Consider the following 57,671-nt stretch of genomic DNA (forward strand, 5'->3'; position numbering starts at 1 on the left):
TTTTTTGAAACATCAGATTTTCGGGAGGTGGGGCTTTTTTTTGCTCGTAACCACCATACCATCCATTATGCAGCATTTATTTTCGTATTAAACCTACCTCTAAACGCGGTCGCTCATCTTCGAAAGGCCTCGATAGAGGTTTTCTCATTTTCTATAAGTGCAAGTTCAAAAAGTTCGATTTCAAGAAAGCCTATGCTTCCGATGCTGCGTTTTTTTTCAAAAACGCTTCAGCAGATTGTATGAAGCTAGAAAGTGAGTAGCGGAAACGTTTCGTGAGAAACGTACTTCGTAAGCATAAGCTTTTTCGGCTGAATGCAATATGGGATGTCGAGCGACTTACAGTTAAACTTCGTTATTGAAATTGAGCTTTTTGAACAACCTCTATGATGACCGATTGACGGCGGCGTGATATACTGGATTAGCTAGCATTTTCCAAGAAGGTAGGTTTCTTACGAATGGGACGCTTGAAAGCAGCGAAGCATTACGCGGCGGCCTCAATCCTGGTTCCAATGATTGCTCTTATCCTTTGGCATGAGCAGCTGTGGTCAGCGGTATTGTTCATGATCTGGCTGGCGGCGGCAGCCGTCCTATGGATCCTCTCGGAGCGTCGCGAGCAGAAGGACCGTCTGTCACGTACGATTCAATCGATGCAGTCCGCAGGCATTCGGACGTTAAATCATCATCGACATGATTGGATGAACGATCTGCAGGTCTTATACGGTTATGCGAGAATGGGCAAGCTGGAGAAGACGATTCCTTTCATGGAGAAGATCGTCGCGAAGATGGGCAGGGAAAGCTCGATCGCGAAGCTTGGAAATCCGGCTTTGATCGGCTATATCCAATCGTTCCGTACGCTGACGAATTCGTTGGTGCTCGAGGTGGATATCGAAGGCGAGCTTAATCTGAATGAACAATGTATGAACGGAGACAAAATAGCGGAGACGCTTATACATACCATTAACGCGTATCGATTTTCGATGAATCCCGGCTCTTATGAGCAAGCCATATTAAGACTGGAGCTAAGCGCGGATGATGAGGCGTTGACTGCCGCTTTCTATTATGAAGGCGAATTGATCAACGAGCAGCAATGGAAGCAAAAAATTTCAAAGCAATTAGAAGGAGCGCCGCTTCAGGTGGTCGGCTCCGAGCATTCCAGCAGCAAAATGCTGCTTAAAGCGGAAATGCGCGCGTGAACGGAGGCAAGACATGTTTGTCGATAAGGCAAAGATATTCGTAAAGGGCGGCGACGGCGGAGATGGCATCATCTCGTTTCGGCGCGAGAAATATGTAGAGAACGGCGGTCCTGCGGGCGGCGACGGCGGAAATGGCGGGGATCTGATCTTCCGCGTGGACGAAGGCTTGCGTACGCTGATGGACTTCAGATATCAGAAGCATTTCAAAGCGCAGCGCGGAGAACGCGGCAAGGTGAAGAGCATGCATGGCGCAAGCGCGGAGGATACGATCGTGCGCATTCCGCCGGGGACGATTATTATTGACGATGATACAAACGAGATGATTGCGGATATGACCAGACATGGGCAAGAGGTAGTCGTAGCCAAGGGGGGACGCGGCGGACGCGGCAATTGCCGTTTCGCTACAGCGACCAACCCTGCGCCGTATATTTCCGAGAACGGGGAAGAGGGGCAGGAGCGCTGGATCGTGCTCGAGCTGAAGGTTATGGCCGATATCGGCCTGGTCGGGTTTCCGAGCGTTGGCAAGTCAACGCTGCTATCCGTTGTATCCGGAGCAAAGCCGAAAATCGGAGCGTATCATTTCACGACGATTACGCCGAATCTTGGCGTGGTCGATGTCGGAGACGGAAGAAGCTTCGTTATGGCGGATCTTCCGGGCTTGATCGAAGGCGCGCATGAAGGCGTCGGACTTGGTCATGAATTTCTCCGTCATGTCGAGCGGACAAGAGTTATTATCCATGTGGTCGACATGTCGGCGGCGGATGGCCGCGATCCGTTCGAGGATTGGCAGAAGATTAACGCGGAGCTCCTGCTGTACAACGAGAAGCTGGCGGACCGACCGCAGATTATCGCCGCGAACAAGATGGACATGCCGGAGGCGGCCGAGCTTCTCGAGCTTTTCAAGGAGCAGCTTGCCGGGGAGCAGGGAGATAAAGCGTATGAAATCGTAGAGATATCCTCGTTGACGAAGCAGGGCATTCAAGAGCTGCTGTACAAGGCGGCGGACGCGCTTGATTCGGCTGCGGAACAGGTCGAGGTCGAAGAAGTGAAGGATATCGAGGAGCGCAAGGTGTTCACTTACGAGAAGCGGGAAGCGATCACGTTCACCATTCATCGCGAGGATGAAATCTTCGTCGTGGAAAGCGAAGGCATCAGACGCGCGATGAAACGGATGAACTTGAACTCCTATGACGCCATTATGCGCTTCGCCCGCATGATGAGGAAGCTCGGCGTGGACGCGGCGCTTCGCAAGGAGGGCGCGAAGGACGGCGACATGGTGCAGGTCGGCGATTTTGCTTTTGAATTTTTTGAGGGCAGCGACTATAATCCTTATGACTGATTATTGCCGCATAAAGCCTTTGTGCGAGGAAACAGACGACGAAAGTCGTCTTTTTTCGTAATTGCCTATTGCCGATCTCGGCTTCATTCGATATAATGTCCACTATAGGTGAACATTTGTCTTTTTGAGGAGGACGAAAATGGCAGAACGCTATTATGTCGTTCGGGAGGACATTTTGCCGGAAGCGATATTGAAGACGATTCAGGTGAAGGAGTTGCTCAGCAGCGGCGGAGCGGCGACGGTGCATGAGGCGGTGGAGCGTGCAGGACTCAGCCGCAGCGCGTTCTATAAGTACAAGGACGGGGTATATGCGTTGAACGAAATCGCGAGAGAGCGAATCGTGACGATTTCGATGGATCTGGAGCATCGCTCCGGCGTGCTGTCCCGGGTACTCGGCCTGATCGCAGGTCAGGAGGGCAATGTGCTGACGATGAATCAGAGCATTCCGCTCCAAGGCTTTGCCAATGTCGTGCTTTCGGTGGACATATCGCAGCTTGCGGGAGAGCTCTCTGAGCTTCTTGAGCTGCTGGGCAGACAAATTGGTGTGCGCAAGGCGCTTGTCATTGGACAGGGATAATGAAGCAGGATATGGAGGAGTCATATGAAGCCGATTAAGATAGGATTGCTGGGGCTGGGCACGGTGGGAACCGGCGTCGTCCGCATTGTCGAAGGTCATCAAGAGGATTTGCAGTCCCAGGTTGGTTCGCCAATCATGATTGAGAAGGTTCTGGTGCAGAATAAGAGCAAGTCCCGCAATATTGCCATTTCTCAGGAGAAGCTGACGGAGGACCCTTGGGAAATCATTCGCGATCCCGAGATCGATGTCATTGTGGAAGTGATGGGCGGCATTGCCCATACGAAGGAATACATGCTCGAAGCGTTGTCGCGCGGCAAGCATATCGTAACGGCGAACAAGGATCTGATGGCGATGCACGGTCCGGAAATATTGGCGAAGGCCGAGCAGTATCGCTGCGACGTCTTCTACGAAGCCAGCGTTGCGGGCGGCATCCCGATTATCCGCACCCTGGTGGAGGGCTTCTCGTCGGATCGGATTACGAAGATTATGGGCATCGTGAACGGCACGACGAACTACATTTTGACGAAGATGAGCCAGGAGGGCGCGTCTTATGAGGATGTGCTTAAGGAAGCGCAGGAGCTGGGCTATGCTGAAGCGGATCCGACTTCCGACGTGGAGGGCCTTGACGCGGCACGCAAGATGACGATTCTCTCCTCGCTGGGCTTCCGCTCGAACGTGGATCTCGAGGATGTGTCTACTGAGGGAATATCCTCGGTAAGCAAAGAGGATATCCTGTACGCGAAGCGTCTTGGCTACGAGCTTAAGCTGCTTGGGATTGCAGACCGTCAGGATGATCTCATCTCCGTGAGCGTGCAGCCGACGATGGTGAAGGAGACGCATCCGATCGCTTCCGTGAACGGTGTGTTCAACGCGGTGTACGTCTACGGCGAGGCGGTCGGCGAGACGATGTTCTACGGAGCCGGCGCGGGCGAGCTGCCGACGGCGACCTCGATTGTGGCGGATGTCGTAGCCGTAGCGAAAAACTTAAGGCTTGGCGTGAACGGACAACAGAGCAGCTTGATCTATAAAGAGAAGAAGCTGAAGACGGATGAGCAAATTTCGTCGAAATATTTCCTGCTTCTTCATGTGGCGGATCGCGCCGGCGTGCTGGCCCGCATTACACAGGTGTTCGCCGATTACGAGGTTAGCCTCGAGTCGGTGTTACAGCAGCCGAATCCGACCAACCCGGATGCGGAAATTATTATCATTACGCATGACGCGAACAAAGCGGCGCTGGGGAAGGTCATCGCGATGTTCGAATCGCTTGACGTGGTTAATAAAGTGAAAAGCGTCTATCGGGTAGAAGGTTAAGCGATGGGAATGGGAAATCGGAGAGTTACTGTAAAGGTTCCCGCCTCCACGGCGAATCTCGGCCCGGGCTTCGATTCGCTCGGAATGGCGTTGTCCTTGTATGCGTGGATTGAAATGTCGGAGGCCGGCTCTGGAGAAACAAGCTTCCAGCTTTTCGGAGACGGCATGGATCAATTGCCGAAGGATAAATCGAATTTGTTGTACAAAGTAGCTCAGATGGTATTCAAGGAAGCGGGGGCGAATGTGCCTGAGCTGAACATTGCGATGTACAGTGAGATTCCGCTTGCGCGCGGACTTGGAAGCAGCGCTTCGGCAATTATCGGAGCGCTGGTCGCGGCGAACGCGCTCATCGGGAGCCCGCTGAGCAAGGATAAGCTGTTCCAGATGGCGACAGCGATGGAAGGCCATCCGGATAATGTCGCCGCGTCATTGTTCGGCGGCATCGTGGTTTCGGCCTGGGACGGCGAGGCAGCGCAGGTTGCGCGGATTGAGCCGCCCGAGGCGCTGAGAACGCTGGTCGCGATTCCGGCGTTCCATCTCTTGACCGAGAAGGCGAGGCATGCGCTGCCTTCCGAGGTGAGCATGGCCGACGCGGTGTTCAACGTCGGCCGCAGCTCGCTGCTCGTTGCCGCGCTGGCCGGCGGCGAGCTCGCGCTCATTCGCCATGCTATGAAGGATAAGCTGCACCAGCCCTATCGGGCAGCGCTTATTCCCGGCATGGCGGAGATTCTCGAGCGCGCCGCAGACTTCGGCGCGCTGGGCGTCGCGCTCAGCGGGGCGGGGCCCACGCTGATTGCGTTCGTCGACGCCGCCAGCTCGGAGAAGGGCGAGCTGGAGCGGTTCCTGCAGGCGACGCTGCAGAAGGAAGGCATCGCGTCCGAGTGCCAATGGCTGGCGCCAGCCTTAAGCGGCGCCGAGGTAACGGCGGAGACAGTTTCTCCGTCGTCTGGCGACAAATCCGGCGCGTTCGGCCTATCGCCGGCATTGCTGGAGCGAATCAAAGGAGAAGTAAACGCATGAAGACAATAGCTTTGCTGCCGGCCGGCTCCGTCTCCGACGAAGCGGCCAAGCAGCTTTTTGCAGGAGAAGAGGTTGCCTGGGAGTATCATCGCTTAATAGCGGATGTGTTTCAGGCGACGGTGAACGGAACGAGCGATTACAGCATTATTCCTATCGAAAATACGATTGAAGGCTCTGTTTCCTTGCATATGGACTGGCTCGTGCATGAGGTTGATCTTCCGATGCAGGCGGAATGGGTATACCCGTCGATTCAGAATTTGATCGGAAGAGCCTCCGAGCTTCAGAGCGCAGAAGGAGAGCTGGATTTCTCGCGAATCAAGAAGGTCATCTCCCATCCGGTCGCGATGGCGCAATGTCTGCAATTTCTGCGGACGCGTATGCCGCAGGCCGAGACGGAGCATGTAAGCTCGACGGCGGAAGCGGTTCGGATCGTGCGCGATCATCCCGGCGAAGGCATCGCGGCCATCGGCACGCGAATTGCGGCGGCGACTAACGGGCTGGATTTGCTGGCGAACGAAATTACGGATCATGACAATAATTACACGCGGTTCATGCTGGTAGGCAAGGAGCCTTATACCGCTTATACCTCCAATCGAATTAAGACCAGCATTTTGGTGACGCTGCCCGAGGATTATCCCGGAGCTCTTCATCAGGTGCTGTCGGCGTTCGCATGGCGGCGAATTAACTTGTCGCGTATTGAGTCCCGTCCGACGAAGAAGAAGCTGGGCAATTATTATTTCTATATCGAGATTGAGAAGTCGATGGATGATTTCCTGCTGCAATCGGCCTTGCAGGAGATTGAAGCCATCGGGAGCTCCATTCGGCTCTTGGGCTGTTATCCGAGCTTCACTTACGAGCAGTTGTTGAATAGAAGCGGTAATTGAACGATAATAGATGGGACAGGTTAACCAATTCACGGAGGTGCGAAGTTAGCAATGGCACAGCAATGGATTTACTTAAACGGGGAATATGTTTCGAAGGAAGACGCGAAAATTTCGGTCTATGATCATGGATTTTTATATGGAGACGGCATTTTCGAAGGCATTCGCATTTATGACGGCAATATTTTCAAATGCAAAGAGCATCTGGACAGGCTGTACGATTCGGCAAAGTCGATCATGCTGAATATTCCGCTCTCCTTCGAGGAGATGGAAGCGGCGCTCGTGGAAACCATTCGCCGCAATGAGCTTCGTTCGGGCTATATTAGACTTGTGGTTTCCCGCGGTACGGGAAATTTGGGTCTTGATCCGAATCGGTGCCCGATCGCCAATGTCATCATCATCGTGGAGCAGCTTGCGATCTATCCGGAGGAAGCCTACAAGAACGGTCTCGTTTCGGTATCGGTTTCGCAGCGCCGCAACATTCCGGATGCGCTTAATCCGAAGATCAAGTCGCTCAACTATCTCAACAATATTCTGGTCAAAATCCAAGCGAACCTTGCCGGCGTCGGTGAAGCGATTATGCTAAACGCGCAGGGCTATGTGGCGGAAGGCTCCAGCGATAATATATTCATTATCAAGAAGGGCGTCGTCTTCACGCCTCCATGCTATATAGGCGCTCTGGAAGGCATTACGCGCGCGACGATCATGGAATTATGCGAGAAGCTCGGCTATAAGCTGAAGGAAGAGCCGTTTACGCTGCATGATGTGTTCGTCGCCGACGAGGTATTCTTCACGGGCACGGCGGCCGAGGTTATCGCGGTTCGCGAGGTGGACGGACGCAAGATCGGCTCCGGTCAGGCGGGTCCGATTACGACGCATCTCTTGAAGGAATTCCGCAAGATTGTCAACATAGACGGTGTGAAAGTCTACGAATAACATAGGAAGCCAAGCCTGCAACAGCACTCGGGAGAGCTTGCCCCGATGGCTGCCGCAGGTTTTTTTTGCGAAAATGGCGACACCTGCCCATGTGCTGCATAGGATGTAGAGACTGATAACAGGTATGAGGGGTACCGTGTTATTTAGAACGTGACAGGAGGTTGTCGGCGAGTGAAAATCCATATGGTAAAAAGCGGCGACACATTATACATGATTTGCGAGAAGTATGATGTATCGCTTGAAGATGTTTTGAAGCTGAATCCGGGCATTACCGATCCGAATGTAATCGATGTGGGAATGAAGATCAAGATTCCATCCAAGGATACCGGCTTGGCCAGTATGGGCGAGATGGACATTATGCATCAGCATGTCGTCATGCAAGGAGATTCCTTGTGGAAGCTGTCGAAGGCGTGGGGGGTCCCGCTGGCTACGATGATTGCGGCGAACCCGCAGTTGAAGAATCCGAATGTTCTTCTGACAGGCGAAGTGGTGAATATTCCGACGGCCAATTCCGTTGTGCCTGCTTCTACAGGCAAGACGGGAGCGGCAGGTACGGGCGGCAAGCATATGCTGCATCCAACGTCAATCATGAATGGCGTGCAAGGCGTAGTAGGGAAGCTGTCGACAGCGCCGGTTATCGGCAAGACGTTCACGGGACTGGCGACAGATAAGAAGAATACGGCTCCTATTCAAGAGAAGAAGAATACGGCTCCGGTCGTATCGCCTGTTCCGAAGACGGAAGCGACTGGCAAGGTAGAGCCGTTGGCCACAAAGACAGAGCCGTTAAGCACGAAGGTAGAGCCGTTGGCCACAAAGACAGAGCCGTTAAGCACGAAGGTAGAGCCGTTGGCCACGAAGACGGAGCCATTAAGCACGAACACGAAAGTACAGCCGTCCAGCAGCAATGTGCAGCCCTTGGCGACGAAAACGCAGCCTAACAGCCAAGTATCTCCTGCCGGCACCGGAAAAACATTGCCAACCGCAGCACAAAGTGGAAAAACGATGCCGCTGAGCAGCAACGTAAGTCCTCTAAGCAGTAATGTATCGCCGCTCAGCAACAGTAATATGATGCCAATGGGCGGAAATGCGATGCCTCTCAGCAGCAACGTAAGTCCTCTGAGCGGCAATATATCGCCGCTCAGCAACAGTAATATGATGTCAATGGGCGGAAATGCGATGCCTCTCAACAGCAACGTAAGCCCTCTAAGTGGCAATGTATCGCCGCTCAGCAACAGTAATATGATGTCAATGGGCGGAAATGCGATGCCTCTGAGCAGCAACGTAAGCCCTCTAAGCGGCAATGTATCGCCGCTCAGCAACAGCAATATGATGCCAATGGGCGGAAATGCGATGCCTCTCAGCAGCAACGTAAGCCCTCTAAGCGGCAATGTATCGCCGCTCAGCAATAATAATATCAGTCCGCTCAGCAGCAATATGGCGCCGATGTCTGTGTCGCCGGCGACTAAGGTAAAGCCAGCGTCTTCGGGCAAAGCTTTGCCGATTCAAAAGCCGGTGGAGAATGTTGTCGATGCCGCCAATTCAAATTATATGCAAAGCATGGATTTGTTCCATCAATATAATGTGCCTGCGGTCGAAGCCATGTCGTCTTACGGCATGCCTGATTCGAACATGATGCCGATGTATTCGCCTCAGAGCATGGGATCGAATGCGGGAATGGAATCGGCCATGTCCCCGTATGGCGACATGACGCAAATGTATCCGCAGGAATGTCCTCCGGGAACGATGATGATGGGATATCCTTCTCCTGCCTTGATGCCATATGGAACGATGCCTTGGGGCTACGGAGCCAATCCGGGCATGAATGCGACAGGTATGCCCGTCATGAATACGCAAGGCTACGAAGGAATGAACAATGGTTATGGGATGCCATACCCGCCTTATGCGCCGGCTCCCGCATGGACGCATGGAAGCAGCGTGAACAATAACGCGGCGGGCGGCAAAGATTGCGGCTGCGGCGGCGAACGCGACGAGGAGCTCGATGAGCATTTCGTCAGCACATTCAAGGGTGGTTCGACCAAAGGCTCCAAGCCTCGCAAAAAAGGGAAAAAAGCCGTCATTCGCACGGTAAAACCTCGTCCGAAGAAGAAACAAACGATCGCCAGCCGTCCTTGGCTTAATCGATAAACCAAAGCCAAAGATATAGGTCCGGCCGCAGCCTCGTCGCCATCCTGCGACTCCAGAGGCTGCGGTTTGTTTGATGCAGTCCGTTGATATAGTCAGCTCTCTCGCCTCGCAATAGGGGAACTCGCGTATTCGCGCTGAGATTGGAGCTGCTCCGCTCCGTTTGACGGAAAACCAGGCTTGGGATAGAATGAATGCATCGCAATTAGTACCAGGTTCTAATAAATGCGCACGGTCGCGCTAAGCAAAAGCATGATTTTTGGAGGGTAAAAATGAGCGGAATGATGGCAGGCAAGAGAATCGTCGTAATGGGTATCGCCAATGAACGCAGTATAGGCTGGGGCATTGCCAAGTCGTTGCACCGCGAAGGAGCGGAGCTTATCTTTACATACAGGAAGGAGCGTTCCCTGTTGAAATTATCGCAGCTGCTGGAGGAGGAAGGCATTCATCCGCTGCTCTGCGTTTCCTGCGATATTGCGGAGGATAGCAGCATAGAGACAGCATTTGAGGAAATCGATCGTTTGGTTGGCGTTATTCATGGCTTGGTCCATTCGATCGCGTTCGCTGACAAGGATGAATTGAAGGGAGAGTATGTTCAGACGAGTCGCGAAGGCTATCTGCTGTCTCAGGACATTAGTGCGTATTCGCTCGTCGCTGTAGCCCGGGCGGCGCGAAAGCTCATGCATGAAGGCGGAAGCATGGTCACGCAATCCTATATCGGAGCCGAACGAGTCGTGAAAAATTACAATGTCATGGGCGTGGCGAAGGCGGCACTCGAGGCAAGCGTCAGATACCTGGCGGAGGATCTGGGGAAGCAGGCGATTCGGGTGAATGCCGTATCGGCCGGGCCGATTCGGACTTTGTCGGCCAAAGGCGTGTCCGGCTTCAACGACATCCTCTCGACGATTGAGGAGAGGGCTCCGCTGCGCCGCAATGTGAACGCGGATGAAGTGGGAGATGCTACGCTGTTCCTGCTTAGCCATCTCTCCAGGGGCATTACCGGGGAGGTTCTTCATGTCGATGCCGGCTATCATATTATGGGCTAGATAACGTTAATTGACAAAATCGCTTCAATCCGATACATTAAGTGCAATTACAAGCATATCAAAATGCGTGGATCAAGGTCCGGTTTTTCCATAATCGCGTATCAGAGAATGAAACCCGGAGGCTGCGAGGTTTCTTGCGCGAGCGAAAGACTGTCCTGCCTTGGGAGCAGTGACGGCTTCTCCATGAGAGTCGAAACCGGCGTCGGCCGTTATTGAAATGGAGGATTGCCCCTGCGATTATGATGCTTATGCAGGCAGCAGAGGCAATTGAACCAGGGTGGTATCACGACACATTCGTCCCTGACGGATGTGTTTTTTTTGTTGAAAAAAACGATTGAACGGGAGCTGAGCGCATGCTTCAAAGTCGATTATTCGGGACCACATTAAGGGAAACGCCTTCCGAGGCGGAGGCGATTTCGCATCAGCTTATGCTGCGGGCGGGATTGATCCGGCAGCTGGCCGCAGGAATCTATACCTACTTGCCGCTTGGCAGACGAGTGCTTCGCAAAGTTGAGAGCATCGTAAGAGAAGAGATGGAAGCGGCGGGAGCCCAGGAGGTGCTAATGCCGGCTCTTCAGCCCGGAGATCTGTGGAAGGAATCCGGCCGTTATGAGGTATACGGACCGGAGCTTATGCGGCTCCAGGATCGCCATGAACGCGAATTCGTCCTTGGTCCCACGCATGAGGAGGTTGTGACGAAGCTGGTGCGGGAGGAGATCAACACATATCGCAGACTTCCCGTTATCCTGTATCAGATTCAGACGAAGTTCAGGGATGAGCGGAGGCCGCGTTTCGGGCTGCTAAGAGGCAGGGAATTCCTCATGAAGGACGCCTACTCCTTCGACTCCGATTGGGATAGCCTGGATCGATCCTACAGGCGAATGTTCGAAGCGTATAAACGCATTTTCCAGCGTTGCGGAATCGCTTTTCGAGCGGTGGAGGCCGATGCGGGCTCAATAGGCGGAGAAGGCGGCACGCATGAATTCATGGCGCTCGCGGACATTGGCGAAGATACCGTCGTCGTCTGCACGCATTGCGATTATGCTGCGAATCTGGAGAAGGCCGAAGCGATTGCGGATGTCAAGGAGAAGGCGCAGCCATCTCAAATACAAGCCGAGAAGTTTCATACGCCCGAGCTCAAGACGATTGAACAGCTCGCAGAAGCACTTGACATTCCACCTTCTCAGCTCATGAAAACCTTGATTTACCTTGCCGACGGCGAACTTGTCGCCGTTGTTGTTCGCGGCGATCATGAAGTGAATGAGCTCAAGGTGATGAACGCGCTTAGCGCTGCTGAAATCGAACTGGCAGGCGCGGATGCGGTTCATGCGGCGCTGGGTCATTCGATCGGTTCGATCGGCCCTATCGGCCTTCCTTTCAAGCTTCTCGTTGATTACGGAGCAGCTTCCATGCCAGACGGCATTGCCGGGGCGAATGAGGATGATTTTCATCTGCGTCATGTGCAGCCTGGCCGCGACTTCCCATTGGAGCATGTCGGCGATTACCGCAATGTTCTCGAAGGAGAAGGTTGTCCGAGATGCGAGGAAGGAAAGCTGAAGTTCCATCGCGGCATTGAGCTTGGACATGTGTTCAAGCTGGGAACCAAATACAGCGAGAAGCTGTCGGCGAATTATTTGGACGCGTGCGGGAAATCGCAGCCGTTCATCATGGGCTGCTACGGCATCGGCATATCCCGTATACTCTCCGCCGTGATCGAGCAGCATCACGATGAAGGAAGCATTCTGTGGCCGATGTCGATCGCGCCGTATCAGGTGCATATCGTTCCCGTTTCCATGAAGGACGAGGAGCAGTTGATGCTTGCGCGGGGTCTCTACGATTCCTTGACCAAACAGGGCGTGGAGGTGCTTCTGGATGATCGGGACGAGAGACCGGGCATCAAATTCAAGGATTCAGACCTAATGGGAATACCGCTGAGGCTCATTGTCGGCAAGCATGCCGGGCAAGGGCAGGTTGAATATGTTGTTCGATCCAGGCATGAGAAGCTCGTTGTAAGTCAATCACAGGCTGAGGCAAGGATTTTATCCGATTTGCGCGAAATAGAGGAATAAACGGGCCGCAGGGGATCAATAGATTTCCGATTTGGAATGGGTGAAGCGGTACGATGAACGATGATCGTCTGCGGGAATATACGACTGGGCAGCTCAGGCATAAGATTAAGCATGAATCTGCCGGGCATGGCGAATGGAGCGTTGAGGCAGGGAGCCGTTGTTCTCTGCCTCCTTGTCTTTCTGTCGTCAAAGAGAACGTCGCAGAAAGAAATGCATGGAAACAGGGAGCGGAATTGCAAGTGAAGTCGTCTAATAGGGCGGAGGTGGTTGAATGATAAAGCCGGCCGGCTTGACAAATGATGAAAAACTGCCTGAAGAGCCGATGGAAGCGCTCGAGGGGTTAATGAATGAATACGGCACTTATGTGCTGCGAACCGCCTTCTTCTATACCGGCGACCGGGGCATGGCCGAGGATATCAGTCAAGAGGTGTTCCTGCGCGCTTACCGGAACTGGAGCTCCTTCCGCGGACATAGCTCCGTGAAGACCTGGTTGACGAGAATTGCCATCAATCTGTGCAAAGACAAGCTTGGCGTGCGCATGTTCGCGGAGCAGCCGATCGAGCCGGGAAGAATACGTTTGACGGAGGCGGTCAGCGCGGAGGAAGCGGCTATGAGGAAGCTTCGGAGAACGGAAATATTGCAGAGCGTGATGAAGCTTCCGGACGCCTTTCAGGAAATCATCTTCCTCTATTATTATCAGGAGCTGTCCACGGCGGAAATCGCGAGTGCAATCGGAGTTGCGGAAGGAACGGCAAGAAGCAGGCTTCACCGGGCGAGAGAGATGCTGGGCCGCGAACTACGAGAGGAGGGGCATCAACATGACTAAGGAAGAGGAAGCATGGAAGCAAAAGTACCAGGCCGAATCCAATGAAACTTTGTTTCAATCTCTGCAATTTGATTCAAGATTGAAGAATGAGGTAAGGAAGAGAATAGAGGCGGAAAGTGAAGGGGAATACAAATGGGCGAAGAGAGGATGGATGACAATGCTGTACAAAAAATGGATGTACGCCGTAGCGGCGGGCACGGCAGCTCTTCTATTGATACTGGCTCTGCCAATGTTTCAAGGCGATTACGGCGGTCAGCCCGATAACAATAACAGCGGGATAACATCGCCTGCCGACGGCACCGGCGACAATGGGAGCTCGCTTTCCTCGCTTATTACGACGGAGGTTCAAACGCCCGAAGAAGCGAAATCCTTGTACGGTTCTCAGTTATTAACGCCGTCTTATATGCCGGAGGGCTATCAATTGATCAAGATCGAAGCCGTGGGCATGGATGCGAATCATCCGACCCGCGTACTGTATACGTACACTTCGGGCGAATTGCTCTACACCGTCATGCAGAGTAAAGAGAATTTCGAGTATCCGCTGGACATGTTCAAATCAACTGAAATTAACGGAGTCCACGGTTTTGTGCATGCGTCTCCCGGCATTACGGAGCTTGTATGGACGGTTGACGGGGATCAATTCACGATTACGGGGCCGCTTTCGGAGGCAGATGCGATGAAGGTCGCGGAATCGATGCAATAAACAAAGCGAGGCGATAGACCGTCCTCTTTCTGCTATACTTGAGCTGAGGGTTCACAGCCTTGCAAGCTTTAAGAGGCAGGAGGATGCGAGCGATGAGAACGGGCAAGCATGCCATAGTTTTGTTCGACGGAGTTTGCAATTTATGCAACAGCAGCGTGAAATTCATGATTGAGCATGATCCGGACGATTATTTCCGATACGCGTCCTTGCAGGGCGAGGAAGGCAAGCGACTGCTTGCAGAGCGTGGAATAAGCGGCTATTTTGGAAGCTTTGTGCTGATCGAAGACGGCAAGCTTTATACGAAGTCTGGAGCGGCGCTGCGCATCTGCGGAAGGCTGAGCGGCGTTTGGAAGCTTGGTTATCTGTTTCTGGCTGTTCCGCCTCCGCTCAGGAATGCGGTTTATGGCTTCGTTGCGAACAGGCGCTACAAGTGGTTTGGAAAAAGAGAAAGCTGCATGCTGCCTTCACCGGACGTTCGCAGCAGATTTCTGGATTGATCGATGAATTCCCCCAACGCAGCTTCAATATGCCTTGTATAATTATACAGCAATAGCGCACACTAGCAGAAAACGTAAGCGAAGGGGACTTCCTCATGATGGCATTCCGCTTGTGGAAGCAATTGAAGAAACGCATTCGAAGAGGGCGAAATCCAATATGGACGCTCAGTTGCATCGCTCTATGGCTGTTCGCGGGCATGCTGTCTATCGGACTGTTCGGCGGAGCTGTTCTGGCAGAACGCGCCGGGGCTGAGCGTGATTACGGGCAGCCTTCATTAAGCGAGTTTTTGAGCGAGCGCGAGGAACCGGTGTCGGCGACGCTCCACCGCATGTTCATATGCGGTGAAGAGACGGAAGCTCTGGGCAAGTTGCAGCCCCAAGCCTTGATTAAGCTGCTCGGAGACCATCCCGAGTGGTCGGCTATGATGGAGCGCGACGGGCGTTCCATTCGAATCGTAGAGCAGGTGGCAGACTTGTCGAGCCACTGCAAATCCCATGCTTATTTCGGCATTGACAAACAAGGGTACTTCTCCCTTTACGACGGGCAGCCAAGCGAAGACAAGGTGATGCGAACGTTTTTCCAGCTTGATGTCCGGTTTATGGAAAGCAGTCTTCCGCAGGAGAAGCTGGAGCAATTGACGCGGGGCATTCATGTTAAGGATATTGACGAATATAACAGCGTATTGTCCACGTTCAGCGATTTCGCGAAGACCGCGGACGAAGTCAACGGCGGGAAGCAAGCCTACTAACCCAAGCGATATAAGTCGAACGAAAGAAAGTTGGACGAAAGAATGAAACGACCCATCGGAGAGAAATGATCATTCTGGATAAGCGATAGTAGGAAACAACTATTTATGCTGTAGGGAAGGCCGTTCGATTGCTGAACGGTCTTTTTTGTAATTATAGCGTAAAATGTCGGTGTGGAGTTGTCCGCTTTCCTGGTCGACTCGACCAGGATCGGACGACGGAGATGCTCCACTCCGCGGACTTTAAGCGCTGCAAATCGATTTTCTCGACTTGCAGCCCCGTAACCGCGGACTTTAAGCGCTGCAAGTCGATTTTCTCGACTTGCAGCCCTGTAACCGCGGACTTTAAGCGCTGCAAATCGATTTTCTCGACTTGCGGCCCTGTAACCGCGGACTTCAAGCGCTGCAAGTCGATTTTCTCGACTTGCAGCCCTGTAACCGCGGACTTTAAGCGCTGTAAATCGATTTTCTCGACTTGCGGCCCTGTAACCGCGGACTTCAAGCGCTGCAAGTCGATTTTCTCGACTTGCAGCGCCCTCTCCAGTCTACTAAACTGTAAATTTATTTGGCGATAAAACTTGCCTTATGCTTACGAAGCTGCTTTGCTCCGCAAAGCTTTTAGGTCGCTCATCTTTGAAAGGCCGAGGGTAGAGGTTTTCTTAATCTTATCGCGTATAAAATTTCGATGGAAATGAACGCTTGCGACGGTAACGGACATTTTCGAGGCTCTCTAGCTGGTTTTAAAGGACATTCGCGACCGTTACGCGACGATATCAACGATTTTTGGAATGTAAAGGTCGCATTTGACCGTTAGCGTCAGAAATTAGGGTTGAACCCCCTCAATTCTTCTTCTTACGGTCATCTGCGACCGTTAAAATACCTGTTAGGCGTGATTATGGCTTCTTACGGTCATTTGTGACCGATACGCTACAAGCCTTGGTCAAATGGCCACATGCTCACGAATGCACAATGAATCGGCAGCCTCCAAAAATTCCGTTAGAACAAGTTGCTGCATTTTCAGCGCTGCAGCCTCGGATGAGGTACCGCTTGGCGCTCCAGCGCAGATTACCAGCGCTGCAGCTTCAAAAGCGGAACCGGCTGACGTGTTCTACAAGCTGGAGACCCGCACACAGTTAATAAACAGCCTCTCTGTGTCCGATAAAGGGAACGAACTACGAATTTTTCTCCAATGGAGGCTCCTGTGTCCACTTGTGATCAAACGTTCGTTCTCATTTTCGCATTCTTTTGCTATAATGATAGGCGGACATCATGAATGTGATAGACTTCATAGAGAAGGGAGCTGCCGGTTTGCGAGTGTTAGGCATTGATCCCGGCATTGCGATTGCCGGATTCGGATTCATCGACAAGATTGGACATAAGTTGACGCCTGTGCAGTACGGGGCGATTCAGACGGAAGCGCGCACGCCTCCCGAAGAGCGCCTGAAGCAGATCTATGAATCCGCGTGCGCGTTGATTGATCGCTACAAGCCCGACTCCATAGCCGTCGAGAAGCTGTTCTTCAATCGGAATGTAACAACGGCCTTCGCCGTGGGACAAGCGAGAGGCGTTATCATATTGGCAGCCGCGCAGCGCGGACTTCCCGTGGCGGAATATACGCCGCTTCAGGTGAAGCAGGCGGTCGTCGGATACGGCAAGGCCGAGAAGAGGCAAGTGCAGGAGATGGTGAAGATGTTCCTGAGGCTGTCTGCCGTGCCGAAGCCCGACGATGTGGCGGATGCGCTTGCTGTAGCCATTTGCCATGCCCATTCCGCCGTTATGCATCAGAAAATAAACGAGGTGAAGCCGTGATTGATTTTTTGCGGGGACCGGTTGTACATATTGAAGCTGAATATGTGGTGATGGATGTACGGGATGTCGGTTACCGCGTGTTTACTCCGAATCCTTATGAATTCGTCGGGAAGGACGGCGTGGTTACGGTGTTCATCCATCATCATGTGCGCGAGGATGCCATTCATCTGTTCGGCTTTCTCTCCAGAGAGCAGCAGGTTCTGTTCCGCAAGCTGCTGGACGTCTCAGGCATTGGGCCGAGAGTCGCGCTTGGCATCCTGTCTGCAGGCAAGCCGGGCTCCGTCATCGCCGCGATTCAGCAGGAGAACATCGGCTTCCTGACGAAGCTTCCCGGCATCGGGAAGAAGACGGCGCAGCGCATGATTCTGGACTTGAAGGACAAGTTGCTTGGCGACGCGGGTGACGGAGGACTGTTCAGTGCGGCAGGTTTTGCAGACGGATTACCGGATGAAGCAAATCAGAATGCGCCGGGAGGCATCGCTTGGCAGGAAGCGCGGGATGCGCTTGCCGCGCTCGGGTATACGTCGGCCGAGCTCGACAAGGCTTGGACAGGCTTGCAAGACAGCGTAACTCAGGATGAGACGGTGGATTCGTTGATGAAGCGAGCGCTTCAGCAGTTGTTCAAAGGTTAACGGAAAGGAGCTGAGCACATATGGATGATCGGATCATTTCCGCTAATCTCATGATGGAGGATCAAGCAGCGGAACTGAGCCTGAGACCCCGATATCTCGCCGAATATATCGGTCAGTCGAAGGTGAAGGAAAATCTGACGATCTATATCGAAGCGGCCAAGCTTCGCAAGGAAGCGTTGGATCACGTGCTGCTCTACGGTCCGCCGGGACTCGGGAAGACCACGTTGTCTAATATTATCGCCAACGAGCTTGGCGTGAATCTGAGGACAACATCCGGCCCCGCGATCGAGAGACCCGGCGATCTGGCGGCACTGCTTACGAATTTGCAGGAGGGCGATGTGCTGTTCATAGATGAGATTCATCGTCTGCATCGCACGGTCGAGGAAGTGCTGTACCCGGCTATGGAGGATTTCTGTCTCGATATTATGATCGGCAAGGGACCAAGCGCGAGATCGGTCAGGCTGGATCTTCCGCCGTTTACGCTCATTGGCGCGACAACAAGAGCAGGTCTGTTGTCGGCTCCGTTGCGGGATCGTTTCGGCGTTGTAAGCCGTTTGGAATTTTACAATGTGGATGAATTAACCTTTATCGTGTCCAGAGCGTCGGAGATTCTTGAAGTATCCATCGTGGGCGAAGCCGCGGCGGAAATCGCGATGCGGTCAAGGGGCACGCCGAGAATTGCGAATCGGCTGCTGAAGCGCGTCAGGGACTTCGCTCAGGTGCGAGGAGACGGCGTTATTACACATGAGATCGCGCAATCCGCGCTGCAATTGCTGCAGGTGGATCCCATGGGGCTCGATCATATTGATCATAAGATGCTTCGCGCGATGATGACCACCTTCACGGGCAGGCCGGTCGGCCTTGACACAATCGCGGCAACGATCGGCGAAGAGAGCCAGACGATCGAAGATGTATACGAGCCTTACTTGATGCAGATCGGCTTCCTTCAACGAACGCCAAGAGGAAGAATGGCGACTGATCAGGCCTATCAGCATCTGGGATTGCCCCTCCCGGGCAATCGTTCATAACCCCATCGAGGAGAGGAGCCCATCATTATGAGAACAACCGGCAAGCGGCGAATGCGTTTGCTGCTGGCTTCGACAGCCTTGCTGCTGCTTATTTCGTCATGGAACACCCCTTCGTCGGAGGCTGCCGCACCGGGATTGGATACGATTCGCGTCGCGATGTTCTTGAATCTTCCGGGCAAATACGAATCCATTACGTCTGCGGCGACGTTCTCCTCCGCGGGAGGCTTGAAGGTAAGCATTCGCCGGCCGAACGGCGATCAGGAATGGTTCCCTATGGCAGCGGGCAAGCCAGCCAAGTTTGCTCTTGACGATTATAAAGTGAAAGTATTTGAAACCTCGAACTTCGCCAGCGCGTATGCCATGTATACAGAGCTGAAGGCTTCCGGAGGATTGGCTTATCTGACGAGTATGCCGAGGAAGAACGGATTGAATTATCAGGTGCTCGAGGGCGACTACGGAAGCGCTGCAGATGCCGGATCGGCGCTCGGTCGATGGGCGGGCAATGGGAAGCTGTCAAGCCTCTCCAGCGGAATGAAGCCGCAGCTTCAAGGGCCGTTTCATCTGGAAAGCGCGGCGCTGGGCAGCAAGGCAGAGGCAGAGGCCGCCGTCTTATCGTTCGGCAACGCGGGGCTTGACGCCTTCGTGGCCGTTCGATCCTCAGGAGCCGGCAAGCTCGCTTATTCGGTCATGGTAGGCGCGGCGTCAAGCGCAGAGGAGCTGAAGCAAGTGCAAGCCGCGGCTTCCGCCTTGCCGCTTGGAGCAACGCTCAATCCGGTTGCAGACGATTCTGCCTACTTGCTGCTGCGTCAGGATTTCTCCACCAGCTCGGGAGGAAGTCAAAGCATGGAGCTGATGCAGTTCCCGAGCAATGAGACGAAGCTGTGGATTTCCTCGACCGGAGATCAGCCGATTGGCTTGTCCGAACGATACAATCGGACATACAGGGGAGGCTTCGAGTTAAGTTCTTTCAACAATAAGCTGGCTGTCGTGAACGAGCTTCCTTTCGAAGAATATCTCTATTCCGTCGTAGCCGTCGAGATGTACAGCAGTTGGCCGCTCGAGGCGCTGAAAGCTCAGGCCGTGGCGGCTCGAAGCTTCGTTCTGTCGAAGGGCTTCACCTTCCAGATCGCGCATGTGGTCGACACGACGCTTAGCCAGGCGTACTCCGGAACAGGCGTGGAGCAAGCCGCCTCGACCGAAGCGGTGAATGAGACGAATGGCGAGGTTATGCTCTATGACGGCAAACCGATTGAAGCGCTGTACAGCTCGAACGGCGGAGGCATGACGGCAGACGCGATTGAAGCATGGGGCACCGAGGTGCCGTATTTGAAGTCGGTCCAGTCTCCGGATGAATCCGCTGAAGAAGGCTTGCTTCACTGGTATTACGTGCAGCTTCCGGATGGCAAGCTCGGCTATATCCGCGAGGATCTCGTGCAGGCAACGGGCGAGAAGACGAAGGCGGGAAGCGAGATTGTCGCAGTGCTGAACGATACAACGAATGTACGCAAGAACGCGATGATTCAAGACAGCGTTCCCGTGCTTGAACAGGTGAAGAAGGGAACGAGAGCGATTGTGCTCGACAAGGTGATGGAGTCCAATCCAATGAACTGGAAGCGGGGACCGTATACAAGCGAGCAAATGCTTGGCGCGATAAATGCCCGCTTATCCGAGAAGTTGTCGTCGCCAATTACTTCGATTGCCGTATCCCGGCAAGGCGTATCCGGCAGAGCGACTGAAATTGCGGTGAACGGAAAGCCTCTCGCAGGACTTTCGCCGGATTCCTTGAGGTCTGTGCTTGGCGCGGAGGGATCGCTGCCCAGCACCAAATTCGCGATTGAGGAGACAGGCAGACTGGTTGTGCAGGGCGCGGGAGGAAAGCAGCAACAGAGAGATAGTAATAATCAGAAGCTGTATTTGATAGGTGCTGAAGGAACCTCCTCCGCTCTTAAGAGTGACATCGTGTATGTTATGGACAAGGATCATCAAGTTCGGGCGGCGACGAAAGAGCCGGGCTTTGCTTTCCATGGACAGGGCTACGGGCATGGAGCCGGGATGTCGCAATATGGCGCGTACAGTCTGGCCGGTCAAGGGTATGGCTATGAATATATATTGAAATACTATTATAAGGATATTACCTTAGCTAAGGAATGAACAGTCTATTATGAATGTAGATCAATTTGATTTTGAATTGCCGGAGCGTCTTATTGCGCAGACGCCGCTCGCGGATCGGACGGCATCGAGATTGCTTATGTTGAATCGGGAATCCGGCCGGATCGATCATGGCGTATTCACGGATTTGGAGAAGAAGCTGCGGGCGGGAGACGTGCTTGTGCTTAACAATACAAGAGTCATTCCCGCTCGTCTTCTGGGCAGCAAGAGCGATACCGGAGCGAAAGCCGAGTTGCTGCTGCTGAAACAGCTTGAAGGCGATCGTTGGGAGACGCTGGCGAAGCCGGCCAAGCGACTCAGGGCAGGCGCGGTCATCCACTTCGGCGATGATGGAAGCGGGAATCCGCTGCTGACGGCGGAGGTGGAGTCCGAGGGAGAGATGGGCGCCCGCATCATTCGTTTCCGTTATGGAGGCATTTTTCAAGAATTGCTTGATCGATTGGGAGAAATGCCGCTTCCTCCTTATATCAAGGAGCGGCTTCAGGAGCGTGAGCGTTATCAGACGGTATATTCGAAGCATAACGGCTCCGCCGCAGCGCCGACGGCCGGCTTGCATTTCACCGAAGATTTCTTGAAGCGGTTGGAAGCCAAAGGCGTTATTCTAAGCTTTGTGACGCTCCATGTCGGTCTCGGCACCTTCCGTCCCATGTCGGTGGACAAGGTGGAGGATCATGAAATGCATGCCGAGTATTACGAGCTCGACGAACGAAACGCGGCCATTCTCGAAAGCGCCCGGCAGGAGGGACGACGCATCGTCGCCGTAGGAACAACCTCCGCCCGCACGCTCGAGACGGTCGCGGCCAGATTCGAAGGAGCCGCCCCTATAGAAGCTTGCAACGGCTGGACCGATATTTTCATCTATCCCGGTTACAGCTATAAGCTTGTTGACGCTCTGTTGACCAATTTCCATCTGCCGAAATCAACGCTTGTCATGCTGGTGAGCGCATTAGCCGGCAGAGAGGCGATTATGAACGCTTATAAGGAAGCTGTAGAGCGAGAATATCGATTTTTCAGCTTTGGCGATGCGATGTTGATATACAGCTAGGGAAAGCTATACCATCATTAAATGAATAGGAAGCGTGAATTGTGGCTGTCAAATATGAATTTATCAAACAATGCAAACAGTCGGGAGCAAGACTGGGAAGACTGCATACGCCTCATGGCATCATCGATACGCCGACCTTCATGCCCGTCGGAACGCAAGCAACGGTGAAGACGATGAGTCCCGAAGAGCTGAAGGCGATGGACGCCCATATTATTCTTAGCAACACATATCATCTGTTCCTGAGACCCGGACATGAAATTGTCAAGAAGGCCGGCGGCTTGCATGCTTTCATGAACTGGGATCGTCCGATACTGACGGACAGCGGGGGCTTCCAGGTATTCAGTCTGGCGGAAATGCGCAAGATTTCGGAAGAAGGGGTGCAATTCCGCTCCCATCTTAACGGCGACAAGCTGTTCCTCTCGCCGGAGGTTGCGATGGAGATCCAGAACGCGCTCGGCCCGGATATTATGATGGCGTTCGACGAATGTCCGCCTTATCCTGCAGAGTACAAGTATGTGAAGGAATCCACGGAACGAACCGCAAGATGGGCGGAGCGCTGTCTCAAGGCTCATGCGAGACCGCATGATCAAGCGCTGTTCGCTATCGTGCAGGGCGGCATGCATCAGGACCTTCGCATACAAAGCGCCAGGGATTTGACTTCCATGGATTTCCCGGGGTATGCTATTGGTGGACTGAGCGTGGGAGAGCCGAAGCATTTGATGTACGAGATGCTAGACTATACCGTACCTATCCTTCCATCGGACAAACCTCGTTATTTAATGGGAGTAGGTTCGCCCGACGCGCTTCTGGAAGGCTCGATTCGCGGCATTGACATGTTCGATTGCGTGCTTCCAACGCGTATCGCCCGGAATGGCACGACGATGACCAGCAATGGCAGATTGGTTATCCGGAATGCAAAGTTTGCCGAGGATTTCGGTCCACTGGACGAGAATTGCAGCTGTTATACCTGTCAGAATTATTCGAGAGCTTACATACGTCACCTGCTCAAAGCAGACGAAACATTCGGAATCAGGCTGACGACTTATCATAATTTGCATTTCTTGATTCAACTCATGAGAGATGTGCGTCAAGCGATTGCGGAGGACAGACTGCTCGATTTCAGAGACGAGTTCTTCGAGACGTACGGTCTTAATGATAATGAAAGAGGATTTTGAAAGGGGATATTCATATGTCAATGTGGTTAGCAGCCGGAGATGATACAGGAAATATCTGGCAAATGATTTGGCCGTTTATTCTGATGTTCGCGGTTTTCTATTTCTTGCTCATCCGTCCGCAGCAGAAGAAGCAGAAGGCTCGCACTTCCATGCTGAGTCAAGTGAAGAAAGGCGACAAGGTAACGACAATCGGCGGTTTGCACGGTACGATCGTGGAGATGACGGACGATACAGTTGTTCTTCGCGTCAATGATACGACAAAGATGACATTCGAGCGGAGCGCAATCAACGGAGTTACAACTTCGGCGCCAGCCGCATCCGAGTAATGAACAGGGCCGCTTTCGCTAGTCGATCAGACTGGGGGAGGCGGCCCTTCTGCATGGTCAGCGCCTTAGGTTGACTCCGACCATGCCGCCGAAAGCGCCCGCTAGCAGCACGGTCCCCAGCATAATCAAGCTATGCAAGGAGAAGGAAGCGTTCGTGGCAAGAAAGCTGACAATGACAATAATGATGCCGTACATGAGTCCGAGAAGCCCTCCGTTGTACCAGCCTCTTCGGATCGAGCGTTTGCCGCAGGTGAAGCCTCCGGCCAGTGAAGAAGCGCCATGCACAAGCAGCGTATAGGTTCCGAGCTCGCTTTCCATCATGTTTGTAAAGCTCAGCATGAACGACAGCAGCAACGCGCCTGCGGCCAGCCATAATAATGAGAATATAACGCCTGCCAGCAAAGGTGAAGCAATCGACGGCGGTTTTGGTGCTTGCTTGACGGAGTTCATTCTATTCCTCCATTCACAAAATTCTTATTTGTAAACCATATGGTCAAGCTTGCGGAAATAGTACAGGTTTAGCCCGATTACCATATATTCGCGTCCTTCCCTTCCGTATGATGCGTTTCCTCAAAGGTGAGAATACGGTATAGGAGCTCGCGAGCAGAGGAGGCGCTTACCACTTGGAAATATGGAGCCTGTTGATCCGGACGGTGATTATTTATTTTGTCGTATTTTTGATCATGCGGTTTATGGGGAAGCGGGAAATCGGCAAGCTGTCCGTGCTTGACTTGATCATTTCGGTCATGATCGCCGAGATTGCGGTCATCGTCATCGAGGATGTGAACAGACCGATGTGGGACGGCATCGTGCCTATGGTAGCGCTTCTTGCCATTCAGGTCGGATCGGCATTTCTAACGATGACGAATCGCAAGATGAGGCTGCTGTTCGACGGCAAGCCGACTGTAATTATCGCCAAAGGCAAGATCAATAAGGATATGATGCGGAAGCAGCGCTACAATCTTGATGATCTTATGCTTCAATTAAGGGAGAATAAGATTACTTCGGTTGCCGATGTGGAATTTGCGATTCTGGAGACAAGCGGCAAGCTGTCCGTCATCCCGAAGGAAGGCGCAGATACTCCGGAAGAAACGGCAGGCGAGGAAGCTGACGGTGAGAAAGGAAATCATTTTTTGAGAGGAGACAGCGGCTTATCCCATGAAAAAAAGGCTTCGGATCCCAGCGTAGATGTGGAAACCTCGAGTCAAACCCCTGCTCCGAAAGGGAGGGAGAAGCTGATTCCTCAAGGCTTCCGCTTTGAAGTGCTGCCTATCCCCTTAATTATGGACGGCAAGGTTCAGGACGAAAATCTTGCTAAGATGGAAAAAACGCGTTTTTGGCTGAAAAATGTGCTGCAAGAAGAAAAAATTTACGATTTCAAAGATGTATTCTTGTGCACAATCGATCATAAAGGAAAAATCTTTGTTGACGTGAATAAGAAAAAATTCACTTGAACCAAGCGCCAAGCCATGGGATGCGGGCCATATCGTAGCGATCGATCAGTTTCATCGCAATCATCAGCAGCAGATAGAACATAACGCTCGCGAAGCAAGCAAGCATAAGATTAAGCCACTCCACGGCAAGCGGCATAATGCGCACCAGCCATTGTGCCGCCGCTCCCATAATGAGCATGGCAGCGCCCACTTTGATGAAATCAAGGCTATGCATGCGAAAGCCGATAAATCGCATGACGCTTATGCCATGCAGCACCGTAACCAGCACAATATTGATACATATTGCGATAACGGCACCATAAATGCCAAGCTTGGGATTCGATGCAAGCTGAACGATCAGCACCAGCTTCACTGCCGCCCCAATGAAGGTATTGAGCAAGGCCGTGCCCGGCTTGTCGAGCGCCTGAAGGGCAGCCTGCAGCGGCGCTTGCAAATAGATGAAGATACCGGTCAGCGCCGTCAATTGAAGCATGGGAGCGATGTCGCTCTGATTGTAGATGATACGGCAAAGCGGTTCTGCGAAAAGAATCATAATGACGGCAAACGGCGCGCCGGAAACAAGAGCAATCCGCATCGATTGATGCATCCGTTTGTGAATGAGCGCCTTGTCTCCCCGCGCCGCCGCCTCCGAAAGGGAAGGCACGAGCGATACGGCCAGGGAATAGGTCAGCGCCGTGGGAAGCAGCAGCAGTGGAATGACCATGCCTTGCAGCGCTCCGTACTGCGCGGTGGCGATGCCTATCGCGACGCCCGCGGCGGCAAGACTGCGGGCAATGAAGATCGATTCAAGCAAATAGGAGATCGAGCCTACAAGCTTGCTTCCAGTCACCGGTACGGAAATGGCCAGCAGCTTCTTGACAATTGGGAGCGTTCGTTCATCCAGGCTTCCCGAGGCGGTTTCACTAGCGGCAAAAGATCGGGATTGTTCAAGGGCGACTCTTCGCGCGCGAATCTCCTTGACCCGATAATAGTTCCACAGGAAGACGAGCAATCCCCCGATTTCCCCGGCAACAACGCCCAACATCGCCCCGGCGGCAGCCCATTCAATACCGTAGGGCAGCAGCAAATAAGCGAACACCAGGGATGCGACGATGCGGATGAGCGTTTCGACCGTCTGCGACACCGCGCTTGGAATCATATTTTGCTTGCCTTGGAAGTAGCCTCTGTAGACGGATGAAATGCCGATAATGAGCAGCAGCGGCGACATCATCAGAAAGCTGTTGTAGACCCGCTTGTCCGGCAGCAGATGCTGGATGATAAAGGGCGCGAACAGCAGCATGACGGCCGTGAACAGTGCGGCAAGCGCCAATGTAAGCAGCATGGCGGTTCGGAAGATGCCTTTGACCCGTCTGTGGTCGCCCTGCGATTCGGCTTCCGCAATCCACTTGGCGATCGCCAGCGGAATGCCGCCGGTAATAACAGTCAGCATGACGATGAGAAAGGGATAGGAAAGCTGATATAAGCCTACGCCCTCCGCGCCCATAATGCGGGGAAGCGTAATGCGCGGCACAAACCCGAGCAGCCGATTCAAAATGCCGGCGGCCAGCAGGATCATGGCTCCTTTTATAAAGGATTGTTTGGTCATGCTGATTCTTCAACTCCTTCGCGTGCAGCCGCTCTTCATATTGCGTGCTGAACAACCTCCAACAGGCTCGTACTTTATCTGTATGCTCGGCATGTCCGCTTCCATGTCAGTCATTTTTCGAGTATGATGAAAAGGAGCAGGATATCCACGTCTCGGGAGCGAATAGTTCTAGAAGGGGATGCAGATCATGTAGGAGGTAAGCCATGGCTAACGATGAGCTGAATGAGATGATTGAGGAGCTGTGCCACAGCAAAGCGGAGGAATTCAGATTAATCGGCTATGAGCATGTGACGGGCGAGGAAGTATGGGAATGCGTCAACGCCAAGTACGCGAAGAAGGGACAGCCTGAGCTGCATGAGCTTGTCAATGATATTTTATCGCTCAAAGTCACGCAATTTATGAACTTTTTGACTATAAACGCATATAAAGGAACCCCATTCTGAGCACTGCGGGTTCTTTTCTTTTTGACTCGATTTTGCGGCATCTGTATAATGGGACTATTGAGATCATAAGGAGGATTCAGACGTATGTTCGGGAAGAGAATAATTGCCTTCCTTGCGGTCGTGGTCGTGCTGTTCGGCGTGATCGCTTGGACAAGCCCTGCAATGATTAAGGATGTGAAGCTCGGCCTTGATCTGAAGGGCGGATTCGAGGTGCTCTATGAAGCGGTTCCATTCGAAGGGGGCTCGGAGGTAACACAGGATTCATTGAAAAAAACGGCGGAAAGCTTGAAGAAGCGCGTTGACGAAAGCGGTGTCGCGGAACCTGAGATAACAACAGAAGGCTCCAATCGCATTCGGGTAAGACTCGCGGGCGTAACCGACGAGGACGCGATGCGCGAGCTTCTGGCCAAGCCGATCAATCTGACGTTCAGAGCGCCGGACGGAACGGTGGAGCTCGACGGAACGGATTTCAAGGAGGGCGGCGCAGGCGTTGCCTACGACAGTCTGAATCATCCCATTGTAACGATTGAATTGAAAGACGCGGGCAAGATGGAGGAAGTAACGACCAAGCTGCTTGGTCAGACGCTGGCCATCTATCTGGACGAAGAAGAAATCTCCGCGCCTAATATTACGCAGGTCATAACGGGCAAGACGGCGCAGATCACGCTTGGTTCCGACGGAACGATCGACGAAGCGAAAAATTTGCGCGATTTGATCAATATGGGTTCTTTGCCGCTCAAGCTCAATGAGAAATATACGCAGAGCGTAGGCGCCAAGCTGGGTCAAAAGTCGCTAGACGACACGGTGATGGCGGGCGTTATCGGCTCATTGATCGTACTCGTATTCATGATTGTTATATTTCGCATTCCGGGCTTTGTCGCATCAATTACGATTATTACGTATGCGTGGCTGCTGATTCTGGTTATGAATTTGATGAACGCGACCTTGACGCTGCCCGGAATCGCGGCCTTCGTGCTCGGCGTCGGCATAGCGGTGGATGCCAACATTATTACCGCGGAACGGATCAAGGAAGAAATTCGCAGCGGCAAGAGCATGCTCTCTTCCCTGAAAGCGGGCTCGAAGAGCTCGACGCGCACCATTATGGATGCGAATATTACAAGCATCATCGCCAGCGTCGTGCTGTATTACATCGGCGACGGCGCTATCAAAGGCTTTGCTCTTACGATGATTTTCAGCATCTTGGTCAGTGTGCTTACGAATGTGTTTCTCGCTCGCTTCCTCATGACGCTGCTCGTTCGGAGCAATCGATTCTTGAAACCGGGCTTCTACGGTGTGAAGGAGGCGGAAATCCGTGAACTATAATACGAAAATCCGGTATGATATTATTCGCAACAAAAACAAGTTTCTCTATTTTTCCCTGGCGCTTACCATTGTGGGCATCTTGTCGCTCATCATCTTTCATCTGAATCTCGGCGTTGATTTCAAGGCCGGCACTAATATGGATATTTCGGTGAGCAAATCCGCTACGCAAACGGAGGTTAATGATGTTCTGGCGGCGGAAGGCTATGCAAAAGCAACGCCTACAGTCGGCGGCAGTGGCAACGAACGCATCTCGATTCGTTTCGACGAGGTTCTGGACAATGATCAGAAGAACAAGGTGCTGGACGCGTTCAAGGCGAAGTACGGCGATGATCTGACCTCCGAGGTCAATATCGTGTCGCCCGATATCGCCCGCGAGCTTGGCGTGAAGACGATCTGGGCAATTCTGATTGCCAGCGTCGGCATCATGCTCTACGTGATGATTCGCTTTGAATGGCGCTTTGCGCTTGCCGCGAACATCTCGATTCTGTATGACAGCTTTATCGTTATCGCGATCTTCTCGATCTTCCGACTGGAGGTCGATCTGCCGTTCATTGCGGCTGTTCTTACAACGCTCGGTTATTCGATCAATGACAAAATCGTTATTTTCGACCGCATCCGCGAGAATCTGCGCTTCGCGCAGTTGAAGACGGATGATCAATTGGTTGAGCTCGTCAACGCCAGTATTTGGCAGACGATGGCTCGAAATATTTATACCGTATTGACGGTCGTCATTGTAACGCTCAGCATCTTCTTGCTCGGGAGCTCGTCGATTAAGCTGTTCTCGCTGGCCTTGTTGATCGGTCTTATTAGCGGAGCTTACTCCACGATCTGTATAGCAAGTCCATTATGGCTGATGTTGAAACGAGGACAGAAGCAGAAGGGAAAAGCGGCGGGGAAGACGGCGTCTTAAGACAGCCTCATTCATTTCACAGCTACTTGGGAGGTATAAGGTACACATGTCAAGCGGTCAGCGAAATTCGAGAAGAAGAAGGTCAGGCTTTGGACGCTTTTGGGAAAGCATGCTCGGCGCATTATCCGGGCGCGGCAGCGCGGTTCGCAATACTGCGGATCTTTCGAGAGACGCAGAAGATTTCATGCAAATCGTTCAGCGCGTGGAAGGCGTTGTGACCGTAGAATCTCTCAGAGCAAGAGAGCAAGGCCATTATGTTATCGCGGAAATCGTGATCAGCGTCAATCCGCGAATTTCAGTTCTGGAAGGACAAGAAATCGCGAATAAGGTGAAGCTCCTGCTGATGCATCGCTTCTTGCATCTGTCGGATGTCTCCATCCATGTAGAGCCGTATAATCCAGGGTATCCATACAAATCCAATCATGATCCCAATCAAGAGCAGATGCCGACACTGCTGCAATAAAGGATGAACCAGCAGGAAGGAGATTGCGAAGGTGATTGAAGCGAAGACAAGATGGGCGGTTGCTCCCTGGACGGATGTTCAGGAGCAGCAAGCCGGGCAACTGAGCGCGACAATGAATTTGCCGCCGCTCGTTACCAAATTATTAGTGCAGAGAGGGTATACGGATGAGATCAGCGCTCATCCGTTTCTTTATGGAGGCGAGGAGCAGTTTCATGATCCGTATCTGCTGCACGGCATGGAGGCCGCGGTCGCAAGAATTCGGCAAGCGAAGGAATCGGGAGAGAAGGTGCGGATATACGGCGATTATGATGCAGACGGCGTATCCAGCACTTCTCTTCTCATTCTATTGTTCCGGGAGCTGGAGTTGGACTTCGACTATTACATACCGCATCGCGCGCTCGAGGGCTACGGACTGAACAGGGCCGCGATTGCGCTTGCGGCGGAGCAAGGCGTGCGTTTGATTGTGACGGTGGATACGGGAATCAGCGCCTTCGAAGAAGTGGAGTATGCCAAGGAGCTTGGCATGGATATGGTTATTACCGATCATCACGAGCCCCCGGAGCGAATCCCCGCGGCATGCGCCGTCGTGAATCCAAAGCTTGAGCAATGCGCGTACCCGTTCAAGGGATTGGCAGGTGTCGGAGTCGCGTTCAAGCTCGCTTCGGCGCTGCTCGGGCGACCGCCAATCGAATGGACGGACATTGCAAGCATGGGCACGGTAGCCGATCTAATGCCGCTTACCGATGAGAATCGCGTGCTCGTCAAGCTGGGGCTGGATCAGATCAGAACGAATGCGAGAATCGGTTATCGCGCTCTGGCGGAGGTCTGCGGCGTGGAGCTGCCCACTGTCCAGTCGACGTCTATCGGCTTTTCGATGGCGCCTCGCATCAATGCGGCGGGACGGCTCGATCATGCGAAGAGGGCGGTCGAGCTGCTCACAGCCGCCGATTACGACGATGCGATTCAGGAGGCGATCAGACTCGATAGCCTGAACAAGGAGCGTCAGCGCATCGTGGATGAAATCGTGAATGAGGCCGAGCAGCAATGGGCTGACAAATGCGAAAGAGCTGAGGCTGCCGGAGAGAAGGCTCCTGCCGTCATTGTGCTTGCGGGAGAAGGCTGGAATGTCGGCGTTGTCGGCATAGTCGCCTCCAAGCTGCTCGAGCGACATTATCGACCGGTTATCATATTCGGCATCGATGCGGAAACGCGCAAATGCAAGGGCTCGGCGCGCTCAATCGAAGGCTTCGACCTGCATGCGGCTCTTACGCGTCATGAAGGTCTGCTCGATCATTACGGCGGCCATCAGGCGGCTGCGGGCATGACGCTCGAGGAAGCGAAGCTTGATGAACTGGAAGCCGGATTATCCGCGCTTGCTTTGGAATGGGTTTCCGAGGAGCAATGGATACCGAGAACCGTAATCGATCTTGCTTGCGGCATTGAGGACGCTGGTCTTGGCACGATATCTCAGCTCTCGCTTCTGGAGCCGTTCGGGATGGGCAATCCATCTCCCCTGCTGCTGTTCGAGGATATTGAGCTGGCAGACCGCAGGGCGATTGGCAAGGACGCCAAGCATCTGAAGCTGTCGCTTGCCAAGGGGAGAAGAATGCTCGATGCGATCGGCTTTGGCATGGGCGAGAAGGCGGGAGCGATGCACGGCGGAACCAGACTGGACGTGGTCGGCGAGTTGTCGGTCAATGAATGGAATGGACAGAGCAAGCCGCAGCTGCGCCTGCTTGATCTGCGTTCCAAGGCGAAGAGCTGGAACCGATTCCCGAGCCGCGATCAATTCGGCGCGGTATATCAGCAGATCAGGCGCAACGGACAAACGCCGCTCAGCGTACTATACGACACCATTCCAAGCTCGCTTGGGTTGACGAAGGACGAGATCCGGCTTATGCTGGACGTATTCAAGGAGCTTCGATTTGTCGAAATCAGAAGCGGCGTCGTGCTTGCGGCGCAAGCTCCGGAGAAGCGGGAGCTTGCTTCATCCAGGCATTATCAAGCCGCATGGGCGCAATATGAGCAAGCAACGTCTCTAGCCTGACCGGAACGCCGGGGTTGGCTGAATGTGAGTGGCGGATTTAACAGGTTGAACCGTATTATAGAGAGGAATGACATGAGTTGACAGATAGATCCTATCATTTCAAAGATTATATTCGGGTAATTCCCGATTTCCCGCAGCCTGGCATTCGGTTCAAGGACATCACAACGCTGCTGAAGAACGGCGAGGTGTATCGCGCGGCTATCGAGGAGATGAGAGCCGCTGTGGAGCACATGAATATCGACGTCATTGCCGGCCCCGAAGCCCGCGGCTTTGTAGTCGGCGCTCCGCTGGCGTTGGCGCTGGGAGTGGGTTTCGCCCCGATTCGCAAGAGCGGCAAGCTGCCGGGCGAGACGATAACGGCGAGCTACGATCTCGAGTACGGGAATGATCAACTGGCGATGCACAAGGATGCTATTTCTCCGGGGCAGCGCGTGCTGATAGCCGATGATTTGCTTGCGACCGGGGGCACAATCGCCACATCGATGAATTTGATTCGCCAGCTGGGAGGAGAGGTTGTCGGAGCGGCCTTCCTGATTGAGCTTGGCTATTTGCCGGGCCGCAGCAAGCTGGGCGACATCGATATTTTCTCATTGATGACCTATGAATAATTAGCAAGCTTTCGATGAAAGCCGCTCGTTTAAGCCGTCTTCGATCATTGGCGTCCATGGCGCCGATGAAGCAGACGGTTTATTTCGAATGACAAGGATTAAAGGGTCGAAACTCGACGAATTCCTCGCTTCTCGCGTAATAGTAAGTTGACGAGTCGGCGCTACTAAAGGCATAATATTATAAAACTCGGAAATTGGATGAACAATATAAATGGCGTTAACCGTTTACGCTTGGGAAGGGACGTTTCATGGGCATAGAGCAGTTACTTGAGAAGGCATCCGTCTATATGAAAGAGCAGGACCTTATTCGCATTAAGGAAGCCTACGATTTCGCAGAGCAAGCCCATCACGGACAAGTGCGGAAATCGGGAGAGCCTTATATTCTGCATCCTGTCACCGTTGCCGATATTCTGGTCGATATGGGCATGGACGTGCTGTCGATTATTGCGGCGCTGCTGCATGATGTTGTGGAAGACACAACCGTGGATCTGCAGACCGTTCGCGCGAAATTCGGCGAAACCTGCGCTATGCTTGTCGACGGGCTGACGAAGCTCGAGAAGATTCGGTTTCAATCGAAGGAAGAGCAGCAGAACGAGAATTATCGCAAAATGTTCGTGGCGATGGCTCAGGATATTCGCGTCATCTTGATTAAGCTTGCCGATCGGTTGCATAATATGCGGACGCTCAAATATCAGTCGGAAGAATCGCAGCGTCGAATTGCTTACGAGACGTTGGAAATTTTTTGCCCTATCGCGCATCGGCTCGGGATTTCGGCGATTAAGTGGGAGATGGAGGATATCGCGCTGCGCTATCTTAATCCTCAGCAATACTACCGCATTGCCAATCTCATGAAGAAGAAGCGCGCGGAGCGCGAGCAATTTATCGACGACGTCATCTCGCGCATCTCTGAGAAGCTTGACGAGATGGGCATCGAAGGCGATATATCAGGCAGACCGAAGCATCTCTACAGTATTTATAAGAAAATGACGTCGCGAAACAAACAATTCAATGAAATTTATGATTTGATGGCAATTCGAATCATCGTGGATAATATTAAAGATTGCTACGCGACGCTTGGCATTATTCATACGCTGTGGAAGCCGATGCCCGGCCGGTTCAAGGATTACATCGCGATGCCGAAGGCGAATATGTATCAATCGCTGCATACGACGGTTATCGGTCCGAACGGCGAGCCGACCGAGGTGCAGATTCGCACCTGGGAGATGCACCGCACCTCGGAATACGGGATTGCGGCGCATTGGGCTTATAAGGAAGGCATGATCGTGCCGGACGGCAATTTCGAGGACAAGATGTCATGGTTCAGAGAAATTCTGGAGCTGCAGAACGAAACGCGCGACGCTTCCGAATTTATGGAATCGCTCAAGATGGATTTTTTCGCGGATCTCGTCTTCGTGTTCACGCCAAGCGGAGAAGTCATCGAGCTGCCGGCTGGATCGGTGCCGCTGGACTTCGCTTATCGCATTCATACGGAGGTCGGCAATCGAACGATTGGCGCGAAGGTGAACAGCCGGATTGTGCCGCTCGACCATAAGCTGAAGACAGGCGATATTGTTGAAATTCTCACCTCGAAGCATTCCTATGGACCCAGCCAGGATTGGGTCAAGATCGCGCAGTCCTCGCATGCGAGAAGCAAGATCAGGCAGTGGTTCAAGAAGGAGAAGCGGGAAGAGAATGTGGCGAAGGGACGCGAGCTGCTCGAGAAGGAGCTGAAGCGTCTCGGGCTGGAGCCGGCGGTCTGGATGGCGGATGAGAAGCTGCTGGAAGCCGCGTCGAAGTTCGCCTTCCATGATATCGAGGATATGATGTCCGCGATTGGCTTCGGAGGAATTACGGCTACTCAGATCTGCACTCGTCTTACGGAGAAGCTGCGCAAGGAAGCCGAGGAGGCAAAGCAAATCGAGCTCTCCGGCGAGATGAAGGAAATTAAAGCAAGCGCACCCGGCAAGAAGAGCAGACCAAGTCACGGCGTTACCGTCAAGGGCGTGGAGAATCTCCTGATTCGATTCGCGCGCTGCTGCAATCCTGTTCCGGGAGATGAGATTGTCGGCTATATTACACGCGGCAGAGGCGTGTCGATTCATCGCATGGATTGCCTGAACATTCCCTTCGGCGAGGATGGCGAGGAAGCGGAACGCATTATAGAGGTGGAATGGGAGGATTCCGTCGACGCGAGTTACAGCGTCGACATCGAGATAACCGGCAATGATCGAAGAGGCTTGCTGAACGAGGTGCTTCAGGCGGTCTCCGAAAGCAAGACGAATATTTCGGCGGTAACAGGGCGTTCAGTCAAGAATAAAATGGCGCTTATTCATATGACAGTGCTCATTCGCAATATTGAACATTTGACATCTGTAGTGGACAAGATTAAGCGAGTGAAGGATATTTATTCGGTACAGCGCATTATGCAATAAAGGAGTCTGAAGCGTGAAAATAGTCGTGCAGCGAAGTAAACAGGCGAAGGTGACTGTGCAAGGGGAGACGGTAGGCGAGATTGCGCACGGCTATGTCTTGTTAGTCGGCATTACGCATGAGGATACCGCGTCGGATGTGAAATGGATGGCGGACAAAGTGTCGGGGCTGCGGATATTCGAGGATGACGCGGAGAAGATGAATCTGTCCATCCTTGATGTCGGAGGCGCTGTCTTGTCGGTGTCGCAGTTCACGCTGTACGGCGATTGCCGCAAGGGCCGCAGGCCTAATTTCATGGCTGCTGCGAGACCTGAGCAAGCAAAGGAGCTTTACGAGCTGTTCAATGAACAATTGCGTGCTGCGGGCTTGACCGTTGCGACCGGCCGCTTCGGGGCCATGATGGAGGTAGAGCTCGTGAATGACGGACCCGTCACCTTAATTTTGGAAAGCGGCGCTTAATATTGTCATATCCGGGGCAACAATAAGAGTAAGCCGATTTAACGGCAAATTCTTATTGGAGGTAGCGCCTGTGCATCAATCAAGGAAAGAGCAAGGAATGGAGCGGATATCGCGAGGCCTGCTGCAGCCTGATCTGAGAGAAGCTGGCGTTTTTGCTGAGCTTGAGACGGATATCGAGGCCGCGGAAGAATGGGGAGCGAAGGGGATGGGGCTGCATGCGCGTCGTTCCGGCAGCGGTCGTCTTCTGTAAAACGCTTTCGAATTTGTAATATTCCTGTAATCCAATTCTAACGTTGTTTTAACAACCTCATCCTATAATAGAACTCGACCCCCTTTTTAAAAATATATTTCTTTAGGACCTGCGATTGCGTATCGCAGGTTTTTTTCTGTCGACTTGCCCGCAGGAGCTTTCATTCAAACACGCCTTAATCTTGCCGCTTGAAATATTGCTTCGGCGTTGAGCCGTAATGCCGCTTGAACAAGCGTATGAAGTAGCTGGTCTCCAGGCCGAGCTGCTGCGCGACTTTGTCGACGGTGATGCCCGGTTGATCACGGAAGAGCTGTACGGAGCGCAGCATGCGCAGTTGGATGATATATTGCTGCGGCGTGACGCCGAATTGCCCAAGAAACAGGCGGTGGAAATGCTGCACAGAATAGCCGACGGAGCGAGCGACATTCGTAATGGTCAGACGCTCATGATAATGATTATGGATAACCTCGATGGCGGATTGCAACGCGTCTCTATTGTCCCCATCGGCAAGCCTCGGCATAACCTTGCGCTCGGCGCTCGGCTCGCCCTCCAGCAGCGTGATGAGCAGGCCGTACAACTGTCTGGAAGCTTCCCAATACGCGTTCTCTCCGTTATGGCTAATAAGCTGCCATAGGCCCTCGAGCTGAGCCCACAGCTGCTTGAACTTGACGCAGGGCACGGCTTGAAGATGGAAACGAGTCAATGCGTCAAGCATCGGCTTCGCGGTTTCTCCGTCGAAAGCGATAAAGCCGAGCTCCCAAGCCCCTTGCGTTGGATCGGGTGTATAGACATGCCCGAGATTGGCGGGCAGCAGCATCGCTTCTCCGCTTGAAAGCACGATTCGTTGCTCATCGTTGACCACGAAAGAGCCGCGGCCGCTTCGACATAAGAACAGTTGTTGAGCGGGATAACCTTCCGGTCGTATAATTTGCTTCTGCTCATGGCTGCCGACGGCGCAGAGATAGAGGGGCAGCACATTTTTGAGATTCGCATATTCCGCAAGCAAAAATGGCATCATCACATTCTACCTCCCCGATGTTCTTATTGTACGATTATTCGCTTCTTCTATTCTATGATTATAGCCCCGACTCCAGTAATATCAAACTATCCATAAGAGAATAAGACGACAATGAAGGAGTGGGTCGAATGATGAAGCAAGCCCCGATCAGCGCCAAGCTGCCTGTCATGATGCATGGAGCCGATTATAATCCCGATCAATGGTTGAATTATCCGGAGGTGCTTAAGGAGGATATCAGACTCATGAAGCTTGCAGGCTGCAATGTGATGGCGGTCGGCATCTTCTCTTGGGCTTCGTTAGAGCCGGAAGAGGGCAGATTCACCTTCGAATGGTTGGACCGGTTGCTCGACAGCTTTGCGGACAATGGCATCTACGCATGGCTTGCAACACCGACCGGAGCACGGCCGAACTGGATGTCGGAAAAGTATCCCGAGGTGCTCCGCGTCGGGCCGAATCGCGTTCGCAATCTGCATGGCATGAGGCATAATCATTGCTACAACTCGCCGATTTTCCGGGAGAAGACAAAAATCATCAATAGCAAGCTTGCGCAGCGCTACGCGAAGCATCCCGCCGTTATCGGCTGGCATATCAACAATGAATATTCGGGAGAATGCCATTGCGACTATTGTCAGGGCGCATTTCAGGAATGGATTCGCCGGAAGTACGAGAGCTTGGACGCGCTTAATGAAGCATGGTGGACAACCTTCTGGGCGCATACGTATTCAAGCTGGAGTCAGATTGAATCGCCGGCTCCCCACGGCGAGTTCGCGGTGCATGGTCATAATTTGGACTGGCGCCGATTCGTAAGCGATCAGCATATTGATTTTCTGCAATTCGAGATTGAAGCCGTTCGTCCTTTCAATCCGTCATTGCCGGTTACGACCAACATGCATATGATCGAAAGCATCGATTACCGGAAGATGGCGAAGCGGCTTGACGTGGTTTCCTGGGACGCTTATCCGACCTGGCATGATCGGAAGGACGACAGCGAGCTGGGCGCTTATTTCGGCTTCTACCATGATTTGTTCCGCTCGCTGCTTCGGAAGCCGTTCGTGCTGATGGAGAGCACGCCGAGCATGACGAACTGGCAGGGAGTCAGCAAGCTGAAGCAGCCTGGCATGCACAAGCTCTCCTCTCTCCAAGCGGTGGCTCACGGCTCGGATTCCATTCAATATTTTCAGTGGCGGAAGAGCAGGGGCTCCAGCGAGAAGTTTCATGGAGCGGTCGTCGACCATGCCGGACATGAGCATACCCGCGTATTCCGCGACGTCGCTTCACTGGGAGGAACGCTTGCTGAATTGACGGAGCTTGTCGGAACGACAAGGCCGGCGGAAACGGCGATTCTGTTCGATTGGGACAATCGCTGGGCGATCAAGGACGCCCAAGGGCCGCGCAACAGCGGGCTGCATTACGAAGAGACCGTGCATGCGCATTACAAGGCCTTCTGGGAGCAGGGCGTGCCGGCAGACATCATCGGCTCCGAGGATGGATTTGAAGGTTATAAGCTCATTGTGGCTCCGATGCTCTATCTGTGCAGCGAGGAGACCGGACGCAAGCTGCAGCAATTCGTCGAGGACGGCGGCACGCTCGTCACGACCTATTGGTCGGGCGTTGTGAATGAAACCGACTTATGCCATCTCGGAGGTTTCCCGGGGCCGCTGCGGAAGACGCTTGGAATCTGGGCGGAGGAGATTGAGGCGCTTCATGATCATGAAGCCAATTCAATTACGATGCTCGAAGGCAATGCCCTCGGGCTGCAAGGGTCATTTAAAGCGGTGGAATTATGCGAGCTGATTCATTCGGAAGGAGCGGAGGCGCTGGCCGTCTATGGAGAGAGCTTTTTTGCCGGAAGGCCGGCTCTCACGGTGAATAAGCTTGGCGCAGGCCGTGCCTATCATATGGCGGCGCGTCATCAAGATGATTTCTTGAACGCTTTCTATGTCGGAATCGTACGGGATTGCGGAATAAAGAGAGCCGTCGACGCCGTGTTGCCTGCGGGCGTGACTGCACAGGTAAGAACGGACGGCTTGAAGGATTATATCTTCCTGATGAATTTCAGCGGCATTCTGCAGGAGATTACTCTTGATGATTGCTCGTATACGGATGCGGAGAGCGGTCTGCCGATAGAACAGCAGCTGAAGCTTGATGTTCATGGCGTTCGTGTTGTATGCAGAACGCGCGAATAGCGAGCTTGCGCCCTGCTGCGTTCATTGCTCGGGTTCCTTCGGCAGCCTGTCGAGAATGTCCGGAATTCGGAGCTCCTGCAGCATTGCGATCACCTCTTGCGTATTGCTCAGATCGAATTTCCGCAGAATGCTGTTGATTTGGGATTTGAGCGTGGATGGCTCGACATGGCGCGCCTCGCATATTTGCTGGCGAGTCGCTCCTGTCAGCAGCATTTTCAACACCTCGAGCTCGGTAGGCGTCAACTGCGTGAGCATATGAAAGGTATGCAGCAGACTGTTCTCCATTGTGCGGATGCGTTTGAACTCCTTTGTAATTTTTCCGGCTATATTGGCATGCAGCGAAGGCGTGCCTTCGTAGGCATCCCGAATGGCGGCGACGATGTCGGAGGCCGGCATGTTTTTCAGCAAATAGTTGGTTGCTCCGATGTCGAAGGCCTGATAGACGGTTTCGTCCGTCTCGCAGACGGTGAGCATGACAATGCGGATGTCCGGCATATAGGCGAGGATTTCCGAGGTTGCGCGCAAGCCCGCCTGCTTGTCCTCCAGCTCGATGTCCATCAGTATGACATCGGGCTTGGCGAGCGCGGCGAGCAGCGTCGCTTCATAGCCCGTTGCCGCGCTGCCGACGCACTGCATGCCCTTCTCCTTCGACAGAATCATCCCGTACCGCTTGGCGATCAAAGCATTGTCCTCTACAATCAGCACCTTGATCATTGCTTCTCCTCCCATTTCTCATAATTGTTGACCGCGAACAGAGGCAGCACGATCAGAAAGATCGTCCCTTCGCCGAGCCGGCTTTCTACCTTAATTTTGCCGTCATGGGACGCGATAATGCTGCGGCACATTGACAGGCCCATTCCCCAATTCGTCGATGTCGGCTTGGAGGAATAGAAGGGCTCGAACATTTGCTCCTGAATTTCCTCCGGAATGCCCGGTCCGTTGTCCCTCACGCCTATTTCCGCCCATTTGCCCCGTACCTGCACATCAACATGAATCTCCTTCGCCTTTCGCTTCACAGTCGTCAACGCTTCGTACGCGTTAGTCAATAATTGCTCCAAAGCTTCGCCAAGATAATACGAATCCGCCATGACAAGCGGCTCGATCGACGCATGGGACATGCTGATGTCGATTCCGGTGAGCTCCTGTCGCTTTCGCTGGATGATAGCTTCAAGAATAGGAATAATTCGCAAGGGCTTGAGATCGATTTTGGAGGTCAGCGCCTTGCGATGAATATCATCCAGACGATCATAAATGCTGCGGCAGCGATCTTCTATAACGCGAATCTCCGGAACGAGCTCCGGCGCGTTCTCGCACATCATTTCCAGAAATTCGGATTGCGCCATCAGAGCCAGCATTTCATTCTTCAGATAATGACTGAACACGCGCGATGTGAGCAGGGCCGAATCAATATTTCTCGAGATGACGGCCTTGTCGTTCCGAATGCTGTTCTGTATCTTGCTGTAACGATAGACCGCATATACGCTAATGAGCAAGCCGAAGATAGAGATGTAGGGCAGCAGCGTGTACATGAAGGGAGGTCCCGCCAGAATAATCGGGTTGTACCGAATGAAATGCGCGGCCTTGGACACGGTCACCTGAAGGTTCGGCGCCCAGAAATTAATATAGGCGTAGGTCAATTGCACCGTCAAATAACATAATAGAATCATGAAAGCGTTGGTTCGCAGCTGCCGCACCCGCGGTGTCTTCGCAAGCATATAAAAGATCAGGGCGACCCCGGCGGCAAGCGAGATATTGTTGACGACAAGGGTCGCCGAATGAAGAATGTCGTACAGCTTGGCAATAGCCTGCGATGTCAGATAATCGGGATACAGTCTGTAATAGAGCCAGGCATAGATTCGGGGATCGTAGCCGAGCGTCTGCAGCAGTCCCGGAACGGCCAATACGCTTAGCAGGATGCGTTGGCGCCTCGGCTGGATATGGAAAGCAAGCAGGATGGCCGCGGCCAGGCTGAAATAGAGGAAGAGCATGCTGCTGATATTGAAAAAACGGATGAGCAGCTCTCTCGATATCGGCAAAAACAATAATTGATTCTGGAAGGAGCGCGTGATGCCGAAATAATGATACAAGCTGTTGTAATAGTAGGCGTCCTTGGAAAGATAAATAATGATGCAGACAATAACAAGCAGATAAGAAAATCCCATGCCCAGCATGCATAACGTCGCTTTGCCGAAGTTGCGCTGCGCGAGACAAGCGACCGCGACGGCGATAAAGAGGATGAAGGTTACGAATAATACCATAGGCTTCCCACCTTGCAGGTTCGTCTGAATAGTCTAGGCTATCAACCAGGCGTTGTAAAGGTTGAAATATCGTCCACCCTCGAGGATAGCGGCGATGCCGGGCTGATCAAAAGGCTTTTCGGCTTGAAGTCGGACTATGAGAGTCGCGGCAGAGCGTTTATCCGATAATTATAGCTTGGCTAAGCTTATCCGCATCCATCCATCCATGGAGGATGAAAGTTCAACCTTACGCTGCCGCTTCGCCAGCTTTAGAATGAGACTATAACGCGAAAGGGAAGGGGCAAAAGCAATGAATAGAAAAACAGCAATGCTGATACTGGCGTTGACGCTGACAAGCGCGGCTGCGCTTGGCGGCTGCGGCAGCAAGAACGAGGACAATAACTCAGGTTCAACCGGTTCCGAAAAGGCGGTTCTCCAATATTACACCTGGACGGATGAAGAGGATTATATGAAAAAAATCGTAGACGCCTTCAATAACGCGCACAGCGATATCGAGGTGAAGCTGAATACGATCAGCAATAATTCAAACGAATACAGCACGCGCATCATGAACAACCTGACCGGAGGCTCCAGGATGGACGTGTTCAGCATTAACGGAACTGCCGATCTTGGAACCTACGCCTCCAAAAATCAATTGGTCGATTTGTCCGATCGAGTCAAAAGCGCCAACATGGACGTCGGCGCGTACGGCCCAAGCTTCCAGGATATTACGGACAAGCTTACGGGCGGCGTTTATTACGCCCTGCCATACCGGACTTCGCAATACGCTTTATTTTATAATAAAAAGCTGTTCGACGAGGCGGATCTTCCTTATCCGGAGCAGATGACCTGGGACGAGTATGCGGATCTGGCGAAGCAATTGACGAAGGGAGAAGGCTCTGACAAGCAGTGGGGCGGTTATTTCGCGGACTGGCTTACGGCGCCGCTCGGCGCACTTCAGTCCGGAAGCAGCATTCTGGACGATAATCTGGATCCCGAAGCGGATTGGCTCTCCTTCCTTAATCGAATTTACTATGACGACAATTCGCATATGAGCTACAAGCAGATGAAGGCGGAGAGCACGGACTGGATCAAGCAGTTCGAGGTAGGCAATGTCGCAATGCTGGTCAACGGCGAATGGACGCTCAATATGCTTCAGGCCGACATCGCGTCGGGCGCGGCCGACATTGATTTCGACATGGCGCCGCTGCCGCTTCCCGCAGGCGTCGACTCGCCGATAACGGTAGGCGGGGTCAGCACGTTCATCGGCATCAATCAGCGGAGCGAGCATCAGGATGCCGCCTTCGAATTCGTGAAGTTCGTCGCCGGAGAGGAAGGCGGGAGCATGATTGCCGATTCAAGCGTGCTCCCAGCCTACTCCAGCGATGGGACGAAGTCCTCCTTCCTGCAAGCGACCGGCATTCAAGGCAGCGGCTATTTCTTCGATGCCAAGACCGTCGTGGAGAATCAGCCGATCGCCCAGATCAATGAAGTCAATCGTGTGTTCAGCGAGCAGAGAGATCTCTATCTCTTCCAGCAGCAAGATCTTGCCAAGACGATTGACGAATTCGAGAAAGCGCGTCAATCCGTACTGGAGCAATAACGAGCGATGATTTCATTGTACCGAAGACGGTTCAAAGCCTATGCCGCGGGAACGATGTTCCTGCTTCCCGCGGCGCTTCTGTTCGCCGTATTCATCTTCTTGCCGATTGTGATTGGACTCGGCATGAGCTTTACCGATTACGGCGGCTTTGAAATTAAGCCTGCATTCGTTGGGCTGGACAACTATGCGAGGCTCATTCATGACGACTATTTCTTGATTTCGCTCAGGAACAATCTGGTCTACACCGTTTTGTTCGTGCCGCTGACGATGCTCTTCGCGCTGGCATCGGCGCTGCTGGTCAACAAAGTGCTTCATTTGCGCAAATTTTATCGCATGGCCTTCTACTTCCCTCAGATTACGTCCATGGTTTCGGTGGCAATCGTTTGGGGACTGCTGCTGAACCCCATGAGGGGGCCAATCAACGCGATTCTGTCCTCGCTCGGCATCGGGCATCCGCCGGAATGGCTGCAATCGACGCAATGGGCGCTAATAGCGGTTGTCATTGTATCGGTATGGAAGAGCTTCGGCTATTACATGGTTATTCTGCTTGCAGGCATACAAGGCATTCCGGATTATTTGCATGAAGCGGCCAAGCTGGATGGAGCGGGCAGATGGAAGCGGTTATGGCATGTGACATTGCCGGGGCTTTCGCCCATTCTGTTCATGGTGCTCATCCTGACGATTATTTCATCGTTCCAGGTATTCGATCTGGTGTCTGTCATGACGGACGGAGGTCCAGGAAGATCGACGAATGTGCTTGTGTTCCGGATGTATCAAGAAGCCTTCATTCATTACAAGATGGGCTACGCATCGGCAATGGCGGTGATCCTGTTCGTCATCGTGCTCATCATATCGCTGATTCAATTCCGAATGGAGAAGAAATGGGTGAATTACTAGGAGGTGGCTTGAGCATGACAGCAAATCGCGTAGAGAAGGCGGTTGTCAGAATCGGCAATCTCGCTCTGTATATCGGGATGCTTGGCGCGGCGCTGCTGACGCTGTTTCCATTTATCTGGATGCTGCTTGCTTCTGTCAGAACGGATGTGGATATTTTCCGCAATCCGATGAATTGGTTTCCGGAGGAATGGCATTGGCAAAATTACAGCACGGTGTGGGATGTCATTCCGTTCGGACAATATTACTGGAATACCGTAAAGCTGACGATTGCGATTACGGCCGGACAGCTTATCATTTGCGCGCTGGCGGCGTATGCGTTCGCGCGTCTCAAGGTTCCCTTCAAGCAAACCTTGTTCATGCTGTTCATGACGAATCTGATGGTGCCTTGGCATTCGATCATGGTGCCGCAATTTATGATTATCAGCAAGCTGGACTTGTACAATACGCATGAGGGCTATGTACTCATTCAGTTGTTCAGCGCTTTCGGCATTTTTCTGCTTCGGCAGTTTTTCATGACGCTGCCGATCGAGCTGAACGAAGCGGGAAGAATCGACGGCTGCAGCGAATGGGGGATTTTCTGGCGCATTATACTGCCGCTGGCGCGTCCCGCTCTGGCTACGCTTGGCATTTTTACGTTTACGTTTATGTGGAATGACTATCTGGCTCCGCTGATCTATATTAATGACGATTCGCTCAAAACGCTGCAGCTTGGCTTGCAAGCGTTCCAGACCGAGCATTCGATGGACTACGGCTTATTGATGGCGGGAACGGTCTGCACGATATTGCCGATGATTGCCGTGTTCCTCGTTGGAGAGAGCTTCTTCACGAAGGGCGTCGCGACTACCGGCATGAAGAATTGACATTGACTTTGAAATTGATATGGATATGGACATTGACATTGACATTGATATGGACAGCATTGAATTTACAGGGGAAATGGGGAGAGATGATGGGAGATCATTGGGTAAAAATTCGCGGCAAGGCGTTTGAGGCCGGAGGAGAGGAAATTCTGCTCCGCGGCTTCTGTTTGGGCACATGGATGAATCTGGAGCATTTCATGCTGGGCGTTCCCGGCACCAACTCCATGATCAAAGAGGCGTTCGCCGAGGTGTTCGGAGAGGGGACGGCGGCAAAGTTCTGGGATCGATATTTGAAAGGCTTCGCCGACGAGCGAGACTTCGCCTATATGAAGAGTCTAGGCGTCAATTCGCTCCGAATTCCGTTCAATTACAAATACTTTCTCGATGATCAGCATCCCGAGACGATTAAGGAGGAGGGCTTCGTCTATCTGGATCGGATCGTGGAGCTGTGTGCGGCTCACGACATATATGCGATTCTCGATATGCATGCGGCGCCTGGCGGGCAGAATCCGGACTGGCATTGCGACACGACGAGCGGTTTGCCGCTGTTCTGGTCGTACGGCGCGCTTCGCGACAGCGCGATCCGCGTATGGAAAGCGATCGCGGATCGCTACAAGGATCAGCCGTGGATCGCCGGATACGATTTGGTAAACGAGCCTTCCCTGGTCAAGGACGCGGCGGCATTTAACGATTTCTACAGGAAAGCGATAGCCGAAATCCGCGAAGTGGATCCGAACCATATTATTTTCGTATCGGGCAACGCGTTCACAACCGACTTCTCTATGGTGGAAGCCCATGAAGATCCGCTTGTCGCTTACACCTTCCACTTCTATCCCTTCGTCGAAAACCCGGCCGTGCTGTCGCCGGAGATGGCGAGGGAAGAGCGGAAACGGCTGTTCTCGGAAGAGTTCGAGAAGCTTGCGGCTATTCGGGACAAGTATGATCGGCCGGTATGGTGCGGCGAATTCGGCCTGGTATGGGAGCGCGAGCAGATCGCGCATCAGGTTGAGATCATGGAGGATATGCTGGAGCTGATGGAGCGCCACGACATCTCCTGGTCGCTGTGGACTTACAAGGATGCGGAGGTTATGGGAATCGTCTATCCAAGGGAAGACACGCCATGGCAGCTCTTCACCGGAGAAATTCGCAAGGAGTGGAATCAGCATGAGGAGCAGGCGAAGGGCGAGAAGCTGGTCGACTATATGGCTTCCGAGTATTTCCGGCCCATCGACGATACGCTAAGATATCCGCTGCAATTCCGCATGCGCACCATTATGCAAGCGATTTGCGTGGAGCAGCATCTCAAGCCGCATTTGAGAAAGCTGAGTGTTGACGCTTTGATGAAACTTGCCGATTCTTTCTCTTTCGATCAATGCGGCAGTTGGCCGGAGCTGGAACGATTGGTGAAGGGAATTACGTTGGGCGAGAAGATGATGTGACAAGCCGGGAAGGCTTGAAGATGTAAACTGAGCAGAGCAACCGTGTCAAAAAAACTAACCGTATGGCATCTTGACTTTCAGACAGCCGGGCGGTAGAATAAACAATCAGTATATGAATATTGGGATTTGATGACGGGATCAAGTAATTCTAGGACGGGTACACAGAGAGGGATGCCGATGGCTGGAAGCATCCTTACGCCGATGGAATGAAGAACCTCCCCGAGAACGATAAGCGAACCGGATTCGGTGCGAAGCATTGCCGGAACTCGTATTAGCTTATTCGCGCATGACGGACGTTACCCGTTCTGAAGCGAGCTGTCGGCGGATTGTCCGCGCATGCTCGGAATGTGGGTGGTACCACGGGAGAAACAACTCTCGTCCCTTCGGCTATGCCGAAAGGACGGGAGTTTTTTGATGCTTGCAGCTGTAACGGACTTTTTCGAACCTTAGAAGCTCTTTTTAGCTGGCTCAGATTTTTAACGGACTTTTCCGACCTTTAGCGGGTTAATTTGGTTGTTTTTCCGCTCATTTGGTTGGCTAAGAGGACAAAATGTCCGTTAGAGCAATCGAGTGTTGAAAAACGCCGTCTAAGAGGACGAATAGTCCGTTAGAGCAGTTCACTGCTTTTAAAGGTCGCCGTCAGGTGTTTTTCTCACCACAATAGAATTTATAAGTTTCCGAGACATTTAAACTGTAAATTCATTTGGCGATAAAACTTTCCTCATGCTTACGAAGCTGCTTTGCTTCGCAAAGCTTCAGGTCGCTCATCTTCGAAAGGCCGAGGGTAGAGGTTTTCTCATTCAAAAAAACAAATGCGAGTCATGATGAAGCAAGGAGGTCCGATCAACATGAAATTTCAAAAATCGCCGGGAACGCAGGATATATTGCCAGGCGCGGTAGAGAGATGGCAATTCGTCGAAGGAAAGGCCAGAGAAATTTGCAGCAGATACAACTTCCGGGAAATTCGCACGCCGATCTTCGAGTCGACCGAATTGTTCCAGCGCGGAGTCGGCGAAACAACCGACATCGTGGAGAAGGAGATGTACACGTTCATCGATCGCGGTGAGAGGAGCTTGACGCTTAGACCGGAAGGCACGGCCGGCGTTGTGCGCTCTTATGTGGAGAACAAGCTGTACGGCGAGCCGGATGTATCGAAGCTGTATTATATCGGACCGATGTTCCGTTACGAGCGTCCGCAGGCGGGACGATACCGCCAGCTGCATCAGTTCGGCGTTGAAGCGATCGGAGCCGTTGATCCCGCGCTGGACGCCGAGGTTATCGCGCTCGGGTATACGTTCTATACGGAGGTCGGCCTTCGCGGCGTGCGCGTGGAGATTAATTCCGTCGGGACACCGGCGGTAAGAGCGGATTTCCGCGAGAAGCTGCTTGCTTTCCTTGAGCCGAAACGCTCAATCCTATGCAAGGACTGCCAGTCCAGAATGGATCGCAATCCGCTAAGGGTGCTCGATTGCAAGGAGGATCAGAAGCATTTCGAAGGCGCGCCTTCGATTCTGGACAGCTTGGACGAGGAATGCCGGCTGCATTTCGACAAGGTGCAGCAATGCCTCTCGGATATGGGCATCCCGTATTCGATCAATTCGAAGCTGGTACGCGGACTCGATTATTACACGCATACCGCCTTCGAATACAAAGCCGAAGGCATCGGCGCCATCGATACGATTGGCGGCGGCGGACGATATAACGGGCTGGTGTCCGATATCGGAGGTCCTGATCAGCCCGGTGTCGGCGTGGGGCTTGGCCTCGAGCGGACGATTCTGCTGCTCGAGCATCAGCAGACCGAATTGCCGAATAAGCATGAGATCGACGTCTATCTGGTCGCGCTTGGCGACGCGGCGGACCGGGAAGTGACGAAGCTGGTCTATCAGCTGAGGCAGAGAGGCATTCGCGCGGAACGCGACTATCAAGGCCGCAAGATGAAGGCGCAGATGAAATCGGCTGACCGTCTCGGAGCGAGGTTCACCGCCATACTGGGCGATAACGAGCTCGAAAGCGGAGAAATCGTGCTCAAGGATATGGCGAAGGGCGAGCAGAATACGATCGCGCTGGCAAATCTGGCATCGGCCATTCAAGAATAAGCTTTAAGCTTGCATACAAATATAAGGTACTGGAAGAGAGGCTGATAACAATGATGATGTTAAAAACGCATAACTGCGGAACGCTTACGAAGGCGGATGTGGGCAAGGAGGTAACGTTGAACGGCTGGGTACAGAGACGCCGCGACCTGGGCGGCGTGCTGTTCATCGATCTTCGCGATCGCACCGGCATTGTACAAACTGTCTTTAATCCGGATTTCTCGGGAGACGCGCTGGCGATTGCCGATCGCGCGCGCAACGAGTTCGTGCTTGCTGTGCAAGGCAAGGTTGTCGAGCGCGACGCCGAAACCTACAACGCGAATCTCGCGACCGGCGAGATCGAAATCCGCGTGACGACGATCGAGGTTATGAACGCGGCGAAGACGCCTCCGTTCCCGATCGAGGATGGCGTAGAGGTGGATGAATCGCTTCGCCTTAAATACCGCTATCTGGATCTGCGTCGTCCGGAAATGCAGAAAACGCTGCTGCTTCGTTCGAAATCGGCCAAGATTTTCCGCGATTTTCTGGACGGAGAGGGCTTCATTGATGTGGAAACGCCGATCTTGACCAAGAGCACGCCGGAAGGCGCGCGCGATTATCTCGTGCCGAGCCGCGTGCATGAAGGCGAATTTTTCGCGCTGCCGCAATCGCCGCAAATTTTCAAGCAATTGCTCATGGTTGGCGGCATCGAGCGTTATTATCAAATCGCGCGCTGCTTCCGCGACGAGGATCTTCGCGCGGACCGTCAGCCGGAATTCACGCAGGTCGACATTGAAACCTCCTTCCTGTCGCAGGATCAATTGCTCGGCATGATGGAGCAGCTTGCGGCCAAGCTGCTTCGAGAGACGGTCGGCGTGGAGCTGCAGCTTCCGTTCCAGCGCATCACGTACGCGGATGCCATGAACAAATACGGCTCCGACAAGCCGGATCTTCGTTTCGGGTTGGAAATTCAAGATATTACGGATATCGTCTCGGGCAGCGATGTGAAGGTATTCGCAAGCGTTGCGGCTGGCGGCGGCGTAGTGAAGGCGCTGAACGCCAAGGGCTGCGCAAGCTGGAGCCGCAAGGAGCTGGACGATCTGCAACCGTTCGCGGCGCGTTACGGCGGCAAGGGCCTCGCTTGGATTACCGTCAAAGACGGCGAGTGGCGCGGACCTATTGTCAAATTCCTGAAGCCGGAGGAGATTGCTTCTCTGACGGAACGTCTTGGCGTAGAGGACGGCGATTTGCTTACCTTCTCCGCGGACAAGTCGAAGGTTGTGGCGGATGTGCTTGGCAACCTGCGTCTGAAGCTTGGCAAGGAGCTTGGCTTGATCGACGAATCCGCGTTCAAGTTCGCATGGGTCGTGGACTTCCCGTTGCTCGGCTGGGATGAGGAAGCGAAGCGCTATGTAGCGGAGCATCATCCGTTCACGCGTCCGAAGGAAGAGGATGTTCATCTCTTCGATACGGATCCGGGCCAAATTCGCGCGCAAGCTTACGATCTTGTGCTGAATGGCTACGAGGTCGGCGGCGGATCCATGCGGATCTACAAACGCGATGTTCAGGAGAAAATGTTCAAAGCGCTCGGCTTCTCCATGGAAGAAGCGCATGAGAAGTTCGGCTTCTTGCTGGACGCATTCGATTTCGGAACACCTCCGCATGGCGGAATCGCCTTTGGCTTCGATCGCTTGGTTATGCTGCTGGCGGGCCGCACGAATTTGAGAGAAACGATTGCGTTCCCTAAGACGGCGAGCGCAACGGATCTGCTATGCGACGCTCCGTCCGAGGTCGAGCAGTCCCAACTGGAGCAGCTTCATATTCGCACGGTGCTGAAACCGAAGCCGGTGGCGGCGGGCGCGGTTGCTGGCGCAGCGGACAAAACGGAATAGAAGAAGTGAAGGAGGCGGCTTATGCTGCATCAATTCTCTCGAACGGAATTAGCGATTGGGCCGGAAGGCCTGGAGCGAATGAAGAACAGCACGGTTGCCGTGCTCGGAATCGGCGGGGTCGGATCGATCGCGGCCGAGGCGCTGGCGCGAACCGGAGTCGGCCGCATCATCCTGATCGACAAGGATGTTGTGGATATTACGAATATCAATCGTCAAATTCATGCGTTGACAACGACCGTCGGTCAGCCGAAGGCGGATTTGATGAAAGAGCGGATCGGATTGATCAATCCCGAGTGCGACGCCATATCTCTGCGGATGTTTTATACGGAAGAGACGTATGAGCAGTTGTTCGACTATCCGCTCGATTATGTGGTGGATGCGTCGGATACGATTATGTACAAAATCCATCTTATCAAGCAATGCCTGGAGCGGGGGATACCGGTCATCTCCTCCATGGGCGCGGCGAACAAGATGGATCCGTCGCGGTTCCGTGTGGCGGATATTTCGAAGACGCACACCGATCCCATCGCGCGTGTCGTGCGCACGAAGCTGCGCAAGGACGGCATTAAGAAGGGCGTTAAAGTGGTGTTCTCCGACGAGGAGCCGATGAAGCCGCGCGAGGACGTGACGCAGCGCATTGTGCCGGAGTCGGCTCCCGATATCCGGAAGGCGCAGCAGCCGCCATCAAGCAATGCCTTCGTTCCGCCTGTAGCGGGTCTCATCATGGTAAGCGAGGTTGTGAAGGATTTGTTGAAATCGACTTGAAAATAGTGAATGCCAGTCCTGCAAGAATAGATGCGGGGCTGGCGTTTTTTATGTATCTTATAGCATGATAAAATATCGATTGGAATGAAGGCTTGCAACGGCAACGGACATTTTCGGCTGAGCCCCTCTAGCTGGCTTTAAAGTACATCCGCGACCATTACACGACGATATGAACGATTTTGAGAATGTAAGGGTCGCATTTGACCGTTAGAGTCTGAAATCATGGTTGAATCCCCTCATTATCTCCTCTTACGGTCATCCGCGGCCGTTAAAATACCAGTTAGGAGTGATTTCAGCTTCTTACGGTCAATTGTGACCGTTGCGCCACACGCCTTGCGTTGCCCTTCACGCCTTGGTCAAATGGCCACGTTCTCACGGATCCACAATGAATCGGCAGCCTCTTGCTTGAATGGCGGAAGAGAGATACACTTATATTAAATCAATGAAACTGTGTTTCATTAAATGAAACTACAAAGATGAAGGAAGATAAATCTTTTGAGACGAACAACTGCACAAAGGTTATTTTCAGCTCTTATCGAATAGGATTAGGAGGCGATAGCGGATGTCCTATCTGTTCATTGGCATTGATCATGTTCAGCTTGCCGCGCCAAGCGGCTGCGAGGAGGAAGCAAGAGCCTTTTTCGGAGAACTGCTGGGCATGGCGGAGATACGAAAGCCGGAAGCGCTTCGGAAACGCGGCGGAGTTTGGTTTCAATGCGGAGCCCAGCAGCTTCATATTGGCGTTCAAAGCGATTTCATTCCCTCCAAGAAAGCCCATCCGGGGTTTGTGGTTCAGCAACTGGAGAGCTTGAAAGAGAGGCTTCGAGAGAATGGCGTCGTGATTACGGAAGACAGCCAGAGGGATGTTGAGGGAGTCAGCCGATTCTTTTGTGAGGATCCGTTTGGCAATCGAATTGAATTCATGGAGGTTGGAAGAGATGGATAGCAAGTCGAGATTTACGAATCGTGTTGAGAATTATGTGAAATATCGTCCAAGTTATGGCAAGGATGCTGTTGATTTTCTTTATGAAACAATCGGCTTTCGCAAGGAAGACATCATCTGCGATATGGGCTCCGGCACAGGGATTTTCTCCAAATTGCTGCTTGAGCGCGGCAGCGAGGTGATCGGTCTCGAGCCGAACGAGGCGATGCGGGAGGAAGCGATGAAGCAGCTCGCGGGTTTTCCGAATTATAAAGCTGCAGAAGGTTCGGCCGAAGAAACCGGACTGGAGGCGGCAAGCGTCAATCATATTGTGTGCGCGCAATCGTTTCATTGGTTCGATCAGGAGCTTGCCAAGAGGGAAATGAAGCGGATTTTGAAGCCGGGAGGGAAGGTTGCGCTGATCTGGAATTCGCGCAAAACAACCGGCTCGCCATTCCTGGAGCAGTTCGAACAGCTTCTCCTGGACTTCGGCGCCGATTATGAGAAGGTTGGCCATAAAAGCATTACGCAGAAATCGCTGCAGCCATTCTTTGCTGAAGATGGGCCGAATCTTGAACGTTTTGTGATGCGGCAGCGTTTCGACGAGACGGGACTTCTAGGACGCTTGCTATCTTCGTCCTATTGTCCGCTACCGGGACAGAAAGGCTACGACCGGATGATCGATAGACTGAGAAGGCTTTTCGAAGAGAATGAGAGCGGCGGCTGTGTGACGGTGGAATATGATACAGAGCTGTATTGGGGTGAGGTGTGAGCGGACAGTAGATTGCGGCGATTCATACACGGTACGCTACGATGAAGCCACATCCGTCAAGCTGGACTTGTGGCGAACGTTTGTGCGGATATGCTATGATGGAGATCGATGGGAGTAAGGCTGCCCTGGATGCTTGAGACGTTAACAACAGCAGGAAGACGACTATCTGCAAAGGATTGTGTTGCTTTATGGATTTGTTCTCATACCATGAGGAAGAAGCGCCGCGCGCGCGTCTGCTTGCGGATCGCATGAGGCCGCTGACGCTGGACGAATATATCGGTCAGGAAGCTATTGTCGGGCCCGGCAAGCTGCTGCGTCGCGCCATTGAAGGCGATCAAGTTTCATCTATCTTGCTGTATGGACCACCCGGCTGCGGCAAGACGACGCTTGCCAACATCATATCGCTGCGCACGGACGGCGACTTCGTGAAATTAAACGCCGTAGACGCGTCGGTGAAGGATGTCAGAGAGGTTATCGAACGGGCCAGAACGAACAAGACGCTCTATGGGAAGAAGACGACCTTGTTCCTGGACGAGGTTCATCGGTTTAATACTTCGAGACAGGATGCGCTGCTTCCGGCTGTTGAACAAGGCATCATTATATTCATCGGCGCGACGACAGAAAATCCGTTCCATCACGTGAACGGAGCGCTGCTGTCGCGTTCGACGCTGTTCCAGCTTGAGGCTCTGGAAGAGCGTCATGCGCTTGAAGCGATGCGCAGGGCGCTCTCGGACAAGGAGCGCGGACTCGGATTTATGACGATTCAGGCGGAGGAGGACGCGCTTGCGCATATTGCGGCTATGGCGGGAGGCGATATTCGCCGTGCGCTCAATGCGCTGGAGCTGGCGGCTGTCACGACGCCGTCCCAAATAGACGGTTCGGTTCATATTACGCTTGAAGTGGCGCAGGAATCAATACGGAAGCCGTCTATTCGCGCGGATTTGTCCACGCAATACGACGTGCTATCGGCCTTTCATAAGAGCGTGCGAGGCTCGAGCGATGCCGCGCTGTTCTGGTTTCTGTACGCTGTGGAGAAGCTGGGAATGGATCCAATGACCTTTCTTCGCAGGCTGATCGTCGCCTGCAGCGAGGATATTGGCTTGGCGAATCCGCAGGCGATGCTGCAGGCCGTGACGGCGATGGATGCCTATCACAAGATTGGCTGGCCGGAGGCGAAGTATAATATCGCCCAAGCGATTCTGTTCGCGGTGGAGAGTCCCAAGTCGAATGCGACTGCCGTCGCGATCGGCAATGTCACGGCAGCCATCGAGCGTGCGGGCAACGCCGAGGTTCCGCTTCATCTGCGGGACACGCATTACAAGGGAGCCGCGGAGCTGGGTCATGCGGGTTACAAATATCCACATGATTTCCCGAATCACTTTGTAGAGCAGCAATACTTGCCTGACAGCCTGAACGGTTCCCGTTTCTACAAGCCCTCCAATCAAGGGACGGAGGATAAGATCAAGCAAAATCAGCAGCGCCGCAAGCCGTGATTTCGCTGATTACTGGAGAGAAAACATAAGACCGAGGTAGAGGAAGAGAGGCATCGTCAGCCCCATAATAAAGCTGCTGAATACTTTGCGCTGCTTGTGCATGAGGATGACGCCTGCTCCCATGATTCCAGCAGCGGCCAGCATCAGAATGCTTTCGGTGCGGACGCTTAACTGCAGCGACAAATCGGGACTGAACGAGCCTCTGTAGATGGCTGTGAATAACGGAGAAGGCGAGACGGTCTGCAGTGTTTCCCTGACAATATGAGGCGGCGCTTGCTGTCCTAATGCGGCAGTCGCGAATAAGACAAGCAAGCCGATGGCGCTTTCCGCTCTCAGCCAAGGCTTGGGATTGAAGCCGGGGCGCTCCTTCAAGATGCGCTTGTAGCCAAAGCCGTTCGTGTAAGCAAATAAAAGCAGAGGCAGAATGAGCAAATGCTTTACAAGGAGCAGCTGACCGTAAGGCAGCATCCAACTGTTCAGATATTGAGGCGTCGTGAAGGTCATGAGCGCGAAGCCCGCCGTCAAGGTCAGCGCTACGGCAACAACGGCGGCAGGAGAGAACCATTTCAGGAAGGCGTTCCAGCTTCGATGGCTGCCGGTATCCTTGGAGAACCAGCTGACGACGAAGAGAATGCCAAGCCAGAGCGTCGCCGTCAGAAAATGAGCGGTATGAACGATGAGACCCTTCCATGGGCTGATCGAAGCGGCATGGCTGGCATAACCGAGCCAAATCATCATCAGCAGAACGATGAATAAGGCAAGTTTTGGCGTTCTTCTGTCATGCTGGAGCGATCGCATGCCGAGCAGCAGCGCGAGACCGACCGAAGCGATTGCCGTCCATACAAAAGCTTTGCCTGCGTTCACGTCGAGAAGCAGGCTCTTCAGCATGGCGCTATAGCTAAGCTCGAATTCATCCGCATAAGAAATAGCAAGCTCATGAAGCGGTATGTAAGACAACAAAGGGATCGCGAGCGCGCAGCCAATCAACAGCCGCTGCGGTACCTCGACAAGAGGGCGCGCATGCTCCGGCACGAGCCGAAGCGCCAGCGCTCCTGTCAATATCGCGAAGCATAGGTAGAGCAAGCCTTCGCTCCAATAGATCATTGCCGGCGTCTCCGCATGAAATAGAAGAGGGCGGCCAATACGACGATGATGGCTCCGATGGCGATAAGCGGAGCAAGGTCAGAGCTTTCTTCGTCTCCGGAATTGCCGTCCTTGCTGTCTCTGTCTGTTGCTCCGGTCGCATCATTATCGCCAACTGACGCATTGGTCGGTGCGGCATCGGGAGAAGGCGAGCTGTCCGGCTGCCCGGTTACAGCAGCTTCCGTAGACGGAGCGGGAGATGGACTTGCCGTTTGGGAAGGGGCGGCGACTGTAAACGAATATTCGCCTTCTACGGCATGGCCGTCAGCGCCCACCGCAGTCCATTTCACCGTATAAGTGTCGTTTGGAAGCTTGGCGGGTAACGCGGCCTTAAGCGTGGAGCCGCTCGCTTCCGGTTTGCCTGTCTCGACCTGTTCCCCGGCAGAATCATACAGCTTGAATGTGCTGAGCGACTCGATTTTGGTCGAGAAGGTCATCTCCACCTCCACCGGCGATTCAGCGACAGTGGAATCTTTGTCAGGCGCGGCCGATTTGACCGTGGAATGCGCGAATGCCGCCGCGGGCATAACGAATAGCAGCAGAATGACTATAAGAAATACTTTTTTCATCAGGAATTCCTCCTCGTATTGCAGCGGTTTGACCGCTTCTTGCATTATACCAAATTGATCGCGTATTTCGACCCGCCTTGGCGCTCAAACGGTAGCAGACTTGTGAACATTGCCCGCAATCGGGCGGCGATAGCTTCATGACCGCACATAATGGATAGGCAGTTCTGAATAGATATAATAAAAGATTTTGAAGGAGGTGCTCCTGTGGTCGTTTACCCGCAATGCCTGCGGCGCGATCGACAGGGAAGCGTTGAATGATTCTTTGCCCTCAGGCGTGCTGCTTCTGTTTGCTTGTTTCTTCCTGCTTTGTGCGGGAGGCTTCGCGATCATGCGAAGGATTGTTGCCGGATGGAGTATCACTCGTAACGCCTTGGCGAGTGCTGAAGTCATGCCCATATGGCTTCAGCGAACAGCGGATTCGCCGAGTCTTTTCAAGCATGTTTTGGCTTATGGACGCTTTTACACGGCATGCAGTTTTCTCGGGATGTTCGTCTGCTGTGCGGGCGTCGGATGGATAGTCTCCGCTTTGTCGGCTGCATGGCTGAAAGAGTGGGTATACCCGGCTGGCTATGCAAGATTCTTCGCTGAATTCCTCATCTTCCTCCTTGCGGTTCTCTTCTTATACTTTCTTTTGATGCAGCTTACCGACATTGATTTTTTTGACAAGAGGGCGAAGCCTGTTCATACCGAAGAAGAGCTTCGCAGATTTATGCAGGAAAGCCATCAAAGAGGCTTGATTGATCAGACCGAGCTCATGTTCGTGGACAATATTTTTCAATTCTCGGAAACGACAGCCAGAGACATTATGATTCCCCGTACGGAAATGATTTGCCTGCGCGCCGGCTTGTCGCTGGGAGCCAATATGGCGATCGCGATTCAATATATGCGCACCCGTTACCCGGTATGCGATAACGACAAGGACAATATTGTCGGCTTCGTTCATATCAAGGATCTGCTCAAGAAGGATATGTCGAAGGAAACGAGCATTGCGGGATTGATCAGGCCGGTCACGACGGTTCCCGAGTCTATCTCGATCAGCAATCTGCTTAAGCTGATGCAGAAGAAACGAAGTCAAATCGCGATTTTAATTGATGAATACGGCGGAACCTCGGGGCTGGTGACCCTGGAGGATATTATGGAGGAAATCGTCGGCGACATTCAGGATGAATTCGATCCGGACATGAAGTATATTGCGCTGCATGAAGACGGCACCTATTCCGTTAATGGGCAAATCCTGATTGAAGAAGTGAACGGCTATTTCGGACTCAACATTCCAACGGATGATTATGACACGTTCGGGGGCTGGCTGTACGCGCATTTGGAGGGCGCTGCGTTCCCCGGTCAAATCACTGATTTAGGCTGGAAATGGAGGTTTCAAGTGGAAGAGATCAAGCAGCTGAGAATCGCTAGAGCAAGATTGCTTCCTGCTGAGAGAACTCCCGGCTTCCCATACAAAAAAGAGCTTAACCAGGCCGGCAGTCAGCCCGATTAAGCTTATATCAGTGTACCTGCGCTTGTTATTACGACGTCTGCTTCGAATACGGCTTCTTCGTCACTTTGTCGATGGTGCCGCCGCCAAGACAGATCTCGCCGTCGTAAAGCACGACCGCTTGTCCAGGCGTAACAGCTTTCTGCGGCTTATCGAACGCAACGAGAGCTTCGCCGTTCTCCCGCATGGTTACGGTTACTCCTTGATCGGGCTGCCGATAGCGGAATTTGGCCGTGCATCTTAGCGGTTTCGACAGATCGCGCGCCGCAATCCAGTTCATGCCGGTTGCGACAAGGCTTTCCGAATACAAGCTTTCATGCGTCTCACCTTGCACGACGTATAGAATATTTTGCTCCAGATTCTTCTCGGCGACGAACCATGGCTCTCCCGTTCCCGAGCCTGTGCCGCCGATGCCAAGGCCTTGACGCTGTCCGAGCGTGTAATACATCAGTCCGTCGTGACGACCTTTTTTCTCGCCGGTTCTAATGTCGATCATGTCGCCCGGCCGCGCCGGCAAATAACCGCTTAGAAACTCCTTGAAATTGCGTTCCCCGATAAAGCAGACGCCCGTGCTGTCCTTCTTCTTCGCGGTATAGAGGCCGGCTTCCTCTGCAATGCGGCGCACCTCAGGCTTCGGCAGATGCCCGATAGGGAACATCGCTTTGGCCAATTGCTGCTGATTAAGGGCGCTGAGGAAATAGGTCTGGTCCTTATTCGTATCCACCCCGCGAAGCAGCTCGGTTACGCCGCTCTCGTCACGCCGCACCTGCGCGTAATGGCCGGTGGCAAGGAAGTCCGCATTCAACTCCAGCGCCTTCTTGAGGAAGTCGCCGAATTTGATCTCGCGGTTGCACATCACATCCGGATTAGGC

Annotated in this window: 53 protein-coding genes (1 of these 53 running past the window's edge); 44 read left to right on the forward strand and 9 right to left on the reverse strand. The window is 53.1% G+C overall.

Annotation, left to right across the window (positions count from 1 at the left end; genetic code table 11):
- The 15 genes from HFP08_RS29025 to HFP08_RS16115 form a co-directional block, all read left to right on the forward strand.
- Positions 1–243 (forward strand): hypothetical protein (locus tag HFP08_RS29025; RefSeq protein ID WP_206109266.1); only part of this gene is annotated, 243 nt, incomplete at its 5' end.
- Between the two features lie 212 nt (positions 244–455).
- Positions 456–1,193: a Spo0B domain-containing protein gene (locus HFP08_RS16050; protein WP_168121622.1), complete on the forward strand. Its 738-nt coding sequence runs from the start codon at positions 456–458 to the stop codon at positions 1,191–1,193.
- Positions 1,194–1,206: 13 nt separating this feature from the next.
- Entirely contained in the window at positions 1,207–2,532 is a 1,326-nt protein-coding gene (gene obgE, locus HFP08_RS16055; protein WP_168121623.1) for a GTPase ObgE, read from the forward strand.
- 139 nt (positions 2,533–2,671) lie between these two features.
- A complete protein-coding gene (locus tag HFP08_RS16060; RefSeq protein WP_168121624.1) occupies positions 2,672–3,109 on the forward strand; it encodes an ACT domain-containing protein in 438 nt (145 codons plus the stop codon).
- Between the two features lie 24 nt (positions 3,110–3,133).
- Positions 3,134–4,420, forward strand: a complete 1,287-nt coding sequence (locus tag HFP08_RS16065) for a homoserine dehydrogenase (RefSeq protein WP_168121625.1) — start codon at positions 3,134–3,136, stop codon at positions 4,418–4,420.
- A gap of 3 nt (positions 4,421–4,423) precedes the next feature.
- Positions 4,424–5,440: a homoserine kinase gene (thrB, locus tag HFP08_RS16070; protein WP_168121626.1), complete on the forward strand. Its 1,017-nt coding sequence runs from the start codon at positions 4,424–4,426 to the stop codon at positions 5,438–5,440.
- Positions 5,437–6,324, forward strand: a complete 888-nt coding sequence (gene pheA, locus HFP08_RS16075) for a prephenate dehydratase (RefSeq protein WP_168121627.1) — start codon at positions 5,437–5,439, stop codon at positions 6,322–6,324. The genes thrB and pheA overlap by 4 nt, the downstream gene beginning before the upstream one ends.
- Before the next feature lie 51 nt (positions 6,325–6,375).
- A complete protein-coding gene (gene ilvE, locus HFP08_RS16080; protein ID WP_168121628.1) occupies positions 6,376–7,257 on the forward strand; it encodes a branched-chain-amino-acid transaminase in 882 nt (293 codons plus the stop codon).
- Positions 7,258–7,428: 171 nt separating this feature from the next.
- Positions 7,429–9,402 (forward strand): LysM peptidoglycan-binding domain-containing protein, encoded by a 1,974-nt coding sequence (locus HFP08_RS16085; protein ID WP_168121629.1) that lies wholly within the window; start codon positions 7,429–7,431, stop codon positions 9,400–9,402.
- A gap of 269 nt (positions 9,403–9,671) precedes the next feature.
- On the forward strand, positions 9,672–10,445 hold the full coding sequence (fabI, locus tag HFP08_RS16090; RefSeq protein ID WP_168121630.1) for an enoyl-ACP reductase FabI: 774 nt from the start codon (positions 9,672–9,674) through the stop codon (positions 10,443–10,445).
- Positions 10,446–10,798: 353 nt separating this feature from the next.
- The gene (locus HFP08_RS16095; protein ID WP_168121631.1) at positions 10,799–12,514 is read left to right on the forward strand and encodes a proline--tRNA ligase; all 1,716 of its coding nucleotides are present in this window, start codon (positions 10,799–10,801) and stop codon (positions 12,512–12,514) included.
- Between the two features lie 271 nt (positions 12,515–12,785).
- On the forward strand, positions 12,786–13,340 hold the full coding sequence (locus tag HFP08_RS16100; RefSeq protein ID WP_168121632.1) for a sigma-70 family RNA polymerase sigma factor: 555 nt from the start codon (positions 12,786–12,788) through the stop codon (positions 13,338–13,340).
- Positions 13,333–14,043 (forward strand): DUF4367 domain-containing protein, encoded by a 711-nt coding sequence (locus HFP08_RS16105; protein ID WP_168121633.1) that lies wholly within the window; start codon positions 13,333–13,335, stop codon positions 14,041–14,043. Before HFP08_RS16100 ends, HFP08_RS16105 begins: the two co-directional genes overlap by 8 nt.
- A gap of 92 nt (positions 14,044–14,135) precedes the next feature.
- Positions 14,136–14,540, forward strand: a complete 405-nt coding sequence (locus tag HFP08_RS16110) for a thiol-disulfide oxidoreductase DCC family protein (RefSeq protein WP_206109267.1) — start codon at positions 14,136–14,138, stop codon at positions 14,538–14,540.
- 95 nt (positions 14,541–14,635) lie between these two features.
- Positions 14,636–15,289, forward strand: a complete 654-nt coding sequence (locus HFP08_RS16115) for a BofC C-terminal domain-containing protein (RefSeq protein ID WP_168121635.1) — start codon at positions 14,636–14,638, stop codon at positions 15,287–15,289.
- Between the two features lie 151 nt (positions 15,290–15,440).
- On the opposite strand, the gene HFP08_RS16120 is transcribed toward HFP08_RS16115, so the two are convergent.
- Complete coding sequence (locus HFP08_RS16120) at positions 15,441–15,797, reverse strand: hypothetical protein (RefSeq protein ID WP_168121636.1); 357 nt, start codon at positions 15,795–15,797, stop codon at positions 15,441–15,443.
- A gap of 797 nt (positions 15,798–16,594) precedes the next feature.
- Here HFP08_RS16120 and ruvC point away from each other — a divergent pair.
- From ruvC to yajC, 7 genes are read left to right on the forward strand one after another with little or no spacing between them, the layout of a single operon-like run.
- Positions 16,595–17,095 carry a crossover junction endodeoxyribonuclease RuvC gene (gene ruvC / locus HFP08_RS16125; RefSeq protein ID WP_168121735.1) on the forward strand — a complete coding sequence of 167 codons (501 nt, stop codon included), beginning with the start codon at positions 16,595–16,597 and terminating at the stop codon, positions 17,093–17,095.
- Positions 17,092–17,727, forward strand: coding sequence for a Holliday junction branch migration protein RuvA (gene ruvA, locus HFP08_RS16130; RefSeq protein ID WP_168121637.1), 636 nt, complete (start codon positions 17,092–17,094; stop codon positions 17,725–17,727). Before ruvC ends, ruvA begins: the two co-directional genes overlap by 4 nt.
- A gap of 20 nt (positions 17,728–17,747) precedes the next feature.
- Positions 17,748–18,755: a Holliday junction branch migration DNA helicase RuvB gene (gene ruvB / locus HFP08_RS16135; RefSeq protein WP_168121638.1), complete on the forward strand. Its 1,008-nt coding sequence runs from the start codon at positions 17,748–17,750 to the stop codon at positions 18,753–18,755.
- Between the two features lie 27 nt (positions 18,756–18,782).
- Positions 18,783–20,906 (forward strand): SpoIID/LytB domain-containing protein, encoded by a 2,124-nt coding sequence (locus HFP08_RS16140; RefSeq protein WP_168121639.1) that lies wholly within the window; start codon positions 18,783–18,785, stop codon positions 20,904–20,906.
- Between the two features lie 10 nt (positions 20,907–20,916).
- On the forward strand, positions 20,917–21,969 hold the full coding sequence (gene queA / locus HFP08_RS16145) for a tRNA preQ1(34) S-adenosylmethionine ribosyltransferase-isomerase QueA (protein ID WP_168121640.1): 1,053 nt from the start codon (positions 20,917–20,919) through the stop codon (positions 21,967–21,969).
- 38 nt (positions 21,970–22,007) lie between these two features.
- Positions 22,008–23,144 (forward strand): tRNA guanosine(34) transglycosylase Tgt, encoded by a 1,137-nt coding sequence (gene tgt / locus HFP08_RS16150; RefSeq protein ID WP_168121736.1) that lies wholly within the window; start codon positions 22,008–22,010, stop codon positions 23,142–23,144.
- Between the two features lie 20 nt (positions 23,145–23,164).
- Positions 23,165–23,470, forward strand: a complete 306-nt coding sequence (gene yajC / locus HFP08_RS16155; protein WP_168121737.1) for a preprotein translocase subunit YajC — start codon at positions 23,165–23,167, stop codon at positions 23,468–23,470.
- Positions 23,471–23,527: 57 nt separating this feature from the next.
- On the opposite strand, the gene HFP08_RS16160 is transcribed toward yajC, so the two are convergent.
- A complete protein-coding gene (locus HFP08_RS16160) occupies positions 23,528–23,920 on the reverse strand; it encodes a TIGR04086 family membrane protein (protein ID WP_168121641.1) in 393 nt (130 codons plus the stop codon).
- A 173-nt stretch (positions 23,921–24,093) separates the two neighbouring features.
- Between HFP08_RS16160 and HFP08_RS16165 the strand changes: the two genes are divergently transcribed.
- Positions 24,094–24,924, forward strand: a complete 831-nt coding sequence (locus HFP08_RS16165; RefSeq protein WP_240941476.1) for a YetF domain-containing protein — start codon at positions 24,094–24,096, stop codon at positions 24,922–24,924.
- Here the strand turns inward: HFP08_RS16165 and spoVB are convergent.
- Positions 24,917–26,509, reverse strand: coding sequence for a stage V sporulation protein B (gene spoVB / locus HFP08_RS16170; RefSeq protein WP_168121642.1), 1,593 nt, complete (start codon positions 26,507–26,509; stop codon positions 24,917–24,919). The genes HFP08_RS16165 and spoVB overlap by 8 nt on opposite strands.
- Positions 26,510–26,712: 203 nt before the next feature.
- On the opposite strand from spoVB, the gene HFP08_RS16175 reads away from it, so the two are divergent.
- The 9 genes from HFP08_RS16175 to HFP08_RS16215 all read left to right on the forward strand — a co-directional run bounded on the left by HFP08_RS16175 (position 26,713) and on the right by HFP08_RS16215 (position 35,442).
- Positions 26,713–26,952, forward strand: a complete 240-nt coding sequence (locus HFP08_RS16175) for a post-transcriptional regulator (RefSeq protein ID WP_168121643.1) — start codon at positions 26,713–26,715, stop codon at positions 26,950–26,952.
- Positions 26,953–27,036: 84 nt separating this feature from the next.
- The gene (gene secD, locus HFP08_RS16180) at positions 27,037–28,275 is read left to right on the forward strand and encodes a protein translocase subunit SecD (protein WP_168121644.1); all 1,239 of its coding nucleotides are present in this window, start codon (positions 27,037–27,039) and stop codon (positions 28,273–28,275) included.
- Entirely contained in the window at positions 28,265–29,185 is a 921-nt protein-coding gene (gene secF, locus HFP08_RS16185) for a protein translocase subunit SecF (RefSeq protein WP_168121645.1), read from the forward strand. The genes secD and secF overlap by 11 nt, the downstream gene beginning before the upstream one ends.
- Positions 29,186–29,231: 46 nt before the next feature.
- Entirely contained in the window at positions 29,232–29,648 is a 417-nt protein-coding gene (locus HFP08_RS16190) for a cation transporter dimerization domain-containing protein (protein WP_168121646.1), read from the forward strand.
- Positions 29,649–29,679: 31 nt separating this feature from the next.
- Positions 29,680–31,695: a single-stranded-DNA-specific exonuclease RecJ gene (recJ, locus tag HFP08_RS16195; RefSeq protein WP_168121647.1), complete on the forward strand. Its 2,016-nt coding sequence runs from the start codon at positions 29,680–29,682 to the stop codon at positions 31,693–31,695.
- Between the two features lie 77 nt (positions 31,696–31,772).
- Positions 31,773–32,303 carry an adenine phosphoribosyltransferase gene (locus HFP08_RS16200; protein WP_168121648.1) on the forward strand — a complete coding sequence of 177 codons (531 nt, stop codon included), beginning with the start codon at positions 31,773–31,775 and terminating at the stop codon, positions 32,301–32,303.
- Between the two features lie 248 nt (positions 32,304–32,551).
- A complete protein-coding gene (locus HFP08_RS16205; RefSeq protein WP_168121649.1) occupies positions 32,552–34,735 on the forward strand; it encodes a RelA/SpoT family protein in 2,184 nt (727 codons plus the stop codon).
- A 13-nt stretch (positions 34,736–34,748) separates the two neighbouring features.
- Positions 34,749–35,192 carry a D-aminoacyl-tRNA deacylase gene (gene dtd, locus HFP08_RS16210; protein ID WP_168121650.1) on the forward strand — a complete coding sequence of 148 codons (444 nt, stop codon included), beginning with the start codon at positions 34,749–34,751 and terminating at the stop codon, positions 35,190–35,192.
- Positions 35,193–35,262: 70 nt separating this feature from the next.
- Complete coding sequence (locus HFP08_RS16215; protein WP_168121651.1) at positions 35,263–35,442, forward strand: hypothetical protein; 180 nt, start codon at positions 35,263–35,265, stop codon at positions 35,440–35,442.
- A 175-nt stretch (positions 35,443–35,617) separates the two neighbouring features.
- Here HFP08_RS16215 and HFP08_RS16220 read toward each other — a convergent pair whose 3' ends face one another.
- Positions 35,618–36,460, reverse strand: a complete 843-nt coding sequence (locus tag HFP08_RS16220) for a helix-turn-helix transcriptional regulator (RefSeq protein ID WP_168121652.1) — start codon at positions 36,458–36,460, stop codon at positions 35,618–35,620.
- A gap of 131 nt (positions 36,461–36,591) precedes the next feature.
- Here HFP08_RS16220 and HFP08_RS16225 point away from each other — a divergent pair, with 131 nt between their 5' ends.
- The gene (locus tag HFP08_RS16225) at positions 36,592–38,646 is read left to right on the forward strand and encodes a beta-galactosidase (protein WP_168121739.1); all 2,055 of its coding nucleotides are present in this window, start codon (positions 36,592–36,594) and stop codon (positions 38,644–38,646) included.
- A 21-nt stretch (positions 38,647–38,667) separates the two neighbouring features.
- Here HFP08_RS16225 and HFP08_RS16230 read toward each other — a convergent pair whose 3' ends face one another.
- Positions 38,668–39,360, reverse strand: a complete 693-nt coding sequence (locus tag HFP08_RS16230; RefSeq protein WP_168121653.1) for a response regulator transcription factor — start codon at positions 39,358–39,360, stop codon at positions 38,668–38,670.
- A complete protein-coding gene (locus HFP08_RS16235; protein ID WP_168121654.1) occupies positions 39,357–40,904 on the reverse strand; it encodes a sensor histidine kinase in 1,548 nt (515 codons plus the stop codon). The genes HFP08_RS16230 and HFP08_RS16235 overlap by 4 nt, the downstream gene beginning before the upstream one ends.
- Before the next feature lie 289 nt (positions 40,905–41,193).
- Here HFP08_RS16235 and HFP08_RS16240 point away from each other — a divergent pair, with 289 nt between their 5' ends.
- The 10 genes from HFP08_RS16240 (at position 41,194) to HFP08_RS16285 (ending at position 53,598) form a co-directional block, all read left to right on the forward strand.
- Complete coding sequence (locus HFP08_RS16240) at positions 41,194–42,486, forward strand: ABC transporter substrate-binding protein (protein ID WP_168121655.1); 1,293 nt, start codon at positions 41,194–41,196, stop codon at positions 42,484–42,486.
- Between the two features lie 6 nt (positions 42,487–42,492).
- Positions 42,493–43,383, forward strand: a complete 891-nt coding sequence (locus HFP08_RS16245) for a carbohydrate ABC transporter permease (protein WP_168121656.1) — start codon at positions 42,493–42,495, stop codon at positions 43,381–43,383.
- A gap of 14 nt (positions 43,384–43,397) precedes the next feature.
- Positions 43,398–44,243 carry a carbohydrate ABC transporter permease gene (locus HFP08_RS16250; RefSeq protein ID WP_240941479.1) on the forward strand — a complete coding sequence of 282 codons (846 nt, stop codon included), beginning with the start codon at positions 43,398–43,400 and terminating at the stop codon, positions 44,241–44,243.
- An 86-nt stretch (positions 44,244–44,329) separates the two neighbouring features.
- Positions 44,330–45,682 (forward strand): glycoside hydrolase family 5 protein, encoded by a 1,353-nt coding sequence (locus HFP08_RS16255; protein ID WP_168121657.1) that lies wholly within the window; start codon positions 44,330–44,332, stop codon positions 45,680–45,682.
- 848 nt (positions 45,683–46,530) lie between these two features.
- Positions 46,531–47,778, forward strand: coding sequence for a histidine--tRNA ligase (gene hisS, locus HFP08_RS16260; RefSeq protein ID WP_168121658.1), 1,248 nt, complete (start codon positions 46,531–46,533; stop codon positions 47,776–47,778).
- 53 nt (positions 47,779–47,831) lie between these two features.
- Positions 47,832–49,646: an aspartate--tRNA ligase gene (gene aspS / locus HFP08_RS16265; RefSeq protein ID WP_168121741.1), complete on the forward strand. Its 1,815-nt coding sequence runs from the start codon at positions 47,832–47,834 to the stop codon at positions 49,644–49,646.
- 21 nt (positions 49,647–49,667) lie between these two features.
- Entirely contained in the window at positions 49,668–50,411 is a 744-nt protein-coding gene (locus HFP08_RS16270) for a tRNA threonylcarbamoyladenosine dehydratase (RefSeq protein WP_168121659.1), read from the forward strand.
- Between the two features lie 562 nt (positions 50,412–50,973).
- The gene (locus HFP08_RS16275; protein WP_168121660.1) at positions 50,974–51,357 is read left to right on the forward strand and encodes a VOC family protein; all 384 of its coding nucleotides are present in this window, start codon (positions 50,974–50,976) and stop codon (positions 51,355–51,357) included.
- Positions 51,350–52,105 (forward strand): class I SAM-dependent methyltransferase, encoded by a 756-nt coding sequence (locus HFP08_RS16280; protein WP_168121661.1) that lies wholly within the window; start codon positions 51,350–51,352, stop codon positions 52,103–52,105. The genes HFP08_RS16275 and HFP08_RS16280 overlap by 8 nt, the downstream gene beginning before the upstream one ends.
- A gap of 188 nt (positions 52,106–52,293) precedes the next feature.
- Positions 52,294–53,598 carry a replication-associated recombination protein A gene (locus tag HFP08_RS16285; RefSeq protein ID WP_168121662.1) on the forward strand — a complete coding sequence of 435 codons (1,305 nt, stop codon included), beginning with the start codon at positions 52,294–52,296 and terminating at the stop codon, positions 53,596–53,598.
- Positions 53,599–53,607: 9 nt separating this feature from the next.
- Here HFP08_RS16285 and HFP08_RS16290 read toward each other — a convergent pair whose 3' ends face one another.
- The gene (locus HFP08_RS16290; protein ID WP_168121663.1) at positions 53,608–54,702 is read right to left on the reverse strand and encodes a copper resistance D family protein; all 1,095 of its coding nucleotides are present in this window, start codon (positions 54,700–54,702) and stop codon (positions 53,608–53,610) included.
- Positions 54,699–55,310 carry a copper resistance CopC family protein gene (locus HFP08_RS16295; RefSeq protein ID WP_168121664.1) on the reverse strand — a complete coding sequence of 204 codons (612 nt, stop codon included), beginning with the start codon at positions 55,308–55,310 and terminating at the stop codon, positions 54,699–54,701. Before HFP08_RS16295 ends, HFP08_RS16290 begins: the two co-directional genes overlap by 4 nt.
- A 196-nt stretch (positions 55,311–55,506) precedes the next feature.
- Here HFP08_RS16295 and HFP08_RS16300 point away from each other — a divergent pair, with 196 nt between their 5' ends.
- Positions 55,507–56,802: a hemolysin family protein gene (locus HFP08_RS16300; protein ID WP_481856579.1), complete on the forward strand. Its 1,296-nt coding sequence runs from the start codon at positions 55,507–55,509 to the stop codon at positions 56,800–56,802.
- A 28-nt stretch (positions 56,803–56,830) separates the two neighbouring features.
- On the opposite strand, the gene mnmA is transcribed toward HFP08_RS16300, so the two are convergent.
- Positions 56,831–57,671 carry the 3' portion of a tRNA 2-thiouridine(34) synthase MnmA gene (gene mnmA / locus HFP08_RS16305; RefSeq protein ID WP_277345860.1) on the reverse strand. It continues 290 nt past the right edge of the window, so the window shows 841 of its 1,131 coding nt (coding positions 291–1,131); its start codon lies beyond the right edge, outside the window — the gene reads right to left on this strand; it ends in the stop codon at positions 56,831–56,833.

Source organism: Paenibacillus sp. HB172176, assembly GCF_011947265.1.
GTDB lineage: Bacteria > Bacillota > Bacilli > Paenibacillales > Paenibacillaceae > Pristimantibacillus.

Bases quoted from the DNA above. Each gene is read 5' to 3' on its own strand.
- HFP08_RS16240 (WP_168121655.1), top strand. From the start codon at position 41,194: ATGAATAGAAAAACAGCAATGCTGATACTGGCGTTGACGCTGACAAGC.
- HFP08_RS16275 (WP_168121660.1), top strand. From the start codon at position 50,974: ATGTCCTATCTGTTCATTGGCATTGATCATGTTCAGCTTGCCGCGCCA.
- HFP08_RS16220 (WP_168121652.1), bottom strand. From the start codon at position 36,460: ATGATGCCATTTTTGCTTGCGGAATATGCGAATCTCAAAAATGTGCTG.
- HFP08_RS16175 (WP_168121643.1), top strand. From the start codon at position 26,713: ATGGCTAACGATGAGCTGAATGAGATGATTGAGGAGCTGTGCCACAGC.
- thrB (WP_168121626.1), top strand. From the start codon at position 4,424: ATGGGAATGGGAAATCGGAGAGTTACTGTAAAGGTTCCCGCCTCCACG.
- hisS (WP_168121658.1), top strand. From the start codon at position 46,531: ATGAAATTTCAAAAATCGCCGGGAACGCAGGATATATTGCCAGGCGCG.
- ruvB (WP_168121638.1), top strand. From the start codon at position 17,748: ATGGATGATCGGATCATTTCCGCTAATCTCATGATGGAGGATCAAGCA.
- fabI (WP_168121630.1), top strand. From the start codon at position 9,672: ATGAGCGGAATGATGGCAGGCAAGAGAATCGTCGTAATGGGTATCGCC.
- HFP08_RS16250 (WP_240941479.1), top strand. From the start codon at position 43,398: ATGACAGCAAATCGCGTAGAGAAGGCGGTTGTCAGAATCGGCAATCTC.
- HFP08_RS16110 (WP_206109267.1), top strand. From the start codon at position 14,136: ATGAGAACGGGCAAGCATGCCATAGTTTTGTTCGACGGAGTTTGCAAT.
- aspS (WP_168121741.1), top strand. From the start codon at position 47,832: ATGATGTTAAAAACGCATAACTGCGGAACGCTTACGAAGGCGGATGTG.
- HFP08_RS16105 (WP_168121633.1), top strand. From the start codon at position 13,333: ATGACTAAGGAAGAGGAAGCATGGAAGCAAAAGTACCAGGCCGAATCC.
- HFP08_RS16295 (WP_168121664.1), bottom strand. From the start codon at position 55,310: ATGAAAAAAGTATTTCTTATAGTCATTCTGCTGCTATTCGTTATGCCC.
- HFP08_RS16190 (WP_168121646.1), top strand. From the start codon at position 29,232: ATGTCAAGCGGTCAGCGAAATTCGAGAAGAAGAAGGTCAGGCTTTGGA.
- HFP08_RS16225 (WP_168121739.1), top strand. From the start codon at position 36,592: ATGAAGCAAGCCCCGATCAGCGCCAAGCTGCCTGTCATGATGCATGGA.
- spoVB (WP_168121642.1), bottom strand. From the start codon at position 26,509: ATGACCAAACAATCCTTTATAAAAGGAGCCATGATCCTGCTGGCCGCC.
- queA (WP_168121640.1), top strand. From the start codon at position 20,917: ATGAATGTAGATCAATTTGATTTTGAATTGCCGGAGCGTCTTATTGCG.
- HFP08_RS16065 (WP_168121625.1), top strand. From the start codon at position 3,134: ATGAAGCCGATTAAGATAGGATTGCTGGGGCTGGGCACGGTGGGAACC.
- HFP08_RS16140 (WP_168121639.1), top strand. From the start codon at position 18,783: ATGAGAACAACCGGCAAGCGGCGAATGCGTTTGCTGCTGGCTTCGACA.
- obgE (WP_168121623.1), top strand. From the start codon at position 1,207: ATGTTTGTCGATAAGGCAAAGATATTCGTAAAGGGCGGCGACGGCGGA.
- HFP08_RS16060 (WP_168121624.1), top strand. From the start codon at position 2,672: ATGGCAGAACGCTATTATGTCGTTCGGGAGGACATTTTGCCGGAAGCG.
- HFP08_RS16235 (WP_168121654.1), bottom strand. From the start codon at position 40,904: ATGGTATTATTCGTAACCTTCATCCTCTTTATCGCCGTCGCGGTCGCT.
- HFP08_RS16230 (WP_168121653.1), bottom strand. From the start codon at position 39,360: ATGATCAAGGTGCTGATTGTAGAGGACAATGCTTTGATCGCCAAGCGG.
- HFP08_RS16270 (WP_168121659.1), top strand. From the start codon at position 49,668: ATGCTGCATCAATTCTCTCGAACGGAATTAGCGATTGGGCCGGAAGGC.
- secD (WP_168121644.1), top strand. From the start codon at position 27,037: ATGTTCGGGAAGAGAATAATTGCCTTCCTTGCGGTCGTGGTCGTGCTG.
- HFP08_RS16115 (WP_168121635.1), top strand. From the start codon at position 14,636: ATGATGGCATTCCGCTTGTGGAAGCAATTGAAGAAACGCATTCGAAGA.
- HFP08_RS16255 (WP_168121657.1), top strand. From the start codon at position 44,330: ATGATGGGAGATCATTGGGTAAAAATTCGCGGCAAGGCGTTTGAGGCC.
- HFP08_RS16280 (WP_168121661.1), top strand. From the start codon at position 51,350: ATGGATAGCAAGTCGAGATTTACGAATCGTGTTGAGAATTATGTGAAA.
- yajC (WP_168121737.1), top strand. From the start codon at position 23,165: ATGTGGTTAGCAGCCGGAGATGATACAGGAAATATCTGGCAAATGATT.
- HFP08_RS16050 (WP_168121622.1), top strand. From the start codon at position 456: ATGGGACGCTTGAAAGCAGCGAAGCATTACGCGGCGGCCTCAATCCTG.
- HFP08_RS16095 (WP_168121631.1), top strand. From the start codon at position 10,799: ATGCTTCAAAGTCGATTATTCGGGACCACATTAAGGGAAACGCCTTCC.
- HFP08_RS16285 (WP_168121662.1), top strand. From the start codon at position 52,294: ATGGATTTGTTCTCATACCATGAGGAAGAAGCGCCGCGCGCGCGTCTG.
- HFP08_RS16160 (WP_168121641.1), bottom strand. From the start codon at position 23,920: ATGAACTCCGTCAAGCAAGCACCAAAACCGCCGTCGATTGCTTCACCT.
- HFP08_RS16290 (WP_168121663.1), bottom strand. From the start codon at position 54,702: ATGATCTATTGGAGCGAAGGCTTGCTCTACCTATGCTTCGCGATATTG.
- HFP08_RS16100 (WP_168121632.1), top strand. From the start codon at position 12,786: ATGATAAAGCCGGCCGGCTTGACAAATGATGAAAAACTGCCTGAAGAG.
- pheA (WP_168121627.1), top strand. From the start codon at position 5,437: ATGAAGACAATAGCTTTGCTGCCGGCCGGCTCCGTCTCCGACGAAGCG.
- ilvE (WP_168121628.1), top strand. From the start codon at position 6,376: ATGGCACAGCAATGGATTTACTTAAACGGGGAATATGTTTCGAAGGAA.
- HFP08_RS16245 (WP_168121656.1), top strand. From the start codon at position 42,493: ATGATTTCATTGTACCGAAGACGGTTCAAAGCCTATGCCGCGGGAACG.
- HFP08_RS16205 (WP_168121649.1), top strand. From the start codon at position 32,552: ATGGGCATAGAGCAGTTACTTGAGAAGGCATCCGTCTATATGAAAGAG.